Annotated in this window: 53 protein-coding genes and 1 tRNA gene (2 of these 54 only partly in view); 21 read left to right on the top strand and 33 right to left on the bottom strand. The window is 73.6% G+C overall.

What is annotated here, in order from left to right; genetic code table 11:
* The 9 genes from C7C46_RS15995 to C7C46_RS15955 all read right to left on the bottom strand — a co-directional run.
* Positions 1-983, bottom strand: the 5' portion of a protein-coding gene (locus C7C46_RS15995; protein ID WP_146259103.1) for a DUF4190 domain-containing protein. Its footprint begins 148 nt before the window's first position; 983 of the gene's 1,131 nt are visible here — the first part of the coding sequence; its start codon is at positions 981-983; its stop codon lies off the left edge, out of view.
* Positions 984-1,080: 97 nt separating this feature from the next.
* Entirely contained in the window at positions 1,081-2,313 is a 1,233-nt protein-coding gene (locus tag C7C46_RS15990; protein ID WP_110670162.1) for a styrene monooxygenase/indole monooxygenase family protein, read from the bottom strand.
* A gap of 102 nt (positions 2,314-2,415) precedes the next feature.
* Positions 2,416-3,018, bottom strand: a complete 603-nt coding sequence (locus tag C7C46_RS15985; protein WP_110670160.1) for a GTP-binding protein — start codon at positions 3,016-3,018, stop codon at positions 2,416-2,418.
* The gene (locus C7C46_RS15980) at positions 2,999-3,514 is read right to left on the bottom strand and encodes a DUF742 domain-containing protein (RefSeq protein WP_110670158.1); all 516 of its coding nucleotides are present in this window, start codon (positions 3,512-3,514) and stop codon (positions 2,999-3,001) included. Before C7C46_RS15980 ends, C7C46_RS15985 begins: the two co-directional genes overlap by 20 nt.
* A gap of 23 nt (positions 3,515-3,537) precedes the next feature.
* Entirely contained in the window at positions 3,538-4,008 is a 471-nt protein-coding gene (locus tag C7C46_RS15975; RefSeq protein ID WP_110670156.1) for a roadblock/LC7 domain-containing protein, read from the bottom strand.
* Positions 4,005-6,008, bottom strand: a complete 2,004-nt coding sequence (locus C7C46_RS15970) for an ATP-binding protein (protein WP_110670154.1) — start codon at positions 6,006-6,008, stop codon at positions 4,005-4,007. The genes C7C46_RS15975 and C7C46_RS15970 overlap by 4 nt, the downstream gene beginning before the upstream one ends.
* Before the next feature lie 405 nt (positions 6,009-6,413).
* Positions 6,414-8,192 (bottom strand): peptide-N4-asparagine amidase, encoded by a 1,779-nt coding sequence (locus C7C46_RS15965; protein ID WP_110670152.1) that lies wholly within the window; start codon positions 8,190-8,192, stop codon positions 6,414-6,416.
* Positions 8,193-8,435: 243 nt separating this feature from the next.
* Positions 8,436-8,675 (bottom strand): hypothetical protein, encoded by a 240-nt coding sequence (locus C7C46_RS15960; protein WP_110670150.1) that lies wholly within the window; start codon positions 8,673-8,675, stop codon positions 8,436-8,438.
* A gap of 80 nt (positions 8,676-8,755) precedes the next feature.
* Complete coding sequence (locus C7C46_RS15955) at positions 8,756-9,706, bottom strand: EamA family transporter (protein ID WP_110670148.1); 951 nt, start codon at positions 9,704-9,706, stop codon at positions 8,756-8,758.
* Between the two features lie 91 nt (positions 9,707-9,797).
* Between C7C46_RS15955 and C7C46_RS15950 the strand changes: the two genes are divergently transcribed.
* Positions 9,798-10,211 (top strand): gamma-glutamylcyclotransferase family protein, encoded by a 414-nt coding sequence (locus C7C46_RS15950; RefSeq protein WP_110670146.1) that lies wholly within the window; start codon positions 9,798-9,800, stop codon positions 10,209-10,211.
* Positions 10,212-10,242: 31 nt separating this feature from the next.
* Here C7C46_RS15950 and C7C46_RS15945 read toward each other — a convergent pair whose 3' ends face one another.
* From C7C46_RS15945 to C7C46_RS15930, 4 genes are all read right to left on the bottom strand, one after another.
* On the bottom strand, positions 10,243-10,812 hold the full coding sequence (locus C7C46_RS15945; RefSeq protein ID WP_181442377.1) for a DUF3885 domain-containing protein: 570 nt from the start codon (positions 10,810-10,812) through the stop codon (positions 10,243-10,245).
* Positions 10,809-11,051 carry a DUF397 domain-containing protein gene (locus tag C7C46_RS15940; protein WP_110670144.1) on the bottom strand — a complete coding sequence of 81 codons (243 nt, stop codon included), beginning with the start codon at positions 11,049-11,051 and terminating at the stop codon, positions 10,809-10,811. The genes C7C46_RS15945 and C7C46_RS15940 overlap by 4 nt, the downstream gene beginning before the upstream one ends.
* Before the next feature lie 178 nt (positions 11,052-11,229).
* Entirely contained in the window at positions 11,230-11,682 is a 453-nt protein-coding gene (locus C7C46_RS15935; RefSeq protein WP_110670219.1) for a MerR family transcriptional regulator, read from the bottom strand.
* A gap of 75 nt (positions 11,683-11,757) precedes the next feature.
* On the bottom strand, positions 11,758-12,426 hold the full coding sequence (locus tag C7C46_RS15930; RefSeq protein WP_110670141.1) for a hypothetical protein: 669 nt from the start codon (positions 12,424-12,426) through the stop codon (positions 11,758-11,760).
* Positions 12,427-12,966: 540 nt separating this feature from the next.
* Here C7C46_RS15930 and C7C46_RS15925 point away from each other — a divergent pair.
* The 3 genes from C7C46_RS15925 (at position 12,967) to C7C46_RS15915 (ending at position 16,767) form a co-directional block, all read left to right on the top strand.
* Positions 12,967-14,268, top strand: a complete 1,302-nt coding sequence (locus C7C46_RS15925; RefSeq protein ID WP_245984444.1) for a SpoIIE family protein phosphatase — start codon at positions 12,967-12,969, stop codon at positions 14,266-14,268.
* A gap of 92 nt (positions 14,269-14,360) precedes the next feature.
* Entirely contained in the window at positions 14,361-15,497 is a 1,137-nt protein-coding gene (locus C7C46_RS15920; protein ID WP_110670137.1) for a M48 family metalloprotease, read from the top strand.
* A gap of 448 nt (positions 15,498-15,945) precedes the next feature.
* Positions 15,946-16,767 carry a nucleotidyltransferase domain-containing protein gene (locus C7C46_RS15915; RefSeq protein ID WP_110670135.1) on the top strand — a complete coding sequence of 274 codons (822 nt, stop codon included), beginning with the start codon at positions 15,946-15,948 and terminating at the stop codon, positions 16,765-16,767.
* A gap of 23 nt (positions 16,768-16,790) precedes the next feature.
* Here the strand turns inward: C7C46_RS15915 and C7C46_RS15910 are convergent, their stop codons facing one another.
* On the bottom strand, positions 16,791-17,648 hold the full coding sequence (locus tag C7C46_RS15910) for an alpha/beta fold hydrolase (RefSeq protein WP_110670133.1): 858 nt from the start codon (positions 17,646-17,648) through the stop codon (positions 16,791-16,793).
* Between the two features lie 170 nt (positions 17,649-17,818).
* Positions 17,819-19,552 (bottom strand): chitinase, encoded by a 1,734-nt coding sequence (locus C7C46_RS15905; protein WP_110670131.1) that lies wholly within the window; start codon positions 19,550-19,552, stop codon positions 17,819-17,821.
* Positions 19,553-19,964: 412 nt separating this feature from the next.
* On the opposite strand from C7C46_RS15905, the gene C7C46_RS15900 reads away from it, so the two are divergent.
* Positions 19,965-21,452: a carboxyl transferase domain-containing protein gene (locus tag C7C46_RS15900; protein ID WP_110670129.1), complete on the top strand. Its 1,488-nt coding sequence runs from the start codon at positions 19,965-19,967 to the stop codon at positions 21,450-21,452.
* A gap of 123 nt (positions 21,453-21,575) precedes the next feature.
* Positions 21,576-22,565, top strand: coding sequence for an NAD-dependent epimerase/dehydratase family protein (locus tag C7C46_RS15895; RefSeq protein WP_110670127.1), 990 nt, complete (start codon positions 21,576-21,578; stop codon positions 22,563-22,565).
* Here C7C46_RS15895 and C7C46_RS15890 read toward each other — a convergent pair.
* Positions 22,559-23,035 carry an ATP-binding protein gene (locus C7C46_RS15890; protein ID WP_181442376.1) on the bottom strand — a complete coding sequence of 159 codons (477 nt, stop codon included), beginning with the start codon at positions 23,033-23,035 and terminating at the stop codon, positions 22,559-22,561. The two genes, C7C46_RS15895 and C7C46_RS15890, sit on opposite strands and share 7 nt — an antisense overlap.
* 142 nt (positions 23,036-23,177) lie before the next feature.
* On the opposite strand from C7C46_RS15890, the gene C7C46_RS15885 reads away from it, so the two are divergent.
* The 4 genes from C7C46_RS15885 (at position 23,178) to C7C46_RS15870 (ending at position 28,893) form a co-directional block, all read left to right on the top strand.
* Positions 23,178-24,551, top strand: a complete 1,374-nt coding sequence (locus C7C46_RS15885) for an NsdA family TPR-like regulatory protein (protein WP_110670123.1) — start codon at positions 23,178-23,180, stop codon at positions 24,549-24,551.
* A gap of 76 nt (positions 24,552-24,627) precedes the next feature.
* The gene (locus tag C7C46_RS15880) at positions 24,628-25,890 is read left to right on the top strand and encodes a permease (protein WP_110670121.1); all 1,263 of its coding nucleotides are present in this window, start codon (positions 24,628-24,630) and stop codon (positions 25,888-25,890) included.
* A gap of 25 nt (positions 25,891-25,915) precedes the next feature.
* On the top strand, positions 25,916-27,091 hold the full coding sequence (locus C7C46_RS15875; protein WP_110670119.1) for a winged helix DNA-binding domain-containing protein: 1,176 nt from the start codon (positions 25,916-25,918) through the stop codon (positions 27,089-27,091).
* 152 nt (positions 27,092-27,243) lie between these two features.
* Positions 27,244-28,893, top strand: coding sequence for a glycoside hydrolase family 27 protein (locus C7C46_RS15870; RefSeq protein WP_110670117.1), 1,650 nt, complete (start codon positions 27,244-27,246; stop codon positions 28,891-28,893).
* 70 nt (positions 28,894-28,963) lie between these two features.
* On the opposite strand, the gene C7C46_RS15865 is transcribed toward C7C46_RS15870, so the two are convergent.
* Positions 28,964-29,034, bottom strand: a tRNA-Cys gene (locus C7C46_RS15865).
* Positions 29,035-29,235: 201 nt separating this feature from the next.
* The gene (gene thrS, locus C7C46_RS15860) at positions 29,236-30,471 is read right to left on the bottom strand and encodes a threonine--tRNA ligase (protein ID WP_281278549.1); all 1,236 of its coding nucleotides are present in this window, start codon (positions 30,469-30,471) and stop codon (positions 29,236-29,238) included.
* Positions 30,472-30,633: 162 nt separating this feature from the next.
* Between thrS and C7C46_RS15855 the strand changes: the two genes are divergently transcribed.
* Positions 30,634-31,326, top strand: coding sequence for an RraA family protein (locus tag C7C46_RS15855; RefSeq protein ID WP_110670113.1), 693 nt, complete (start codon positions 30,634-30,636; stop codon positions 31,324-31,326).
* Between the two features lie 72 nt (positions 31,327-31,398).
* Here the strand turns inward: C7C46_RS15855 and C7C46_RS15850 are convergent, their stop codons facing one another.
* The gene (locus tag C7C46_RS15850) at positions 31,399-31,959 is read right to left on the bottom strand and encodes a DinB family protein (protein WP_110670111.1); all 561 of its coding nucleotides are present in this window, start codon (positions 31,957-31,959) and stop codon (positions 31,399-31,401) included.
* A gap of 175 nt (positions 31,960-32,134) precedes the next feature.
* On the opposite strand from C7C46_RS15850, the gene C7C46_RS15845 reads away from it, so the two are divergent.
* Together C7C46_RS15845 and C7C46_RS15840 are read left to right on the top strand one after the other, a co-directional pair.
* Positions 32,135-32,920: a 3-hydroxybutyrate dehydrogenase gene (locus tag C7C46_RS15845; protein WP_110670109.1), complete on the top strand. Its 786-nt coding sequence runs from the start codon at positions 32,135-32,137 to the stop codon at positions 32,918-32,920.
* A 92-nt stretch (positions 32,921-33,012) separates the two neighbouring features.
* Positions 33,013-34,374, top strand: a complete 1,362-nt coding sequence (locus C7C46_RS15840; protein ID WP_110670106.1) for an MFS transporter — start codon at positions 33,013-33,015, stop codon at positions 34,372-34,374.
* A 67-nt stretch (positions 34,375-34,441) separates the two neighbouring features.
* Here the strand turns inward: C7C46_RS15840 and C7C46_RS15835 are convergent, their stop codons facing one another.
* The 3 genes from C7C46_RS15835 to C7C46_RS15825 all read right to left on the bottom strand — a co-directional run bounded on the left by C7C46_RS15835 (position 34,442) and on the right by C7C46_RS15825 (position 37,879).
* Entirely contained in the window at positions 34,442-36,064 is a 1,623-nt protein-coding gene (locus C7C46_RS15835) for an IPT/TIG domain-containing protein (protein ID WP_146259102.1), read from the bottom strand.
* 273 nt (positions 36,065-36,337) lie between these two features.
* Positions 36,338-36,979, bottom strand: coding sequence for a hypothetical protein (locus C7C46_RS15830; protein ID WP_110670102.1), 642 nt, complete (start codon positions 36,977-36,979; stop codon positions 36,338-36,340).
* A gap of 144 nt (positions 36,980-37,123) precedes the next feature.
* The gene (locus C7C46_RS15825) at positions 37,124-37,879 is read right to left on the bottom strand and encodes an SDR family oxidoreductase (RefSeq protein ID WP_181442375.1); all 756 of its coding nucleotides are present in this window, start codon (positions 37,877-37,879) and stop codon (positions 37,124-37,126) included.
* Positions 37,880-37,968: 89 nt separating this feature from the next.
* Here C7C46_RS15825 and C7C46_RS15820 point away from each other — a divergent pair, with 89 nt between their 5' ends.
* A complete protein-coding gene (locus C7C46_RS15820; protein WP_110670098.1) occupies positions 37,969-38,349 on the top strand; it encodes a RidA family protein in 381 nt (126 codons plus the stop codon).
* A 13-nt stretch (positions 38,350-38,362) separates the two neighbouring features.
* Here the strand turns inward: C7C46_RS15820 and C7C46_RS15815 are convergent, their stop codons facing one another.
* The 6 genes from C7C46_RS15815 to C7C46_RS15790 form a co-directional block, all read right to left on the bottom strand.
* Positions 38,363-38,857 (bottom strand): hypothetical protein, encoded by a 495-nt coding sequence (locus tag C7C46_RS15815; RefSeq protein ID WP_110670217.1) that lies wholly within the window; start codon positions 38,855-38,857, stop codon positions 38,363-38,365.
* A 24-nt stretch (positions 38,858-38,881) separates the two neighbouring features.
* On the bottom strand, positions 38,882-39,541 hold the full coding sequence (locus C7C46_RS15810) for a class I SAM-dependent methyltransferase (protein ID WP_110670096.1): 660 nt from the start codon (positions 39,539-39,541) through the stop codon (positions 38,882-38,884).
* A gap of 156 nt (positions 39,542-39,697) precedes the next feature.
* The gene (locus C7C46_RS15805; protein ID WP_245984443.1) at positions 39,698-39,904 is read right to left on the bottom strand and encodes a hypothetical protein; all 207 of its coding nucleotides are present in this window, start codon (positions 39,902-39,904) and stop codon (positions 39,698-39,700) included.
* 137 nt (positions 39,905-40,041) lie between these two features.
* Complete coding sequence (locus C7C46_RS15800; RefSeq protein WP_110670094.1) at positions 40,042-40,689, bottom strand: NADPH-dependent F420 reductase; 648 nt, start codon at positions 40,687-40,689, stop codon at positions 40,042-40,044.
* 184 nt (positions 40,690-40,873) lie between these two features.
* Positions 40,874-41,911 carry a CHAP domain-containing protein gene (locus C7C46_RS15795; protein ID WP_110670092.1) on the bottom strand — a complete coding sequence of 346 codons (1,038 nt, stop codon included), beginning with the start codon at positions 41,909-41,911 and terminating at the stop codon, positions 40,874-40,876.
* A 183-nt stretch (positions 41,912-42,094) separates the two neighbouring features.
* A complete protein-coding gene (locus tag C7C46_RS15790; protein WP_245984442.1) occupies positions 42,095-43,348 on the bottom strand; it encodes a S53 family peptidase in 1,254 nt (417 codons plus the stop codon).
* 598 nt (positions 43,349-43,946) lie between these two features.
* On the opposite strand from C7C46_RS15790, the gene C7C46_RS15785 reads away from it, so the two are divergent.
* The 5 genes from C7C46_RS15785 (at position 43,947) to C7C46_RS15765 (ending at position 49,011) form a co-directional block, all read left to right on the top strand.
* Positions 43,947-45,218, top strand: a complete 1,272-nt coding sequence (locus C7C46_RS15785; protein WP_110670090.1) for a hypothetical protein — start codon at positions 43,947-43,949, stop codon at positions 45,216-45,218.
* 202 nt (positions 45,219-45,420) lie between these two features.
* Positions 45,421-45,831 carry an RNA-binding S4 domain-containing protein gene (locus C7C46_RS15780; protein WP_110670088.1) on the top strand — a complete coding sequence of 137 codons (411 nt, stop codon included), beginning with the start codon at positions 45,421-45,423 and terminating at the stop codon, positions 45,829-45,831.
* Between the two features lie 121 nt (positions 45,832-45,952).
* On the top strand, positions 45,953-47,287 hold the full coding sequence (locus C7C46_RS15775; RefSeq protein WP_110670086.1) for a DUF2252 domain-containing protein: 1,335 nt from the start codon (positions 45,953-45,955) through the stop codon (positions 47,285-47,287).
* Positions 47,288-47,352: 65 nt separating this feature from the next.
* The gene (locus tag C7C46_RS15770) at positions 47,353-47,706 is read left to right on the top strand and encodes a DUF6204 family protein (RefSeq protein ID WP_110670084.1); all 354 of its coding nucleotides are present in this window, start codon (positions 47,353-47,355) and stop codon (positions 47,704-47,706) included.
* 27 nt (positions 47,707-47,733) lie between these two features.
* Positions 47,734-49,011, top strand: a complete 1,278-nt coding sequence (locus tag C7C46_RS15765) for a lanthionine synthetase LanC family protein (RefSeq protein ID WP_245984441.1) — start codon at positions 47,734-47,736, stop codon at positions 49,009-49,011.
* A 164-nt stretch (positions 49,012-49,175) separates the two neighbouring features.
* Here C7C46_RS15765 and C7C46_RS15755 read toward each other — a convergent pair whose 3' ends face one another.
* Together C7C46_RS15755 and C7C46_RS15750 are read right to left on the bottom strand one after the other, a co-directional pair.
* The gene (locus C7C46_RS15755) at positions 49,176-50,747 is read right to left on the bottom strand and encodes a glycerol-3-phosphate dehydrogenase/oxidase (protein ID WP_110670080.1); all 1,572 of its coding nucleotides are present in this window, start codon (positions 50,745-50,747) and stop codon (positions 49,176-49,178) included.
* Between the two features lie 20 nt (positions 50,748-50,767).
* Positions 50,768-51,418: a TetR/AcrR family transcriptional regulator gene (locus tag C7C46_RS15750; RefSeq protein WP_220040633.1), complete on the bottom strand. Its 651-nt coding sequence runs from the start codon at positions 51,416-51,418 to the stop codon at positions 50,768-50,770.
* A gap of 50 nt (positions 51,419-51,468) precedes the next feature.
* On the opposite strand from C7C46_RS15750, the gene C7C46_RS15745 reads away from it, so the two are divergent.
* The gene (locus tag C7C46_RS15745; RefSeq protein ID WP_110670078.1) at positions 51,469-53,076 is read left to right on the top strand and encodes an FAD-binding oxidoreductase; all 1,608 of its coding nucleotides are present in this window, start codon (positions 51,469-51,471) and stop codon (positions 53,074-53,076) included.
* 100 nt (positions 53,077-53,176) lie between these two features.
* Positions 53,177-54,028: a diacylglycerol/lipid kinase family protein gene (locus tag C7C46_RS15740; RefSeq protein ID WP_220040632.1), complete on the top strand. Its 852-nt coding sequence runs from the start codon at positions 53,177-53,179 to the stop codon at positions 54,026-54,028.
* A gap of 126 nt (positions 54,029-54,154) precedes the next feature.
* Here the strand turns inward: C7C46_RS15740 and C7C46_RS15735 are convergent, their stop codons facing one another.
* The 3 genes from C7C46_RS15735 to C7C46_RS15725 all read right to left on the bottom strand — a co-directional run.
* Positions 54,155-54,814: a VOC family protein gene (locus C7C46_RS15735; protein WP_181442373.1), complete on the bottom strand. Its 660-nt coding sequence runs from the start codon at positions 54,812-54,814 to the stop codon at positions 54,155-54,157.
* Positions 54,815-54,953: 139 nt separating this feature from the next.
* Positions 54,954-55,322, bottom strand: coding sequence for a hypothetical protein (locus tag C7C46_RS35055; RefSeq protein WP_181442372.1), 369 nt, complete (start codon positions 55,320-55,322; stop codon positions 54,954-54,956).
* Positions 55,319-55,564 carry the end of a class I SAM-dependent methyltransferase gene (locus C7C46_RS15725; RefSeq protein ID WP_110670074.1) on the bottom strand. Its footprint extends 570 nt past the window's final position, so the window shows 246 of its 816 coding nt (coding positions 571-816); the start codon falls outside the window, past its right edge; the stop codon is at positions 55,319-55,321. The genes C7C46_RS35055 and C7C46_RS15725 overlap by 4 nt, the downstream gene beginning before the upstream one ends.

Here is a 55,564-nt window from a genome sequence, read left to right as displayed (position 1 = left end):
GCCGCCGCCTGCCAGCTGGGCTGGTCGGCGGCGAGCTGGGCGATGTACGTGGTGACCGCGGCCGGGCGCGCACCGGTCCACCGGACCCGCTCCAGGGCCGCCTGCGCGTTGCGCAGGTCGCTCGCCACCGCCTTGACCCGGTCCCGGCCGGCCAACCTGGCATCGAGGTCGAGATTGTGCACGGCGTTCAGGAAGGCGTACTGATCCGTGCTCAGCGTGCTCGCGTCGTCCCGCACCGGCCTGGTCCGCCCGCCGGTGGCACTGTCGGTCAGGTAGCAGACCGCGGTGCCCTTGGCCGTGTTCCACTGCGCCTGGCTGGTCGGCGCGTACTCGCCGGCCCGCAGGGTCCGGCTCCAGGCCCACAGGTCGTAGACGTAGGAGAAGTCCGCGGCATCGCACAGCTGCTGGGCGTCGGCCTGGGCCGCCGCCGAACCGGGGAAGCTCGACGCGGAGAGGTGGACCACCGCGGCGACCTCGGCGTCGTGGTGCATGTCGCAGGCGACGGTGACCACCTGGCTGCCGAACGGCGACCTGGTGAAGCAGTCGCCGACCCGCAACTGCTCGGTGGTCTTCGTCTTGCCGGTGAGGCTGATCCTGCCCTTGACGACCACCAGCGTGGTCGAGACGATCCCGACGAGCAGGCCCAGCAAGCCCAGCGCCACGCCCGCGATGGCCAGCCCCTTGCCGCGCTGGTGGCGCTTGCGCAGCTGGACCAGCGCACCGATGCCCAGCCCGAGGGCGGCGGGCCACAGGCAGCAGCTGAGGCCGGTGACCAGCGAGGCGATGGCGAGGCCGTTGGTACCGGAGTGCTGCGGGCGCAGCCCCCGCGGGTCCCAGCCCGGCGGGGGCGAGCCGCCGGGCGGCAGCCACGGGCTCGGCGCGCCCTGCACCGGCGCCCCCTGCACCGGGACCGTCGGCGCAGTGGGCGCAGAAGGCGCGGTCGGCGCCGCCCACGGATTCGGCGTCGTGTCGTCCGTGCTCATCGGTCCCGCTCCCCCACCATCAGCTGTTCGATCACGCCGGACTCTAGCCGATGGTGGGGATGGTGCGCTGAACGGGTGGTGGAGCGGTGAGCGCCCGTCAGCCGGTGATCGAGGACAGGTACGCCCCCGCCTTCTCCGGCTCGTAGAACCACTGCTCGAAGTCGGCCGGGTTGTCGAAGCCGTTGGCGAACCGGTGTGCCACCGGCGCCAGCTGACCGGCGGCGCCGATCAGGTTGAGCACGTGCTCCGGCGGCGGGGCCAGCATCGCGTTGGTCCACTTGGTGACGTGCTGGGCGTCGTCCCAGTAGCGGTCGAAGGCGTCCTGCATGAACGCGCGGTCGAACGGCCGGTCGCCGTGCGCCAGGATCGCCTCCAGGTAGACGGCGGCGCACTTGGCGGCGTTGTTGGAGCCCTGCCCGGTGATCGGGTCGTTCGCCACCACCACGTCGGCCACGCCCAGCACCAGGCCGCCACCGGGCAGTTCACCGATCGGGTTGCGCACCACCGGTGCGTATCGGCCGGCCAGCGTGGCGCCCGCGTCGGTGAGCTCGACCCCGCCCAAGGTGCGCTCGTACTCCCACGGGGTGTAGGTCTTCATCAGGTCCAGGGTGAGCTTCAGGTGCTCGGCCGGGTCCTTGACCTCGCCGAAGACGTCCACCGGACCGCCCGGGATGCCCTCCCAGAACATGATGTCGCACGGGCCGGTGCCGGTCAGCGCGGGGATCATGAAGAGCTCGCCGACCCCGGGCACCAGGTTGCAGCGCACCGCCTGGAAGTCGTGCTCCGGGCGCGGGCCCAGGCCGTGCACGTAGGACACGGCGAGCGCGCGCTGCGGGGTCTCGTACGGGGAGCGGGCGGCGTCCCGGCCGAACATCGAGACCAGCTCGCCCTTGCCGGCCGCGACCAGGATCAGGTCGTGGCTGCGCGAGAAGTAGTCCAGGTCGGAGACGGCGACGCCGTGGATCACCAGCTTGCCGCCGCGCTGCTCGAAGGCCTCCATCCAGCCGGCCATCTTGATCCGCTGGTCGACCGACTGCGCGTGGCCGTCCAGTCTGCCGACCCAGTCGATCACCCTCTGCGACTCGGGACCGGAGACCGAGACACCCAGCCCCTCGACCTTCGGCGCGGCCTCCTCCCAGAAGTTGAGGCCCAGCTTGCGCTCCAGACCGAGCGCGGTGTCGAACATGCACTGGGTCGAGAGCACCCGGCCGTCGCGCACCTCGTCCGCGGTGCGGTTGGTCATCACCGTGACGTCGTAGCCGTTGGACTGGAGGCCCAGCGCCAGCTGGAGTCCGGCCTGCCCGGCTCCGACGATCAGTATCTTGCGCATCGCTGCCTGCCTTCTTGCTCGTTGTGCTGGGAGAGAGGTGGTGAACGGGGTGCCAGGGCGGACCGCCCGGCAGAGCGGACGACCCGGCCGGGCAACGGACCGTCAGACCGCGGCCGGCTCCGCGGCCAGGGCGTGCTCCACCAGGGCGGTGAGCACCTCGACGGTGGCCGCGCGGTGCCGGGCGTCGCAGATCAGCACCGGCACCCGGGCCGCCACCCCGAGCGCGTCACGCACCGCGTCGGGTGTGTAGACCGGGGCGTCGTCGAACTGGTTGACCGCCACCACGAACGGCAGACCGCTGCCCTCGAAGTAGTCCAGGGCCGGGAACGAGTCGGCCAGCCGCCGGGTGTCGGCGAGCACCACCGCGCCCACCGCACCGCGCACCAGGTCGTCCCACATGAACCAGAACCGCCCCTGCCCGGGGGTGCCGAACAGGTAGAGCACCAGGTCCGGCGCCAGGCTGATCCGCCCGAAGTCCATCGCCACCGTGGTGGACTTCTTCTGCGGCACGGCACTGGCGTCGTCCACCCCGGCGCCGGCCTCGGTCATCACCGCCTCGGTGGTCAGCGGCGGGATCTCGGAGACCGACCGGACGAACGTGGTCTTTCCGACACCGAAGCCGCCCGCCACCACGATCTTGGTGGACGTTGCCGAGCCCGCGACCAGCGGGACCCCGGGAACGGCCTCAGAGCTTGCGAAGTCCACCCAGCACCCTCTCCAGCAGCACCCGCTTGGTCGCGGGCACCTCACTCTCCGGACCCTCCACCAGCTCGGCCGAGTCCGCTCCGTGCACCCGCACCCGACCCTGGTCGGCCAAGTCGCTGACCAGCACCTTGACCACGCCGAGCGGGATCCGCAGCAGCGCGGAGATCTCCGCGATCGAGCGCATCTGACCGCGCGTCACGTCGCAGATCATCGCCAGCTCGGGCAGGCTGCGGTCCTCCGGGTCGGCGGGCCGGTTCAGCGCCGAGACCAGGGTCTCCACCAGCAGCACCCGGCCGAACCTGGTCCGGCCCCGGGTGATCGCGTAGGGGCGCACCCGGGCGGAACGGCCATGGCCGGAGCGGACGCTGTCGGTCCGCAGGCCGTGGCCGACCGGGGCACTGCTGCCGACCGCGCCGGCAGCGCTGCCCGCTTGGGCCGTTCCGGCCGCGCCGGCACCGGCGGAGCGGACTGTGTTGGTACCGGCAGAGCCGGACATCTTCCCTACCTCCTGCTGCTCGGTCATCGGACGGCCATCGCCCGGTGGAGCTCGCTGCGCACCTGCGGGGTCAGCGCGTGGCCGGCCCGCTCCACCAGCAGCGCCATCTGGTAGGCCAGCACGCCCAGGTCGCAGTCGAGCGAGGCGTAGACCCCCAGGCAGGAGCCGTCGCTGATGGCCATCACCACCAGGTGGCCCTGGCCCATGGTGACCATGGTCTGCCGCACCGAACCGCACTCGACCACCTGCGCCAGACCACAGGTCAGGCTGGTCAGCGCCGAGATGATCGCGGAGAGCTGGTCGGCCTTGCGGCCCTGCTCGGAGTCGGCGAGGAGCAGCCCGTCGGAGGAGACCACCACGGCCTCGCTCACCCCGGGGACCGCGCCGAGCAGGTTGGCCAGCAGCCAGCGCACGTTCATCGCGGCCTGGCTGACGGCGCCTTGGGAAGCGGGGCGCCCGGCGGCGGCGGGGGTACTGGGCGTCGGATCGGTCATCGGTCCTGCTCCTGGACGAGTTCGGCCGACTGCGCAGCCCCGGCGGCCGCGGCGCTCTCCTGGGCCGCCTGGCGCAGCCCGCGCTGGAAGCCGCCGAGCCGGCGGCGCAACTCCTCGGCGCCCGCCCGGACCTGGTCGGAGTCCGCGGCCGGGTCGGCAGCGGGCCCGGCGGTCGGGTCGGGGGTTGAGGCAGGCGCGGTCGGCTGGTCGGGGTCGGGGGTCGCGGCCGGCGCGGGGATCGCAGTGGGCTCGGTGGTGACCCGGCGCAGCCCGGAGGTCGGCGCCTCGCCGGTGCCGGGCAGGCCGTTGCCGCTGGGCACCCGGCGGGGCAGCTCGGGTGCGGCCGTCTCGGCCCGGGGCGGCGTGAACTGAGGGAGTGTCAGTTCGCGGGTCGGGGTGTCCAGGGGGTGCTCGGCACCCTGCTCGGCGCCCTGTTCCGCGCCCCGCTCGGGTCTCGGCCCGGCCGTGGGTTCGGGCGCAGGCTCGGCCGCGGCAGCGGCGGCCGGCGCAGCACCCGCGACCGGTCCGGCAGCGGCTCCCGCCGGCCGTCGACGTGGCAGCTCCGGCAGCTCCGCAGCGCGCGCCGCCGGCGGGGCGGATGCGGGGGCCGCCACCCTCGGGGGAACCGCGACCACCTCGGCGTCCTCCGCCGCCCGCGCCGCGTGCACGGCCGCGGTCCGCTCGGCCCGCCGCTGGTCGTCCAGGTCCGCCGTGCTGATCCCGTCCTGGTGCAGCGCCTCGCGCGGCAGCACCACCATCGCGGTGACCCCGCCGCCCTGCCCGTTCTCCCGCAGCTGCACCCGGATCCCGTGCCGGGCGGCCAGTCGGGCCACCACGAACAGGCCCATGCTGCGCCCGGTCAGCGCGCCGGCCAGCAGCGCGTCGCGGCGCTGCGCCGGGTCGCCCAGCACCGGCTCGGCCAGCTGCTCGTTGAGCGCGCGCAGCCGGTCGGCGGGCAGGCCGATGCCCCGGTCGCTGACCGAGACCATCAGCTCGCCGTTGTCCAGCAGCCAGCCGCCGATCTCGACCTGCTCCTGGGGCGGGGAGAAGGCGGTGGCGTTCTCCAGCAGTTCGGCCAGCAGATGGCTGGTGTCGTCGGCGACCGCGCCGGTCAGCCGGACGGCGGCCAGGAAGCCGAGCTTGACCCGCTCATAGCGCTCGATCTCGGAGACCCCGGCCCGCACCACGTCCAGCAGGGTGACCGTCTTGCGGCTGCGCTGGCTGTTCTCCAACCCGGCCAGCAGCAGCATGTTCTCGCTGTTGCGGCGCATCCGGGTGGCCAGGTGGTCGAGCCGGAACAGGCTCTCCAGCTGCGCGGAGTCGGCCTCCCGGCCCTCCAGCGCCTCGATCAGCACCAGCTGCCGCTCGACCAGGGTCAGGGTGCGCATGGCCAGGTTGACGAAGGTGGCGTCCACGCTGCCCTGCAGCTCGTCGCGCTCCTTGGCCAGGCCGTCCCGCTCGGCGAGCAGCAGTTCGCACTCGCGCAGCAGCTCCTCCTGCCGCTGGTCGCTCTCCCGGCTCAGCCCCGCCGCCTCCTCCAGCCGGCGGTTCAGCTCCTGCTGGGTGCGCTGCAGCTCCTGGTACTCCTGGAGCAGTTGCTGGCGCTCGCCGTTCAAGGCCTGGGCCAGCGTGGCGTTGGTGTCCCGCTCGGCGCCCAGCCGGTCGCGCTCGGCCAGCAGTCCCGCCCGCTCGTCGAGCAGTTGGGCCAGGCTGCGGGCGGCCTGGTCGCGGGCCCGCTCCAGCGGCCGCGCGGTGACCCGGCGCACCACCACGGCCGTGCCGCCGACCAGCACCACGGCCGCCGCACCGCCGGTGGCCCAGAGCTGGGAACCGCCCTGACCGGTGACGCCGCACCCCGTGAGGGTAGCGAGGGCCGGCAGCGCGACCAGGGCTCTGGCCAGCCGCCGCGCGACCCGCCCCTCGCGCGAGGAGCCGACGGGCGGCTTCGCGGAGCCGGCGGGCAGCTTCAGGGTCAGGCGCTTCGGCGACGGGTTCGGCAAGGGCTTCTCATTCTCGTCAAAGCATCAAGTACCAGGACTGTCTCCAGCCCTGATCGCACTTCGGGAAAGTCGGCCGCCCCCGCTCCGCCGCTGACACCGGCAAAAGTGAAGCGCAGAACACTCCGGAGAACAAGATCAACTCAGTTCTCGCACCGGTGCGGTCGACCGCGGGACGCCCCTGCCACGCCGCGTTTCCCCAGGTCATGGACGCATCATCAGCACCCTGGCGAAAGCGCGGGCCGCGGCGAGTGTGACGGAGATCTCACTCTCCTCGGCAGCGTGTTCAAAACTGAACTGACACGCTGCCAAGGAGCGTTCCGACCCGCCTTAACGGAGCCGTAACAGCTCGTCAAAACGGGCCGGAACTATCGGGTGCGCACAATTCCTGAAGGCTTTACAGGCGCGTCACCCGCAGGCCCCGCGGTTGCCCGGGGCCGACGAGGTGGTGACCCGGTCCAGGGTCAGGTAGCCGTGGTCGGCGCTGAGCAGGTGGTCGTAGCAGCCGCCGTCGACCGTGCCCACGTACTGCTCGGTGGCGCTGCCGTCCGCCTGCACGGTCTGGCCGTTCTGCCGCTCCAGGACGCCCTGCGCGGTGAGGTGGTCGCTGCTGCCGGCCTGCGGCAGCCAGCGGCCCTCGCCGCGCCGGCCCTCCTCGGTCAGGTCGCGGGCCACCGTGACCTGACCGCGCACCAGGTAACCGGTCGCGCTGGGGACGTAGGTGCTGGTCACGTCCAGCGGGTAGGACCAGGTGCTGCGCTGCTGCTGGTGCGGGCCGCGCCCGTCCCGGTCGGTGCTGGTCACCGTCCAGCCGCTGTCGCGCTGGCTGGTCACCTGGACCTGGCCCTGCTGGCTGAGCGTGTCGGAGTTGCGGTAGTCGCCGTGGTGGTCGATCCGGGTGTCGATCCGCCCGTGCGAGGTGTTCACGTAGCCGGCCACCGTCCAGTCCCGGGTGGCGCCGGCCGTGATCAGCTCGCTGCCGTCGGCCTGGGCGGCCTCGGTGGTGGTCACCTTCGGGTCGGCCGTCACGGTGTCGGTGGTGACCGCGCCACTGGTCTGGGCGAGCAGCGGGTCGGTGTCCAGGAAGAGCGAGCCGTCCACCGTCCAGCCGTCGCTGATCCCGGCCGGCGGGACGATGGTCACGGTGTGTGCGGCCCCGTCGGTCAGAGTGCCGGCGAACGGGGTCAGGTCGACCTGGTACGGCTGGGTGCGGAAGGCGTCGATGCCGGGGATCGGCCGCCACAGCAGCGGGCTGATCCCGCCCGTGTAGATCGCCGGGAACGGCTGCACGGTGCCGGCCGGGCGACCGTCCACCAGCACCTGCACCTCCCGGTAGGTGCCGCCGCCGCACATGCCCCAGTCGGGGTGCGCGGCCGCGACGTCGTCCGGCACGTTGCTGTACCAGAACTCCTCGCAGCCGCCGCCGCGGGCGTAGACCTGGAGCTTGGCCCCGGTCAGGTTGCGCGGGAACCGCAGGGCGGTGCTCGCGGTCTGCCCCTTGGACAGCGTCCACCAGCCCGCCGCGGTGCTGGACTGGGAGACCGGCAGCACCTGGTCGGCGGTGGCGGCGGCCGGGTGCGCGCGGTCCGCCTGGTAGTAGGTGACCGTCAAGGTCATGTGGTAAATGCCGGTGTACGTGTCGTTGACGATGTTGCCCAGGTCCACCACCAGCGGCTGGGCGGTGCGCAGCAGCGGGACGAACGGGGTCAGGTCCTGGTCCACGTGCCAGCTGATGCCGGACGGGTCGGGCTCCGGCGTGCTGGTGCGCAGCACCTCGGCGCCGCCGATCCAGACCCCGGCGAGCCGGTCGTACTGGCGGCCGGCCACGCTGCCGGACCAGTCGAGCACCACCTTGTTCCACGGGCCCGCGCAGTCGGCGGGCGGGGTGAGGGTGCCGGTGAAGGGCTGGCCGTAGCTGTTGGCGAAGTCGTGCTGCATCGCGGTGACCGTGCAGTGCTTGGTGTCCGGCCGCGATATCGGCGGCAACGCCGTCACCGGATCGGCGTAGTCGGTCTCCACGTGGGTGGCCGCGGTGGCGTTGGCGGCGGCGGGGGTGGCGGCCCTGGTGGCGGCGGCGGTGGTCGCGTTCGCGGTGGCGGGGGCGGTGAAGGCGGCCGCAGCGGCGAGGGCGAGGGCGGCCAGGGTGCGGGCCGCCGTAGCGAGGGTGCGGGGGGAGGGTGTCAGCACGGTTGGCATGTACTCACAGGGCTGTGAGCAGTGTCAAGAGGTCTGCTTGGGGCCGTGGTTGACGGTGGGACGGCTGGGGCGAGCGGGGGGAACAGCGCGGCGAGCAGGGGGACGGGACGAGCGGGCCCGGACGGCCGACCGCCGACGGCCTGGGTGGGGTGGGCCGTCGGCGGTGTTCGGGTACGGGGTCTGCTGGGTGGGCGGCGCGGGTGGTCGGCCGGGCGTTCGGGGTGGGTGGAGCGCTCAGTGCCGCTCGTGCAGCTGCGCCGCCGTGCCGCGGCACCAGTGCGCCAGGTCCGCGCGCCGCCGCGGCATGCCCGCGCCCGCGCACAGCGCGGCGACCTGCTCGTCGGAGAGCCGGTTCGGCCCCTCGACGGCCAGCAGGTGCCCCAACTCGTCCAGCAGCACGGCCAGCCGGTCGGCCTCGCCGTGCTCGACCATGGCTGCGGCCTCGATGTGGCCGATGGTGACGGATCCAGGCATGGCGCGTCTCCCTTCGCTGGTTCCGTCTCCACGGTAGGCCCGTCGGATCGGCGCCGCCGCCCGGTGGGTCGAATCCCGCGTCACCTGCGTCCGCGACGCTCCGTGCTCACCACCACGCAGACCGCGGCCACCACGACCAGGCCGCCCGCCAGCTCGATCCCGGTCAGCTTCTCGCCCAGCACCAGCCAGCCGAGGAAGACCGCGACCACCGGGTTCACATAGGCATAAGTCGACACCAGTCCGAGCGGCGCCCGCTGGAGCAGCCAGGCGTAGGCGGTGAACCCGACCAGCGAGCCGACCAGCACCAGGTAGGCCAGCGCGACCCAGGAGCGGGTGGAGACCGCCGCCAGGTCCAGCCCGTGCTGCTCGCCGCGGGCCAGCGCGACCACCGCGCAGCCCGCGCCGCCGATCAGCATCTCGTAGGCGCTGGCCACCAGCGGGTTGCCCGGCATCGGCAGCTTGCTCGAGAGGAAGGAGCCGACCGACCAGGACACCGCGGCCGCCAGCACCAGCAGCACCCCGCCCAGCTTCACGCTGCCGCTGCTCCCCGGGACCGCGAGCACCGCCAGCCCGGCCAGCCCCAACAGCACCCCCGCCAACGCGGTCCACCCCGGCCGGTCGCCGAAGGCGGCCCGCAGCACCACCACGTACAGCGGCACGGCGGCCACCAGCAGCGCCGTCAGACCCGAGGGCACCCGGCCCTCGGCGATGACCACCATCCCGTTGCCGCCGACCAGGAGCAGCAGGCCGACCAGGCCCGCCGAGGCCAGCTGACGCCCGGTCACCCGCAGCGCCGCCGACCCTTCCTTCACCGCCAGCAACCCGAGCAGCAGCGCCCCCGCGGCGAGGAACCGCACCGCGCCCGAGAAGAGCGCCGGCATGGTCTCCACCACCACCCGGATCCCCAGGTAGGTGGACCCCCAGACCACGTACAGCATGGCCAGTGCCGCCCAGACCGGACCGGATATTCGGGCGGCGGTCACAGACCCGCTCCCGGCCGGCGCGGAGGTGGGGGTGCCGACCGATGTCATGGGTCTCTCCTAGGGTTGGTGCTGTACTCTCGCGGCCTTATCAGAGCGCATCGGGGGTCGCGCGCGCCAGCCCGTTCCAGGAGAAGAGACCGTGTCCGAGCAGCTCCCCTTCTTCGCCTACGGCACCCTGCGCCCGGGCCACCGCAACTTCGCCCGCCACCTGGCCGCCCACACCCTCACCGCCCGCCCGGCCGCCCTCCCCCACACCGCCCTGCACGCCGGCCCCGGCTACCCCTACGCCCTCCCCGCCCCGGGCCACACGGTGCTCGGCGACCTGATCACGGTCCGCCCGACCGACTACCCCGCCGTCCTGGCCACCCTGGACGAGCTGGAGGAGTGCCTCCCCACCGGCAACGGCCTGTACGTGCGCCAGCCCCTCCCGGTCACCCTGCTGACCACGGGCGAACTCCTCGACGCCTGGGTCTACCTGGCCGGCCCGGCAGTGGCAGCGGAACTGGCGCAGCACCCGTCACTGATCACCTCGGGGGACTGGCGGGACGCGTGACCCGCGGCCGGAGCCGTCCCGCTCGGACCGGTCAGAGACCGCCCGGGTACCTGGACAGCCACCCGGCGTGCCGTTCCCTCAGCCGGTCGCGCTCCTCGGTGGTGGGGAGGAACACGTCAGCACCACCGTCGTAAGGATGGTGGAGGCGGAGCAACTGGAGATCGGTGACGAGTACACCCGCGACCTGATCGTCCGCCACCTCGCGCAGCAGGCCGTCAAGGCAGCCGTGCTGCCAGGCCCGCCGGACCACGAAGAGGTGGGCGTAGGAGCGGAACTCCGGGTCGAAGTCTTCCTGCACCACCAGCGTCTGCCAGTGGTCCGCGCCTGACTGGTGTGACGGGACGTCGGGGCTGGCCGTGAAGGCAGGCGTGATCACGTACACCTCGCCGCCCGCGAACAGCTCATCCAGTACAGCGTTGTAGCGTCCGAGGACGGTCGCATACTCGGCCTCGTCCTCGGCGTACCGCTTCGACTCCGGCAGACTGTGGAAGCGCACCCAGACATCCCGGTACGGGCCCCGAAGCAGGTGCCCGAGGGGAGGGCACGCCGGCCACCGCTGCTGCCACAACTCCGTCAGCGCCGCCCGCTCGCTCTCGATCATTCGGGAAGCCGAGCTCCCTGCTGAAAGCGATTCGCCTCGCCCTGAACCGCGCTGGTGAACGCCGTCCAGGTGGCGGTGGTGAAGTGGAGCGCGGGACCGTTCGGGTCCTTGGAGTCACGGACGGGGACGACGCCGAGGGGGGCGAATGCGGGGGCCCACTCGATGCAGTTGCCGCTGTCGCCCTGGGAGTAGCTGCTCTTGACCGAGGCCGGGATCGACAGGCTCAGGCGAACGGTCATCGTCCATTCCTCTCGTCAGGCTCTGAATCAGCTTGGCGGACTCGGATCTTGAGAGAGCGTGCCCGCGCGCTTGATCATAGCCATTCAGGTGACGCTTCCCCCTACACGAGCGACACGGGGTCAGCAACTATCAGTAGCTGTCCTGTCGCTCCAAGCCATCGTGCGTCCGCCGAATCTTTCACCTACCGGAACCGCCGTAGTAGTCGATCTTGTAGTCGAGGACGGCGAGGGTGCCGTGCAGCTCCGCGATCCGGGCGAGCACCTGGCGGCGGGTTGCGAGCAGGATCTCGCGGCGCTCGTCGAAGGTGGACTCGCCCTGGCGGACCAGTTCGGCGTAGCGGACCATGTCGGCCACCGCCATGCCGGTCAGCCGCAGCTTCCCGACCAGCTCCAACCAGTCCAGGTCGCGGTTGCAGAAGCGGCGCTGTCCGGTGTGCGAGCGCTCGACCTGCCCGAGCAGGCCGATCTGCTCGTACCAGCGCAGGGTGTGCGCGCTCAGGCCGGTGAACTGGGCGACCTCGCCGATGGTGTACCGGTCCTCGCCGTCCGGCCGCAGGTAGGCCGACGGCGGGGTCGCACAGGGCGTCGGGTCGAGCAGGTCGGTCGCTGGGATGCTCTCGATCACCGTCATGGCGTCCACGCTAAGACCTTCGAGTGCACTCTAGGCAAGCCCCGGTGAGCTGACGCCGCAGGCGTGTCCCCGAGGTCAGTCCGTCTTGGGCTCGGGCTTCGGCTCGGACTCGGGCTCCTGGGGGCTCTCGGGCTCGGCGGGCACCACCGGCAGGACGGCGGTCTCGGCCGCCGCGGGCTCGGGAGCCACCTCGCGGCGACGGCGCCACACGAGCACCCCGCCCGCAACCAGGACGGCCACCGCCGCCAGTGCGCCCAGCATCCACGGCAGCGCCGAGCCGCTGTGCGCGGCAGGCGAAGCCGCCAGCGGGACGGCGGCCGGCGAGGCGGGCTCGGTCGGCGAGGCAACGGCGCTCGGCGAGGCGGACGGGCTCGGGGTCGGCGAGTCCGAGGGGCTCGCGCCGGCGCTCGGGGAGGGCGAGTCCGAGGGCGAGGGTGACGGGGAGTCAGTGTTCGGGCTGGGGCGCGTCGCGCTGGCACTCGCCTTGCGGGTGGCGGTCCCACCCGTGGTGCCCCCGCCGGTGGGCGCGCCGGCCGGCGCCTTGCCCGGGACGGCGCCGAACCAGACGGTCACCGGGCCGTCCTTGGTACCGGAGACCCGGTTGCACCCGTCCATGAGCATTTCGACGATCAGCTCGTAGCTCCCGGCCGGGTTGCCGTCCGGCACCGACAGGGTCTCGTGCAGGACGTGGTCCCCCCGGGTGAGCCCGCCCAGCTGGAGGCGGTCGGAGTTCCACTGCGACATGGTCCCGGCGATCGGCGGCGTGAACCGGGAGAGCCCGAACCCGTGCGCGGCTCCCCGTCGATGCTCAGCCGGACGGACGGCGCCGGCCCGTGCGGGTAGCCGCCCTGCTGGTCGGTCGGGACCACCTCGACGTCCCAGGTGGTGTTGCTCAGGTCCGGGGCGTCCAGGTGCAGCACGTTGTCGATCGTCCGTGACCCGCCCATCGGGGACTGGGGGACCTGCCCGTAGACACCGTCGATCCGCCAGGTCCCGGTCACCGGCGTGGTGCACGAGTCCGCGTGCGCCACACCGGCACCCGTCAGCGAGCAGAGGGATATCGCAAGGGCCGAGGTCAGGCCGCGTCTGATCATGGTCCCGCATCCTAGGGGCAGCCGCCCCCCGCTCCCACGCCGGGACCGGCCCCGGGACGAAGCTCGCGCTGCGCGGGGGCCGGGCGGGGTGTAGAGAGGAAAGGTGCCTGTCCGGCGGCGATCCGACGTGCACTCCCGGCCCCGGCGATCCGGCCGCGCCCTGGTGCTCCTGCCGCTTGCACTCATTGCGGTGATCACCGTGGCGGACATCCTCAGCCCGCCGAACATCCACCTGGGCCCGCTGCTGGTGGTCGCCCCCGCGATCACCGCCTCGTTCGCCGGCGCCCGGCTGACCGCCCTGGTCGGAGTGATCGGGGTGGCCGCGCTGGTGGTGATCGGCGTGATGCGGGACGGCCTCACCACCTCCAACCACGAGACCCAGCTGGCCGCGCTGATCCTTGTCTCGGCGCTGGTGGTGGCCTTCCGCGCACTGCGGGACCGACATACCAGGGAGCTGGTGCAGGTCCGCTCGGTCTCCGAGGCCACCCAGCGGGTGCTGCTGCGCCCGCTGCCCACCCGGATCGGGCCGCTGCGGATCGCCTCGGTCTACCTGGCTGCCGAGGCCGAGGCGCAGATCGGCGGCGACCTGTACGCGGCGTCCCGCACCAGCACCGGCACCCGGCTGATCGTCGGCGACGTGCGAGGCAAGGGGCTCACCTCGCTGGGCGAGGCGGCCCTGCTGCTCGGCGCCTTCCGGGCTGCCGCGCACCTGCAGGCGACGCTGCCGGAGCTGGCCGCCTACCTGGACGGCAGCGTGAGCTGGGACCTGGCGGCCGCCGCCAGCGCCGATGGCGGCGACGACGGCGACCCCGAGCCGCCGCCGGACGGTGGGGGCGGGGAGGAGGACGGGGGTGGCGGTAGCGGCGACGGCGCCGGCGACGTGAAGCCGTCGGACGCGGGCGAGTCGTTCATCACCGCGGTCATCCTGGACATCCCGGACCACGGCGGCCAGATCCAGGTGATCAACTGCGGCCACCCGCCGCCGCTGCTGCTGCACGCCGGCCAGGTGCACAGCCTGGACGCGGCCCGGCCTGCCCCACCGCTGGGGCTGGGCGGGCTGGTCGAGCCGCGGTACGAGGCGGACGTCTTCCCGTTCGCCGGTGGTGACCGGCTGCTGCTGTACACCGACGGCGTAGTGGAGGCCCGCAACGGCGACCGCGACTTCTACCCCCTCACCGAGCGGATCCGCGCCTGGGCCACCGAGCGCCCCGCCGCGCTGCTCCAGCACCTGCGCCGCGACCTGCTCGGCTACGCGGGCGGGCGGCTGGGCGACGACGCCGCGATGGTGGCCCTGGAACGGGTGGCGGCGGAGCAGGGGACGGTAGAGGGCGAGGTCGCGGCGGAGCAGGGGACGGTAGAGGGCGAGGTCGCGGCGGAGCAGGGGACGGTAGAGGGCGAGGTCGCGGCGGAGCAGGGGACGACGGAGCAGGGGGCGACGGAGGGGGAGGTCGCGACGGAGCATGAAGCGGCCGCGCAGGTCGAGACTGGGTAGGCCCGGCGGAGCGGGCGGCCAGGGAGCAGGCGGCGGCGCGGGGCCTGCGGAACAGGTGACGGCGGATCAGTGGCGGCCGCTACCGTAGCCGGGTGACCACCTCTACGCCCGACTTCACGCCCGAGCAGCTCGCCCGCGGCCGGGATCTGCGGCGGGCCCTGCTGCCCTGGGTGCTCGGCGGGCGGGTGGCCGGGCTCGGGCTCACCCTGGTGCTCGGGCTGACCCCGGCCGGGGCCTGGCTGGTCGAGCGGTTCGGCGGTTCCTGGGCGGCCCGGGTGCTGGGCGGGGCTGCGGTGCTGGTGCTGCTCGGACAGGTGCTGGCGCTGCCGTTCGGGGCCCGGGTGCGGGTGGTCCGGCAGCGGTACGGGCTGGTCACCCAGGGCTGGCGCGGTTGGGCGGTGGACCAGGTGCGCTCGACGCTGCTGACCCTGGCGCTCACCCTGCCGGCCGCGCTCGGGGTGTACGCGCTGACCGGGTGGTCCACCCGGTGGTGGTGGGTGCCGGCGGCGGGCGCGGCGGCCCTGCTCACGGTGCTCCTCTCGTTCCTGTTCCCGCTGCTGGTGGAGCCGCTGTTCAACCGGTTCACCCCGATGCCGGACGGGGAGCAGCGCACCGCGCTGCTGGCGCTGGCCGAGCGGGACCGCGTCGTGGTGCGGGACGTGCTGGTCGCGGACGCCTCACGCCGGACCACCGCACTCAACGCGTACGTCTCCGGGCTGGGCGCGACCCGGCGGATCGTCGCCTACGACACCCTGCTGACCACCGCCGACCCGCGCGAGGTGGAGTTGGTGGTGGCGCACGAGCTGGGGCACGTGAAGCACCGGGACGTCCCGCTGGGCACCGCGCTCGGCGCCGTCGGGGCTGCCGTCGGCGTGGCCGTGCTGGCCCTGATGGCCGGTTGGCGGCCGCTGCTGGACGCGGCCGGGGCCACCGATCTCGCCGACCCGCGCTCGTTGCCGCTGCTGGCCGCCTGCGCGGCGGTACTGGGAGCGCTGACCGGGCCGGTGCAGGCGGCGGTGAGCCGGCGGGTGGAGGCCCGGGCGGACCGGCACGCGCTGGAGCTGACCGGGGACCCGGAGCAGTTCGTCGCGATGCAGCGGCGCCTGGCGCTGACCAACGTGGCGGACGTCGATCCGCCCCGGATCCTGGAGCTGCTCTTCGCCACCCACCCGAGCACGGCCCGCCGGATCGCGGCCGCCCGCCGCTGGCAGGCCCGCGCGGAAGGGTAGGCCGCGGGAGGGCAGGGTGCGAGCGGGTAGGGCGCGAGCGGACGGCCGGGTACGGAGGGCCGAAGGGACCCCTTCCAGACCCTGCTGCCCGAGCGACTGCCCAGCGAGCAGGCACCTGACGGAGCGGCAGTGCGCCCGCTCGGGGTGCTGGCCGCCGCGGCCAGTGCGGCGCGGTTCGAGCTGACGGCCGGTCAGGTGAGCCGTCCGGTCACCCACCGCAGCGTGGCCGAGCTGTGGCACGTGCTCACCGGGTCGGGCCGGCTCTGGCGCCGGCAGGACGCGTGCGAGGAGGTCACCGAACTGCTGCCCGGGGTCACGGTGACCATCCCCGCTCGGCACCCACTTCCAGTACCGGGCCGGCCCGGACGGCCTCGCGGTGCTCGGGGTCACCGCTCCCCCGTGGCCGGGGACTTCCGAGGAGGCGTGGGAGGTCCCGGGGCGCTGGCCGATGGCCGGGCCGCGCCCCGGGACGGACGCGGCGGGGTACTTCGTCCGCGAGGGCTCGCCGGACCGGGTCGGCGCGGAGTTCGCGCCGGTGGTGGCGGCGGCGGTCGAGGCGGTGCAGGCGGCGTTCGGGCCGGACCGGCTGCACAGCGCCTACCTGTACGGCTCGATCCCGCGCGGCGCCGCCGAGGCCGGTCGCTCGGACCTGGACCTGCTGCTGGCGCTCCGTCAGCCGCCCGGCCCGGCCGACCGGGCCGCGGTCGACGCCCTGTCAGCCGCGTTGGACGAGCAGTTCACGCAGATCACCGGGGTGGGTGCGCTGCTCCTCCCGGTCGAGCGACTGCTCAGCGAGGCCGAACGGTACGACCTGGGCTGGTTCCTGGCCTGCCTGTGCATCCCGCTGCTCGGGCCCGACCTGGCCAAGCAACTGCCTCGCTACCGCCCCGAGGACACTGCGCTCGCCCGGGAGACCAACGGCGAGATCGCCGACTGGCTACCCCGCTGGCGCGAGCGGGCCGCCGCCGGGGCCGACCCGGTGGCACTCACCCGGGGAGCGGCCCGCAAGCTGGTGCGCACCGGGCTCACCCTGGTGATGGGGCGCTGGGGCGGGTGGACCAGCGACCTGGCGCACTCCGCCGAGGTGTTCGCCGCCTACTACCCCGAACAGGCGCCCCGGATGCGCCGGGCCGCAGCCGCAGCCCGGGTCGGCAGCGCGGATCCGGCGGTGCCGGCCCTGCTGCTGGACGAGCTCGGCCCGTGGCTGGCCGCCGAGTACGCCCGGGTGCACGGAGTGAAGGGCGAGAGCCGGAACCAGAGCCGGAGCTAGAGCCCGAACCAGCGCCGGCGCGGCTACTGTTCGGCGAGGAATGAGTTCACCAACTCCCGGAACTCCTGCGGCTGTTCGACCCACGGACGGTGGCCGGACCGGTCCAGGACGGCGAGCCGGGCGCCCGGGTGGAGGGCGGCCACCGCGCGGGCGGGGGCGGTGCCGAGCAGGCCGTCGGAGGCGCCGGCCACCACCAGGACCGGCAGGTCGGTGACGGCCAGCCGGGCCAGGTCGGCGGGGTCGGTGGTGGACCCCGCGTAGAAGGCGTCGCGCAGCCAGGGGAAGGTGCTGCTGTGGCCCGGCACGTACTCGGCCAACCGGTCCCGGCTCCAGCTGTGCCAGGAGAAGGGCAGCAGCACGGCCCGCAGGAAACTCTCCTGCTCCGGCGGCAACTGCTCGCTCTCCAGGCGCAGTTCGGCGTTGACCGCGCGCTGGTACCAGGGTTCGCCGGAGCGGGCGGCGCGCAGCGCGGCCAGCTCCGCCGGGTCGGGCTCGCGGGCGGCCCGACCGACCGGGGTGACCAGGACCATTCGGCGCACCCGGTCCGGGTGGGCGGCCGCGTACTGCTGGGCGATCAGGGTGCCGGCCGAGTGGGCCAGCAGGTCGATCCGGGCCAGGCCCAGGTGCTCGCGCAACGCCTCGACATCCCGGGCCTGTTGGGCGAAGGCGACGGCGGCCCGGTCCTCCGGGACCGCCGAGCGGCCGGTGGCGCGCGGGTCGAGCAGTACCAGCGGACGGTCCTGGTCGAGGCCGCCGACCGTGCCCAGGTAGCGCAGGTCGGTACCCGGCCCGCCCGGGAGCACGATCAGCGGCGCACCGTCACCGGTGCCGAGCGGCTCGTACCAGAGCTTGGTTCCGTCGTACGAGGAGAAGATCGGCATGGCGGACACCCTGGCACGGCTGCGGCTCGACTGCCAGCCCTTACCGGTCCAGACCACCGGGGCTCGGGGCCGTAGGGGCCGGAACGGGGCCCGGAACGGGGCCCGGAACGGGGCCCGGAACGGGGCTCGGGAGCGGTCGGGCCGGCAGCCGGCCATGGCGTGCGTGCTGACTAGCCGAAGTAGCTGTGGAAGTTGGTGGCGAACTCGTTGTTGCTGTACTTGTCCCAGTTGATCGACCAGGTCATCAGCCCGCGCAGGGTGGAGTGGGTGCCGCCGCGCAGCGCGTAACTGCCGCAGTTGCTGCCCTTGGTCAGGCAGTCCAGCGCCTGGTCGACCGCGGCCGGGGCCACGTAGCCGTTGCCCGCATAGCTGTCGGCCGGCATGCCGATCGCCACCTGGGACGGGGCCAGCGCCGGGAACATGTTGCCGGTGTTGCCCGCCACCGGGAAGCCGGTCAGCAGCATGTCGGTCATCGCGATGTGGAAGTCCGCGCCGCCCATCGAGTGGTACTGGTTGTCCAGGCCCATGATGGAACCGGAGTTGTAGTCCTGGACGTGCAGCAGGGTCAGCGAGTTGCGCAGTGCGTAGATCACCGGCAGGAAGGCGCCGGCCCGCGGGTCCTGGCCGCCGAACGGGCCGGAACCGTAGTACTGGTAGCCGAGTTGGACGAAGAAGGTCTCCGGGGCCATGGTCAGCACGAACTTCGAGCCGTACTTGGCCTTGAGGGTCTGCAGCGCGGAGATGGTGTTGACGATCACCGGGGTGGTCGGGTTCTTGAAGTCGGTGTCACCGGTGTTCAGCGAGAGCGAGTGGCCCTCGAAGTCGACGTCCAGGCCGTCCAGGCCCCACTTGTCGATGATCGCGGAGACCGAGCTGACGAAGGCGTCCCGGGCCTGGGTGGTGGTGAGCTGCACCTCGCCGTTCTGACCGCCGATCGAGAGCAGGACCTTCTTGCCCTTGGCCTGCTTGGTGGCAATCGCGGCCTTGAAGTCGGCGTCGCTCTCGACGGTCGGGCACTCGCTGACCGAGCAGCGGTTGAAGTGGATGTTGCCGGAGGTCACCGAGTCGGGCTCGCCGAAGGCGAGGTCGATGACGTCCCAGGTGTCCGGCACGTCCGCCATCCGCATGTAGCCGGCGCCGTTGGCGAAGCTGGCGTGCAGGTAGCCGACCAGCGCATGGGTGGGCAGGCCGCCGCCGGGAGGCGGGGTGGTGGTGGGGCTGGGGGTCGGCGTGGGTGTCGGGGTGGGCGTGGGCGTGGGGGTGGGGGTGGGCGTGGGTGTCGGCGTCGGGGTCGGGGAGGTGCTCGGGTTGCCCGGGCCCGCGAGCGAGACGTCGTCCGCGTAGTAGGTGCCCTGTCCGTACCACCCGTGCAGGAAGACCGTGGCGCTGGTCTGGTTGGCCGCGGTGGTGAAGCTGACCGAGAGCTGCTGGTAGCCGCCGCCGGTGCTCGGGGTCCAGGTGCTGGTGCCGCCGTTGACGCCCAGGTAGACGTACGCGCCGTTGACGTAGGAGCTCAGCGTGTACGCGGTGTTCGGCTGCACCGTGACGGTCTGCGTGCACTGCGCGTTGTCGGCGGAGCTCGCCGCCCCCGCGAGGGCGTAACTGCCGCTGTGTGCATGGCCGGTGACCACGCTGCCGGTGCCGCCGGAGCAGCTCCAACCGGTCAGCGTGCCGGTCTCGAAGCCGCCGTTGACCAGGTACTCGCCGGCCGCAGCGGTGCCGGCCAGGCCGACGGTGAGGCCGACCGCGCCGGCGATGGTGACCGCGCAGGCGGTGCCCAGCGCGGCGAGTTGGCGCCGGGCGCGGGGGCGGGGTCGGGCGGTGCCGGATTCGGCACTGGGGGATTCAGTGGTCCGGGATCCGGCGCGCGGGCGCGGCCGACCGGCTCTGTTGAGACTGCGCATGTGGGGATGCTCCTGCCTCGGACTGTCTCACGTGGGGGAAGACCACCCCCGGGACAGGGCAGGACGGGACCCCGGCACCGGCCCCGGACTGGTCCAGACCACTGAACCGGTCTGGACCAGTCCGTGTCAATGCTTCCAACTGACGCGGATTCCCCTGACGGCAGGTCAGGCCGGATGCCCGCCGCTCAGCTCTTGGTGCGCGCGCAGTGCCGGGCTGCCTCGGCCGAGCAGGTGCAGGAAGTCGGCCGCCAGGACGGGGCGGATCGCACCGTGCGTGAGGACCGCGTTGCGCGCGTCGCGTGCGGGTGGACCCGCGCTGAGGTCCGGCCGGCGGAGCGCTGGAGCCGGGGCAGTGTGATCGATTCGGGGGTTGTCCCCGGTGTCCGGGTGCCCGAAGACTGGTCACGTGGACATGACGCCCTCGACGCCCGCCCGCCCCGCGGCCCTGGTCTTCGCGGACCAGGTGCTGGACCCCGACTCGTTCCGCAGCTGGGACGCGCCGCCGGTCTACGACCGCTCCGCCACCCCCTACGACGCGGACCTGGCCCGGGCCCGGGCCCGCAGCGGGGCCGACGAGGCCGCCCTCACCGGGGAGGGGACCGTCGGCGGACACCGGGTGGCGGTGCTGCTGAGCGAGTTCACCTTCCTGGCCGGCTCGATCGGCACCGCAACCGCAGCCCGGCTGCTCGCCGCCGTCGAACGGGCGACGGCCGAACGGCTGCCGCTGCTCGCCTTCCCCGCCTCCGGCGGCACCCGGATGCAGGAGGGCACGCCCGCCTTCGTCCGCATGATCGCGATCGCCAACGCCGTCACCGCGCACAAGGCGGCCGGGCTGCCGTACCTGGTGCACCTGCGGCACCCCACCACCGGCGGGGTGCTGGCCTCCTGGGGCTCGCTCGGGCAGTCCACCACGGCGGAGCCGGGCGCCCTGGTCGGGTTCCTCGGGCCGCGGGTGTACCAGGCGCTGTACGGTGCGCCTTTCCCGGAGGGGGTACAGCAGGCGGAGCACCTGGAACGGTTCGGCACGGTGGACGCGGTACTGGAGCCGGGCGCGCTGCGGGAGCGGTTGATTCCGGCGCTGGGGATCCTGACGTCGCCTCAGGCCGGCGCTGCTCCGGCTGCGGCTGACCTGGTGTCACCCCCACCGGTGGGCGAGCCCGCCTGGCGGTCCGTCACGCTGACCCGCGATCCAGGCCGTCCCGGGCTGGCCGAGCTGCTGGCGCAGGCCGAGGCGGTGGTGCCGCTGTCCGGCACCGGGGCGGGCGAGCGGGACGACGCGTTGCGGCTGGCGCTGGCCCGGCTGGACGGGGTCAGCTGCGTGGTGGTCGGCCACGACCGGGCGGCGGCAGCCGCGCACGGGCCGGTGGGACCGGGCGCGCTGCGCACCGCACGGCGCGGCATGCGGCTGGCCGCGGAGCTGCGGCTGCCGCTGCTGACCGTGATCGACACCCACGGCGCGGTGCTGAGCCAGGCGGCCGAGGAGGGCGCGCTGGCCGGGGAGATCGCCCGCTGCGTGGCGGCGCAGAGCACGGTGCCCGTCCCGGTGGTGACCCTGCTGCTCGGCGAGGGTGCGGGCGGTGCGGCGCTGGCGCTGCTGCCGGCCGACCGCGCGCTGGCGATGGAGCACGCCTGGCTCTCGCCGCTCCCGCCGGAGGGCGCCTCGGTGATCCTGCACCGAACCCCCGACCTGGCCCCGCAGCTGGCGGACCAGCAGCGGATCAACGCCGCGCAGTTGCTGCGGGAGGGCGTGGTGGACCGGATCCTCCCGGAACCGGCGGACGAGGACGCAGCGGACTTCACCCGCCGCGTGGTGGGCGTGCTGGCCGACGAGCTGCGGCTGGCGGCAGGCCTGGCAGTACCGGGGGCCCGGCTCGACCGGTTCCGCGCACTGGGGGGCTGAGAAACCTGGAACTGAAGGGGCGGGTCAGGGTGGAGCGGCCCGGGAGCGGGTTCAGCTGACGGCGATTGCGCTGAGAGCGTCGCGGGGTTCCACCGGGCGCGACCGGCGGGCAGAGTCGGTCGCATGAGACTCCTGATCCTCGGCGGCACCGAGTTCGTCGGCCGCGCCTTCGCCGACGAAGCCCGCTCCCGCGGCTGGGAGGTGACCGTCTTCCACCGCGGCCGCCACCCCGCCCCCGCACACGTGACCGTCCTGCACGGGGACCGCACCGCGCCCGACGGGCCGGCCGCTCTCGAGGCCGGCGAATGGGACCTGGTGGTGGACACCTGGCGGGGCGCGCCGGTCCACGTCCGTCGGGCCGCCCGGCTGCTCAAGGAGCGCGCCCGCCACTACACCTATGTCTCCAGCCGCTCCGTCTACGCCTACCCCGCCGCGCCCGGCCTGGACGAGGACGGCCCGCTGGAGCCCGGCGACCCCGACTCCACCGACACCGCCTACGCGGGTGCCAAGCGCGGCGGCGAGCTGGCCGCGCTCGCGGAGTTCGGGGACCGGGCGCTGCTGGCCCGGGCCGGCCTGGTGCTCGGGCCGGGCGAGAACGTGGGCCGGCTGCCCTGGTGGCTGAACTGGGTGGCGCGCGGCGGCGACGTACTGGCGCCCGGGCCGCGCGAGCTGCCGATCCAGTACATCGACGCCCGCGACCTGGCGATCTGGTGCCTGGAAGCGGCCGCCGAGGGGCGCAGCGGCGCGTACAACCTGGTCAGCCCGCGCGGACACGCCACCATGGGCGAACTGCTCGAGGCCTGCGTCGAGGCCACCGGTGCCGGGGCCGAACTGCGCTGGGTGGAGCCGGAGCTGCTGACCGCGGCGGGTGTCGAGCCGTGGACCCAGCTGCCGATCTGGATCCCGCCGGGCGAGCTGCACTCCATCATGCACCAGGCGACGGTGGCCAAGGCGGTGGCGGCCGGTCTGACGTGCCGACCGCTGGCCGAGACCGTCGCCGACACCTGGGCCTGGCAGCGCGAACTGCCTGGCCGGCAGCCCGCGGGCACCGAGCACTCGCCCACCGGGATCACCCCGGAGCTGGCCGCCGAGTTGCTGAGCCGGGGTCACTGACGGGCAGTCAGCTCCCGGGCACGTGCTGCCGCGCCGGTCGAGCCCGCCGACCCGGCCGCCCCCGCGGCCGCCGGGTCCGGCGCGAAGCCGAAGTGCACCACCTTCCCGCGGTCGGCGGGCCGCCAGCCCCAGCCGCCCGCCAGCGCGTCCACCAGCACCAGGCCGCGCCCGGAGGGCAGTTCGTCGCCCGCCACCAGCGGCACCGGCGGGTGGGGGGGGCGGTCGGCGACTTCCACCAGTAGCAGCCGACCGCTCCAGCTCACCGTCACCTCGCACTGGCCGCCCCCGTGTTCGAGCGCGTTGGCCACCAGTTCGCTGGTGCACAGCCGCAGGTCCTCCAGCGTGTCCCGGGAGAACGGCAGCCGCCAGCGCGCGGCCGCCGCGACCACCCGGTCGCGGGCCCTGCGGACGGCCCCGGCACCGGCGGTGACGGAAAATTCGTCCCGCTCGGGACGGTACTCGCGCTCCATCTCGGCATCTCCTCGGCGAACCGGGGGCGGACGAGGTGCACGCTCCTCCCCCACGACTGATACACAGTCAACCGACTTACGCCGACGAAGAGAACGGTCCATGCTGGACTGAGTCGTGAATGACGTGAATCACGGGGGAGCCATGGCACGCACGCCGAACAGAGAACTCGCCGACCTACTGGCCGAGGCCCGCTGGGGCAACGACCAGCTGGCCCGGGCGGTCAACCGGATCGGCCGGGAGACCGGCCTGGAACTGACCTACGACCACTCCGCGGTCTCGCACTGGCTCAAGGGCGTGCGCCCGCGCGCAGCCGTCCGGCCGGTGATCGCCGAGGCCTTCGCCCGCCGGCTCGCGCGGCCGGTCACCTCGCAGCAGGCCGGCTTCGGTGCGGCCCCGGCCGGCCGGGCCGAGGGCGGCACCCAGTCGGCGCAGTCGGCGCTGGCCGACCTGTCGGACCTGGTCAGGGACGACATGGACCCGTCCCGCCGCAGCATGCTGGCCGCCGGACTCTACTCCGCCGCGATGCTGGTGCCCGGCTACACCGAACTCGCACACCGGTTGGACGGCGCACGCGCGGAGGTGCGCGCCGGGCGCACGGTGCGGATCGGGGAGAGCGAGGTCGAGACGGTTCGCGCGATGACCGAGCGGATCGCCGCGATCCTGGACGAGCTCGGCGGCGGCCACGCCCGCCCGATGAGCGCCGCCTTCCTGGCCAACACCGTGATGCCGTGGCTGAGTGCCGACGGCACCCCTGCGGTGAAGAAGTCGATGCTGGCCGCCGCCTCCGACCTGGTGTACCTGACCGGCTGGATGGCGATGTACGAACGAGCGCACGGCCTGGGCCAGCAGTACTTCGGCGAGGCGCTCAACCTGGCCCAGGACGGCCAGGACCACGTGACGTACTGCCGCACCCTGCGCGGCATGTCGCTGCAGGCCGCCAACCTCGGCTACGGGCCGCGTGCCCTGGAGTACGCGGACGCCGCCGCCGAGTGCGCGCCCGCCGCCGGCCCCAGGCTCACCGCCTTCCTGCGCGGCCAGCAGGCGCACGGCGCCGCCCTGGTGCACGACCAGCGCCTGGCCTTCACCCGCCTGAACCAGACCGAGGCGGCGCTGGCCAAGGCCGACGGCCGCAACGACGCGGTGGGCGGCTACGACTGGGCGGCCTACCACTTCCACGTGAGCAGCGTGCTGTACGCGCTCGGCGACCTGCCCAGGTCGATCCAGGCCATGCGCCAGTCCAACCGGGTCCGCCCGGCCAACGAGCGCCAGGGCCGGCTGCACGCCAACGGGGTGCTGGCGTCCCGTCAGTGGGAGCTGGGCCACGTGGAGGCGGCCGCCACCACCTGGCACGAGTTCCTGAACGACTACACGACGCTGTCCACCGCGCGCGGCGACGAGCACTTCGACGTGCTGCGGCGCAGCGTGGCCACGCAGTCGGGCAGCCGGGTGGTGCGGCGGCTCGGCGAGCGGGTGCGCGAGGTGGGGCGGCAGAAGACGGCCACGGCGACGGTCTGACCGAGGAAGGTACCCCCCGGGGGTATAACATAGGCGGCGTCGCTCACCCACCCCCAGGAAAGCGGAGGCCGACGCCATGGACGCGATCCGACACGCCCTCTCCATCACCGGCTCGATGACCTGGCAGATCACCTGGGCGCTGATCCTGGGCTTCCTGCTCTCCGCGATCGTCCAGGCGGTGGTGCGCAGGTCCACCGTGGTCCGGCTGCTGGGCGACGACCGGCCGCGCACCCTGGCCGTCGCCTCGCTGCTCGGCGCCGCCTCGTCCTCCTGCTCGTACGCCGCGGTGGCGCTGGCCCGCTCGCTCTTCCGCAAGGGGGCGAACTTCACCGCGGCGATGGCCTTCGAGATCGCCTCCACCAACCTGGTGGTCGAGCTCGGCGTGATCCTGGCCCTGCTGATGGGCTGGCAGTTCACCGCGGCGGAGTTCGTCGGCGGGCCGGTGATGATCCTGCTGCTGGCCCTGCTGTTCCGCCTCTTCCTGCGGTCCAAACTGCTGCGCGAGGCCCGGGAGCAGGCCGACCGGGGGCTGGCCGGGTCGATGGAGGGGCACGCCGCGATGGACATGTCGGTGGCGGGCGAGGGCCCGCTCGGCCGCCGACTGCTCTCCCCCGCCGGGTTCACCGCCACCGCGCACGTCTTCGTGATGGAGTGGGCGGCGATCCTCAAGGACCTGGTGGGCGGCCTGCTGATCGCCGGAGCGATCGCCGCCTGGGTGCCGGACAGCTTCTGGCACTCGTTCTTCTTCGCCGGGCACCCGCTGGCCGGCAAGCTCTGGGGACCGCTGGTCGGGCCACTGGTGGCGGTGGTCTCGTTCGTCTGCTCGATCGGCAACGTGCCGCTGGCGGTGGTGCTCTGGAAGGGCGGGATCAGCTTCGGCGGCGTGGTCGCCTTCATCTTCGCGGACCTGCTGATCCTGCCGATCCTGAACATCTACCGGAAGTACTACGGGCTGCGGATGGCCGCCTTCCTGGCCGGCACCTTCTACCTGGCGATGGTGCTGGCCGGGTACCTGGTGGAGTTCCTCTTCGGCGGCCTGGGACTGGTACCGGACCAGCGCGACGCGACGGTGCCGATGGAGGGGATCAGCTGGAACTACACCACCTGGCTGAACATCGTCTTCCTGCTGCTGGCCGGGGTGCTGGTGGTGCGGTTCCTGCGCACCGGCGGCCGGGCCATGCTGCGAATGATGGGTGGCTCCCCGGACACGGACCACAGCGGACACGCGGGGCATACGGACCACAGCGGGCACGACGGGCACGCGGGGCACGGCCCGCATGAGGGACATGGCGCGCCCGAGGGGCATGAGGGACACCACCAGCACCACGACCACCACTGACACACCCTCAAGCTACCCTCGCGCCATGCCTCCTCTCCTGGTCACCGACGAAGAGCGCCGGTCCCGGCTCGGCCGCCGCCACCTGCTGGCGGCGGCCGACCGGGTCACCGGTGTGCCGCAGGTGGCGGACGCCCTGGTCGGCCTGCACGCCACCGACGCCGCCACCGTCTACCTCAGTGCCTGCGCCCGCCTCGCCGAGCCGTCGGCGCAGGCGGTGGACCGGGCCCTGTACGAGGACGTCTCGCTGGTCAAGCTGCTCTCGATGCGGCGCACCATCTTCGCGGTGACCGAGGAGTTCGCCCCGTACGTCAGCTCCTCCACCGCCAGGGCGATCGCGGCCAAGGAGCGCGCCACCCTGATGAAGCACCTGGTGGAGGGCGGCGAGGGCTGGACCGAGGCGCGGCTGGCCGCGACCGAGCGCGCGGTGCTGACCGCCCTCGGCGAGCGCGGTGAGGCCACCACCAGCCAGCTCGCCGAGGATGTCCCCGCGCTGCGCGAGACCATCCTGATGGCCCCGGGCAAGCCGTACGAGGCGCGGCAGAGCATCGGCAGCCGGCTGCTGCGGCTGCTCGCCTCGGACGGGCACGTGCGCCGCTGCCGCCCGCGCGGCTCCTGGCTGAGCAGCAGTTATCCCTGGGCGCTGGTACCGCAGTTGCCCGATCTGCCGGTGCGCGAGGCCAAGGCCGAGGTGGCCCGGCGCTGGCTGGCCTCGTTCGGCCCGGCCACCGAGACGGATCTGAAGTGGTGGACCGGCTGGACGCTGGGCGACACCCGCAAGGCGCTGGCCGACCTGGCGGCCATCCGGGTCGAGCTGGCCGGCGGGGTGGCAGGGCTGGTGCTGCCCGGCGACGAGGAGCCCGGGGCGGCTCCTCCGCAGCCGTGGGCCGCGCTGCTGCCGTCACTGGACCCGACCATGATGGGCTGGCGGGAGCGCGGCTGGTACCTGCGCCCGGAGGACGTGCCGGCCCTGTTCGACCGGGCGGGCAACGCCGGGCCGACCGTCTGGTGGAACGGCCGGGTGATCGGCGGCTGGGCGCAGCGGGCTGACGGCGAACTGGTCTGGCGCCTGTTCACCGACCCCGGCGCCGAGGGGCGGGCGGCCGTCGAGGCGCAGGCCGAGCGGCTGTCCGGCTGGCTCGGTGCGGTCCGGGTGACACCGCGGTTCCGGACTCCGCTGGAGCGCGAGCTGAGCTCTTCGTAGACTGACCGGCCAGGCGCGCTGCGACCGAGGCCCCCTCGGCCGCGGGTGGTGAATCCGGTGTGCACGAAGATCCCCAACTGCTACGCTGACGCCGCACTTTGTGGATATTTGACGCATCTTCACAATGCCGCATCCATTTCAGGGGAGAATTGATGCACATTCGCCAGGCAGCCAGCTCGCTGCTGCGCCGCAAGGCCGCAGCGGTGGCCGTCCTCGCCCTCGTGGTGCCCGCGGTGCCCGCCGTCGCGCTGGCCACCGCGCCGGTCGCCGCCGCCGCCGCGCCGGACAGTACCGTGGCCACCACCCCGCAGCTGGGGTTCAACACCTGGAACGCCTTCGGCTGCGCCCCGGGGGTCGACGGCAAGCCCGGTCCCACCGAGGCGCTGATCAAGTCGACCGCCGATGCCATCCACAGCAACGGGATGCAGGCCGCCGGCTACACCTACATCAACATCGACGACTGCTGGATGACCCACGACCGGGACGGCAACGGGAACCTGGTCGCCGACCCGGCCCGGTTCCCGGACGGGATCAACGGCGTCGCCGACTACGTCCACTCGCTCGGCCTCAAGCTCGGCATCTACGAGTCCGCCGGCACCATGACCTGCCAGCAGTTCCCCGGCAGCCTGGGCCACGAGGGCCAGGACGCCAACCTGTTCGCCGCCTGGGGCGTGGACTACCTCAAGTACGACAACTGCTACAACAACGGCGTTCCCTCGCGGCAGCGCTACACCGCGATGCGCGACGCGCTGGCCGCCACCGGCCACCACATCCTGTACAGCATCTGCAACTGGGGCGAGGACTCGCCCTGGATCTGGGGCGCCGCGACCGGTAACTCCTGGCGCACCACCGGCGACATCAACGCCAGCTACGGCAGCATGCTGTCGATCTTCCACGCCAACGTGGGCCTGGGCGCCTGGGCCGGTCCGCACCACTGGAACGACCCGGACATGCTCGAGGTGGGCAACGGGATGTCCGCCATCGAGGACCGCTCCGAGTTCAGCCTCTGGTCGATGATGGCCGCGCCGCTGATCGCCGGCAACGACTTCGGCAGGACCAGCCCCGACGCGCTGGCCACCCTGACCAACGCCCGGCTGATCGCGGTCGACCAGGACTCGCTGAGTCAGCAGGCGCACCTGGTCGACGCCGCCGGCGGGCTGGACGTGCTGGCCAAGCCGCTGGCGGGCGGTGACGTGGCGGTGGCGCTGTTCAACGAGGGCGGCAGCACCGCGACCATCTCCACCAGCGCGGCCGCGGTCGGCAAGACCGGCGCCGCCTCCTACGGCCTGACCGACCTGTGGAGCGGCGCCACCAGCTCCACCACCGGTGCGATCAGCGCCTCCGTCCCGGCCCACGGCACCGTCGTCTACCGCCTCTCCGGCGGCAACGCCACCGCGCTCAACGCCGGTGTGCTGAACGGGGCCGGCAGCGGCAAGTGCCTGGACCAGCCGCACGGTGACACCAACCCCGTCACGGGCGTGCAGCTGCAGCTCTTCACCTGCAAGGGCAGCACCAACCAGGTCTTCACCCGCACCGCCGCCAACCAGATCACCCTCTACACCGGCGCGGCCACCCTCTGCCTGGACGCCTTCAACAACCAGACCACCGCAGGCACCAAGGTGCAGACCTGGACCTGCAACGGGCAGACCAACCAGCAGTGGAAGTTCAACGCGGACGGCAGCATCACGGGCGTGCAGTCAGGCCTGTGCCTGGACGCGACCGGTGCCACCACCACGGACGGCACCCTGCTGGAGCTGTGGACGTGCAACGGCGGCAGCAACCAGAAGTTCACGCTGAGCTGACCAGCAGGCCCGGCGCGAGGGCCGGTCGGTCCGGGGATTCCCCCGGCCGACCGGCCCTCGTCGTTTCCTGAGGTGGAGACAGGATTCGAACCTATGTGCACGGCATTGCGGGCCGTTGCCTCGCCCCTCGGCCACTCCACCCAGTGGTACTGCCTGCCGGAATCGATCATGCCGCAGCCCGCCGTGCCTGGCTTCAACGGCGCCGACGAAGTCACCCGCTCGGCCCAGGAAGGGGGCTCGCCTGGGCAGCGGCGCGAACTTTGATGGCGTCTCAGGTACCGCACACTCAGCACCGCAGTGCCGCTGGCCACGGGCACCGCAGCCGCTCGGCCCGACTGCGCGTCAGTGCGGCCACAGCTCGGCGCGCTGGTCGGCGACCACCGCGCCGAGCTCGGCCAGCACCCGCTCCACCGGCAGCGGTTCGAGCCGCCGGCCGTCGCGCAGCCGTAGGGCCGCCGCACCGTCCGCCGCCTCCTTGGCGCCCAGCACCGCCTGGTAGGGCACCAGGCGGTGCTCCCGGATCCGGGCGCCCAGGCTGCCCTCGCGCGGGTCGGCCAGCTCGGCCCGCAGGTCCAGCTCCCGGGCCCGGGCCAGCAGCGCCCGCGCGGCCGGCAGTTGCTCCTCGGAGACCGGCAGCACTGCCAGCTGGACCGGGGCCAGCCAGGCCGGGAACGCCCCGCCGTGCTGCTCGATCAGCTGGGCCACCGCCCGCTCCACGCTGCCGATGATGCTGCGGTGCACCATCACCGGTCGGTGCTTGGCGCCGTCCGGTCCGACGTAGTGCAGGTCGAACCGGGCCGGCTGGTGGAAGTCGACCTGGACGGTGGACAGGGTGGCCTCCCGGCCCGCGCTGTCGGTGATCTGCACATCGATCTTCGGACCGTAGAAGGCGGCCTCGCCCTTCGCGCGCTCGTACTCGATGCCCAGCCCGTCCAGCGCCTGTTCCAGCAACTCGGCCGAGCGGCGCCACAGTTCGGGGTCGGCCACGTACTTGGCCCCGTCCCCCGCGAGCGAGAGCCGGTAGCGGACCGGCCCGATGCCCAGCGCCCGGTGCGCCCGCCGGATCAGCTCCAGCGCGCCGCGCGCCTCCTCGGCCACCTGCTCGACGGTGCAGAAGATGTGCGCGTCGTTCAGCTGGATGGCCCGCACCCGGGTCAGCCCGCCCAGCACCCCGGACCGCTCGGAGCGGTACATGCCGCCCAGTTCCGCCATCCGCAGCGGCAGTTCGCGGTAACTGCGGGACCGGGAGCGGAACATCACCGCATGGTGCGGACACAGGCTCGGACGCAGGACCAGCTCCTCCTCGGCGCCCAGCTCCATCGGTGGGAACATGTCCTCGCGGTAGTGCGCCCAGTGGCCGGAGAGTTCGTAGAGTTCGCGTTTGCCCAGCACCGGCGAGTACACGTGCTGGTACCCGGCCCGGCGCTCCTCGCGCCGGATGTACTCCTCCAGGCTGTGCCGGATCGCGGCCCCGGCCGGCAGCCAGTACGGCAGGCCGGCGCCGATCAGCGGGTCGGTGTCGAAGAGCTCCAACTCGCGGCCGAGCTTGCGGTGGTCGGGCATGGCGTTCTCCCTCAAGACGTTCTGGGGGGCGAACGCCGCACAGCACGAAGCCCCGGGGCGTTCGCCCCGGGGCTTCGGACCAGGTCAGCAGTCAGCGCGCCGGGACGGTGTCCGGCGTCGTCGTCATGGCGATGCAAGCGCGCTTCATGCCGGCCACCGTACTGCTATAAAGCCGATATGGACAAGCGAATCGCCGAGCTGACCTGCGCCCACCTCGCCGATGCCTGCCTGCGGGCCGGCCTGCCCGTGCGCTGCGCGCCGGCCGGCACCCGGGCGCTGGTTCCGGGCACCCGCCTGGCCGGGCCGGTGCGGCCCGCCCGGCACGCGGGCAGCGTGGACGTCTTCCTGGAGGCGCTCACCCTGGCCGCCCCCGGCGAGGTGCTGGTGGTGGACAACGCGGGCCGGCTGGACGAGAGCTGCGTCGGCGACCTGGTCGCGCTGGAGGCCCGGGCGGCCGGGCTCGCCGGCCTGCTGATCTGGGGACTGCACCGGGACAGCGCCGACCTGCGGGCGATCGGCCTGCCCGTGTTCAGCCTCGGCTCGCTGCCCACCGGCCCGCTCGCCGCGCGCGAGCGGGCGGCGGACGCGCTCAGCGCCGCCCGGGTCGGCGAGTGGACCGCCACGACCGCCGACTACCTGGTGGCCGACGAGGACGGTGCGCTCCTGCTGCCCGCCGACCGGCTGCCCGAACTGCTGGAGCTGGCAGAGGCGATCCGCGACACCGAGCGACGCCAGGCCGAGCTGATCCACCAGGGCCGCCCGTTGCGCGAGCAGGTCGGCTTCGACGCCTTCCTGGCCGCGCGCGCCGCCGAGCCCGCGCTGACCTTCCGCGAGCACCTGCGCCGGGTCGGCGGCGCGATCGAGGAGTGACCCGCCGGCCGGTGACCTGCCGGCCCGTGGCCGCCGGTCACCGGCCGGCGTGGTCCGGGTGGCCCGCCCCGGTCAGCCCGCCCGCTCGCCGGTGACGTCGTACAGGTGGTGCACCGGGTCGTGCAGGAAGTACTGCGCGAAGGTGGCGACGGTGAAGCGGGCGCCGTCGGAGCGGCCGCCGGTGCGCTGCCACTGGTCGTCGGCGACCTGCTCGAAGGCGGCGGCGATCCGCTCGCCGGCCTCGGCCAGCTCGGGGCCGACCAGGGCCGGGTCCTGCTCGTGGTAGCGCTCGGCCAGCGCGGTCTCGTCCTGGTCCCAGCTGGGGAAGAGCGGGCCGTCCTGAGTGAGCATCAGGTCCAGCCGGTAGGCGAAGAGGCGGAACACGTCGCGCACGTGGCAGGCGTACTCGAGGGCCGACCAGGTGGCCGGGTCGGGCCGCCGGGCCAGCGCGGCGGGGTCGCCGGCCAGCAGCGCGGCCCAGGCGGCGGCGTTGGCCCGCACCAGCGCGGGCACCTCGGTGGGGGGCACGGCCGGGGTGTCCAGGCCGCAGTCGGGGCAGGCCCGCTCCAGTACCCAGGTCCAGTCCTTGGTGTCCGCGACGATCGCGTCGGTGGTGTGCTCTGCGCTGTCCATGGGCCCAAGCCTGCCGGTCGGCGCCCCCGGTCGGCCAGTGGCGGCGGTGCCACCTTCCATCAAGATCCCGCCAGCGCGTCGGGCGGGATATGGCGGTGGCGCCCACAGACCGCGCGGGTTTAGTGGTCCCGGCTCACATGGGTGTCGGGCGCCGCGCTCCTTACCGTTTCGGCCCATGGAGAGCACCGAGTCAACAGCCCAGCCCGCCGCCCCGGTCCTGGAGCTGGCCGGCCGCACCGCGCTGGTCACCGGCGCGGCCGGCGGCATCGGCCGGGCCTGCGCCCAGACCCTGGCGGCAGCCGGCGCCCGGGTCTACGTGGTGGACCTGGCCGCCGAGGCCGCGGCGGCGCTGGCGGCCGAGATCGGCGGCACCGCCGTGCCGGTTGACCTGGCCGACCCGCAGGCCGTGGAAGCGCTGCCCGCCGACGCGGACATCGTGGTCAACAACGCCGGGCTGCAGTACGTGGCGCCGCTGCACGAGTTCCCGGTGGAGAAGTTCGCCCTGATCCAGCGGGTGATGGTGGAGGCGCCGTTCCGGATCCTGCGCCGCACCCTGCCGCACATGTACCAGCAGGGCTGGGGCCGGGTGGTGAACCTCTCCTCGGTGCACGGCCTGCGGGCCAGTGCCTACAAGGCCGCCTACGTGACCGCCAAGCACGCCCTGGAAGGGCTCAGCAAGGTGGTCGCGCTGGAGGGCGCGCCGCACGGCGTGACCAGCAACTGCGTCAACCCGGGCTACGTGCGCACCCCGCTGGTGGAGCGCCAGCTCGCCGACCAGGCGGCCGCCCACGGCATCCCGGTCGAGCAGGTGCTGACCCAGGTGCTGCTGGAGCGCCCCGCGATCAAGCGCCTGATCGAGCCGGACGAGGTCGCCCAGGCGGTGCTCTGGCTCTGCTCCGCCGCCGCCGGCTACATCACCGGCACCTCGCTCACCATGGACGGCGGCTGGACCGCCCACTGACTTCCCGTCACTCACCCCGCCGCTCACCCGGCAGCTCACCCCCGGTACTCCCCCCGGGTACTCCCCCTCCCCACCCCCAGGACGGTTCCCGCATGTCCCGCTCCCTCAGCCGCGTGGTCGGCGCCAGCCTGATCGGCACCACCGTCGAGTGGTACGACTACTTCCTCTACGGCACCGCCGCCGCCCTCGTCTTCGGCAAGGTGTTCTTCCCGCACAGCGACCCGCTCACCGGCACCCTGCTCGCCTTCGTCACCTACGCGCTCGGCTTCGCGGCCCGCCCGCTGGGCGCCCTGGTCTTCGGCCACTACGGCGACCGGATCGGCCGCAAGCGACTGCTGGTGCTCAGCCTGCTGCTGATGGGCAGCGCCACCACGCTGATCGGCGTCCTGCCGACCTACAACCAGGTGGGCGTGGCCGCCCCGGTGCTGCTCACCGTGCTGCGCCTGGTCCAGGGCTTCGCGCTGGGCGGCGAGTGGGGCGGCGCGGTGCTGCTGGTCTCCGAGCACGGCGACCAGCGCCGGCGCGGCTTCTGGGCCTCCTGGCCGCAGGGCGGCGCGCCCGCCGGCAACCTGCTGGCGGCCGGGGTGCTCTCGCTGCTCACCGGGGTGCAGTCGGAGCAGCAGTTCCTGGCCTGGGGCTGGCGGGTGCCGTTCCTGCTCTCGGCGGTGCTGGTGCTGGTGGGCCTGTGGATCCGGCTCGGGGTGGACGAGTCCCCGCTGTTCAAGCAGGCGCTGGCCGCCGCCAAGGCCCGCGAGGAGCAGAGCCGGGCCGAGGCGACGCCGCTGCTGGCGGTGCTGCGCGACCACTGGCGGGACGTGCTGATCGCGATGGGCGCCCGGCTCGCGGAGAACATCTCGTACTACGTGATGACCACGTTCGTGCTGGTGTACGCGGTGTCGCACGCGCACTTCCACAAGCAGAGCGCGCTCAACGCGGTGCTGATCGGCTCGGCGATCCAGTTCGCGCTGATCCCGCTCTTCGGCGCGCTCTCCGACAAGGTGGGCCGCAAGCCGGTGTACCTGGTGGGCGCGGCCGGGGTGGGGGCCTGGGCGTTCGCCTTCTTCCGGCTGGTGGACGCGCACTCCTTCGGCGAGCTGGTGCTCGCGGTGACGGTGGGCCTGGTCTTCCACAGCGCGATGTACGCCCCGCAGGCGGCCTTCTTCGCCGAGCTGTTCGGAACCCGGGTGCGGTACTCCGGCGCCTCGATCGGGGCCCAGTTCTCCTCGGTGGCCGCCGGTGCGCCGGCCCCGCTGATCGCCACCGCGCTGCTCAAGGACTACGGCAGCGCGACGCCGATCGCGGTGTACGTGGCGCTGGCGGCGGTGCTCACCCTGGCGGCGGTGGCCTTCGCCCGGGAGACCCGGGGCCGGGACCTGGCGGCGGTGGCGGCGAGCTCCGGCGCGGCGGGCGCGGCCCGGGCGGCCCGTGCCGACGTGGCGGCGGCCGATGCCTGACGCGGTATACGGCGAGCGGGCCCTGCCGGGTGCACCCGGCAGGGCCCGCTCGCCGTTCGACGGTGCGCTACGAGCAGGTGATGGCGAGTGAGGTGACGCCCGAGCACTTGCGGTGGTCGCTGTCGTCGGCTGCCACCGGGTCCGCCGGGGCGCTTGCGGTGCGGGTGGCGGTGAGGGTCACGTTGATCCCCAGCAACCCGACCGGGACGGTGAAGTGCCGCACCACCGACGCGCCGTTGGCCAGCGCTCCGGTCGCGCAGCTGAGCTGACCCGCCGTCACCGTGCAGTCCGTGCTGGTGGCCCGGATGCCGGCCGGCAGCGGGATCTGCACCGTGCCGGAGGTGCCGGCCGCCGGACCGTGGTTGGTGACCGTGACGGTGTAGTCCAGGTGCGCCCCGAGCAGCGCCGGGTGCGCGGTGACGCCCAGGGCGACCGACAGGTCGGCAGTCGGCACCACGTACCCGAAGTGGTCGCCGGCCACCGCCGCGCTGGTCCCCGCCGCGGTGGTGACCCGCACGTCCACGGTGCTGGCCGGCTCCGCGGGGGCGGTGGCGGTGCACGAGGTGGCGGTGCAGGAGAAGGCGGTGGCGGGCACGGTACCGAAGATCACCGCGGTGGCGCCGAACAGCGCGCTGCCGGTGATGGTGACCTGGGTGCCGCCGGTGGTGAACCCGGAGGCCGGGCTGACCGCCGTGACCTGCGGGACCGGGGTGAGCAGCGAGACCATGCCGCCGCCCAGTACGTAGGCGTGCTGCAGGGCCGGGTCCAGCGCCACCGCGACCGCGCCGGCCGGCACCGACAGGGTGCCGGCGACGGTCAGGGTGGCGGTGCTCAGCACGCTCACCGTGTGGTCGGCGGCGTTGGCCAGGTAGACGTAGGCGCCGTCGGTGCTCGCGGCCACGCCCAGCGGCAGGCCGCCGACCGGCACGGTGGCGGTCACGGTGCGGGTGGCGGTGTCCACCACGGTGAGGGCGTTGCCGGCGCCGTCCGTGACGTAGACCTTGGACCCGTCCGGCGCCAGGGCGAGCGCGAAGGACTGCGGGCCGACCGCGACGGTGGCCACCGGGCTGTCGCCCGCGGTGCGGTCCAGCACCGTCAGGGTGTCGCTGAACGGGCTGACCACGTAGGCGTAGTGGCCGTCCGCGGCGATCGCCAGGCCGGCCGGGTAGGCGCCGACCTGGTCGGTGCGGACCACGGCGGAGGAGGCGGTGTCCAGCACGGTGACGGTGGTGTCGCCGTTGTTGCTGACCAGCAGTTGGCCGCCGTCCGGGCTGAGGGCCAGACCCTGCGGCTGGTTGAAGCCGCTCAGGGTGGCGGTCACCGTGCCGAAGGCGGTGGTGATGACGTCGACCGTGTTGTCGCCCTTGTCGGCGACGTAGAGACGGCTGCCGTCCGGGCTGACCGCCAGGGCCACCGGCTGGGCGCCGACCGGCACGGTGGCCAGTACCTTGGCCGCGGCGGTGTCCAGCACGCTGACCGTGTTGTCACCGGAGTTGGCGGTGTAGAGCCGGCTGCCGTCGGCGGACAGCACGGTGGCGATCGGATCGCTGCCCACCGGCACGGTGGCGGTCACGGCGGTCGGCGGCGCGGCCGCCGACACCGGGGTGGCCACGCTGGTGGACACCAGCAGCAGGGCCGCTGACGCGACGAGTGCGGCGGGTAGGCGCCGGACTCGGCGAGTGGTCTGCATGATCGTCAATTCCCCTCCCAGGAGCGACCGTTTGGCCGCTGCGAAGGCTAGATCACGGAGGTGTCCGAGAACTGGGGAATCGTTGAATTCTCACGCCCTGCAATGTAGTTCGAGTGCAGTTGGGTTGCCGTTGGCGCTCCTGCGGCCCCGGGCGGGCCACCGCGTCGGGCTGACCCGAAGGGGGCGCGCAGAGTTGGTCACGCGCCCCGGGTGTGCGCGGGAGTTCTGTCCACGTCCGCGGCTCGGCCGCTCGGGCACTCGGGCACTCGGGCACTACCGGGGGTCGGGCCGGTCCACGTTCCAGTGCCGGACCACCTGGCAGATCCAGGCGTCCTCGTCGCCGACCGGGATCAGCGAGAACCGGCTGATGGTGCGCTGGCCGCCCTCGGCGTCCCCGTAGAGCAGGTCGACGTTGACCCGGGTGCGGTTCTTCACCGGGTCCAGCAGGGCCAGGAAGTCCGGGTCCTGCGGGTCGCGCAGCGCCGAGTGCCAAAAGCCGGTGTCGCCCGGGGCCACGTAGAGGTCGCGGGCCTGGCGGCGGAAGTCGGCCGGGTCGGCGTGCTCCGTCTGGTGGTACGTCTCCGGGCCCGCCGGCCACCACCCGTGGATCACCCCGAGGCCGGGCCCGATGTTGCGGAGCGAGGCGGCCAGGTAGAGGTTGTCGTCCACGATCCGCAGGTAGCCCCTGCTGCCCGTCAGGTGGCACGCGTGCCCGTCCATCCAGATCAGCTTCTGACTCGGCGCCTCCAGCGGGGAGCCGACCAGCAGCGGGCGCAGCGAGGCCAGCACCGCGCGCTCGGCGGAGAGCGCGGCCCGGTCCGCCGAGCGGATCGAGGCGAACGAGGCCCCCGCCAGCACCAGGGTGCCGCCGGCCGTGGCCAGGGCGGAGATGTTCGCCCAGTCCCAGCTAGCCATGGGCAGCCCCCGCCTCCGGTCCGATGGTCATATCGCGCAACATGGGGGGCAGCCTAGAGGACTGCGGCTGCCCTCAGCTCGAGTGCTCACATGTCAGGCACCTGCGACCCGGCCACCTGGCACCCGGCAGTTGCCCCCTGCCGCTCAGAACATGGCCCCGTTGGCCCGGACCGTCTGCCCCGAGACCCAGCCCGCCTCGGCACCGACCAGCCAGCCCACCACCGGCGCGATGTCCTCGGGCTGCCCGAGCCGCCCGCGCGGGCTGTGGTCGGTCGCGGCGGCGATCGACTCCGGGGTCTCCGCCTCGCGATAGGAGTCGGTATCCACCGGCCCCGGGGCCACCGCGTTCACCGTGATGCCGCGCGCGCCCAGCTCCTTGGCCGCCGCCAGCACCATCCGCTCCACCGCCGCCTTGCTGCCCGAGTACAGACCGTACGTGCCGGTCATCACCGAGGTGAGGGTGGTGGAGATGATCACGTACCGCCCGTTGTCGGCCAGCGAACGGGCAGCCGCGCGCAGGGTGAGGAAGGCGCTGCGGGTGTTGGCGCCGATCATCCGGTCGAAGTCCTCGTCGGTGGTCTCGGCGATCGCCTTCTTGAGCACCATGCCGGGGGTGTGCACCACGATGTCCAGCCGACCGTGCCGGGCCAGCACCCCGTCGAACAGCTCGCCGACCTCCGCCGACACCGTGGCGTCGGAGCGCACCGCCTCGGCGGTCACCCCGTGCTTGCGCAGCGCGGCCACCGTCCCCTCCGCCGCCTCGGCGCTGCCCGCGTAGCTGATCACCACCGTGGCACCCCGGGCGGCGAGGTTCTCGGCGATCGCGGCACCCTGGTTGCGGCTGCCGCCGACCACGAGTGCGATCCTGCCAGTCAGGTCCCGGACGGGCTGCTCGGTCATGGCTCCCCCTGTTTTCCTACTTCTTGAAGCTTTTCCGATCACCTGACGGTGGATCATATCCACCAGCCCGCAACGGCGAAGGAGCCACAATGACCCGCGATACCGTCCACCATCCCGACCTCCCGGTGCACGGCCCCTACTCCCCCGCCGTGCGGGCGGGCGGCCTGCTCTTCGTCTCCGCCCAGACCGGCCTGGACCCCGCCACCGGCACCCTCCCACCCGGCGGCGCGGGCGCCGAGTGCCGACAGGCGCTGGCCAACCTCGCCACCGTGCTGGCCGCAGCGGATCGCAGCCTGGACTCCGTGGTGCGAACCACCCTCTTCTACACCGACCCGGCCGACCTCCCCGCGATCAACGAGGCCTACGCAGCCGCGTTCCCGACCACCCCACCGGCCCGCTCAGCCGCAGTGGTGGGCCTCGCAGGCGGCCGGCGGGTGTCGATCGACGCGATCGCGCTGGCCGCCGACTAGAGCCGCCCCCGATCTACCTGGGCGGCACCGGGCCCCCGGGCTCAGACCGTGACCCGGCGGACCGAGCCTGAGCGGGGCCGAGCACGGGATCGATCCCGGTCAGTAGTTCGTGCAGCTGACGGGCCCCTCGGGCAACGCGGTCGTCAGCGTCCTGGGACAGCTCCCCGCACAACCGGGTCACGTCGTCCCGGTCATCGGAGAAGATGCCGAAGACGTCGACGACTGCGGTGAGGATCCAGTCCCCGGGATTCGGGTCGGCGGCCGCCAGTGCGGACGCGACTGTCGCAAGTCCGGCCCGGTCCCTTCGCCGGAGCAGTGCTTCGGCGGTCGCCCTGGTGACGAAGGTGTCACCAGGGTCGAGCGGGAGCTCCAGCAACGGCCCACGGGCCTCCGGCATCTCGGCGAACCCTGCCAGGCCACCACCGGCATCCGCGCGGTCCCGGTAGTCGTGGCTCCCCCCGAGCTCGCCGAGCGCTACGACAGCGGCGAGCCGCAGCTCCCGTCTCACCTGCCTGCCCACCCCGCGCCCGACCTAGGCCTGCTTGACTGCCAGCAGGAAGGCCTGGGGCACCGTCTCCATGCCGTCCGCCGCCGGCTCGCGGACCATCTGCGCGCGCAGTTCGAGGCCGGCGGCGGCGAGCAGGGCGATCAGCTGCTCGGGGCGGCGGCGGCGGAAGGTCAGGTCGATCGGATGCCCGAAGGCCTCGGTGCGGTGGCGCAGTTCGTCGCCCACCTGGAAGGCCGTCAGGAAGTGCCCGCCCGGCGCCAGGATCCGGTGGAACTCCGCCAGCACCGCCGGCAGCTGATCGGTCGGCAGGTGGATCAGTGAGTACCAGGCCACGATCCCGGCGAGCGAGCCGTCCGCGAAGCCGCTCAGCTCGGTCATCGAGCCGACCTCGAACCGCAGCTCGGGATAGATCCGCCTGGCCTGCTCCACCATCCGCGGCGACAGGTCCACCCCGAAGGCGTCCACCCCGAGCCCGCGCAGATGGTCCGTCACCCGCCCCGGCCCACAACCCAGGTCCGCCACCGGCCCCGGTTCCCCCGCGCACACGTACCCGGCGAAGGCGGCCAGCATCGCGCGGTCCAGCGGCTTGATCGCCAACTCGTCCACGAACCGGACGGTGTAGTCCTCGGCGACGGCATCGTAGGAGGCCCGGGTCGTACGCAGGAAGTCGGGTTCAGTGGACACGGGCAGAAGCCTAGTACTCCAGCGTAGATCGTGATCTTGGCGAGTGCTCAGGGGCTGGCTGGTAGTCACCTTCGACGGGAGTCGTTGTCGGGCTGACCTGGCCAGAGAGGTGCACTGCGCTTGCCTGCCGGACAGCTGGGCCGTGGCCGGCCTTCCTCACCCGCCGGTTGGCGGCTGTCCTTCCATCGCTTCTGCCTGCTGGAACATGGCATTGGCTCTGTCGTCCCAGTCCGGCCCGAAGGACAGCAGGTCTGCGGCGGCTTCGCGGTGTAGCGCCGGGTCGTCCGGGCGCTGGAGGCAGGCCAGCCGGAACGCCAGATTGCGGGCCCAGACGGGCAGTCCCATCCAGTCGTCCGAGAGCACTTGGTGCAGTGCGCCAAGGATCTCCTCGGGGCGAGCGCAGCGAGGGCGAGCGCAGCGGGTTACGGGTGGAGCGGGCCGGCCCCCGCTGCCCGAGGGGGTAGGGGCCGGTCCAGGTGGGTGGGAGCTGGGCGCAGCCGTCAGGCCGAGGCGATGGCGAAGTTGAACGGGACCTCGCCCTGGGTGCCGTAGACGTGGAGCCAAAGCGGGAGCAGTTGCTCGGTGGCGCGGGCGGTGTGCAGGGCGCCCAGGTCGGTGATCTGGTCCGGCCGCCAGCCGATCTCCTGGAGCAGGCCGGCCACCACGGTCTTGGCCTGCTCGTCGTCGCCGCTGAGGAAGACGGTGTGGTGGCCGGGGACCAAGCCGGGCTCGACCATGACGGCGTTGTTCATGGTGTTGAGCGTCTTGACCACCCGGGCCTGCGGGAAGGCGCGCTGGATCTGCTCGGCCAGGCTCAGGCCTTCGGTCTGGACGACCTTGGGCGGGAAGCCGCCGGAGAAGTCGAGCGGGTTGGCCACGTCGATCACGACCTTGCCGCTCAGGTGCTCCTCGCCCGCCGCCGTCAGCGCCGCGAGCGAGACCAGGCCGCCGGTCGCGTTGACCACCAGCTCGGCGTCGGCCGCCGCCTGGGCGAAGGTGCCGTGCGCACCGCCGGACCCGGCCGCCCACTCGGCGGCGGCCGGGTTCTGTGCCGTGCGGGACCCGAGGGTGACCTGGTGGCCGAGCTCGACGAGCTTGCCGGCGATCCGGCGCCCGACCTCACCAGTACCCAGAACGGCGATCTTCATCTCTGCTTGCTCTCCTAGCGTGCGGTGCCTGCCCTGCGGGCAAGGGTGCAGTCGAACGGTGCGGCGGTCCCGAGCGTCCGCCCCGCCCCGTTCATTCCCGCCCGCCCGGAGATTCCACCGATCGGCCGAGCCACCGAGCCACTGAGCCGCCAACCCACTGAACCGCCGAGGGCCTGACCGGACGTCAGCCGCAGTGGCTCCACGGGCTGGTCCAGCTGACACCCTGGTAGCTGCCGCCCCACTGCACGCAGACGCCCGGCGCGGCCAGCTTCACCGGTCCGGCGTAGTAGGTGTAGTTCCCTGGGTCCTTCGCGCTGGCGCCGCCCTGCACCGCCAGGGTGGCGTTCAGCGCGGCCTGGGTGGTCGGGTTGGTCACCAGGGTGGTCACGCAGTTCTGGCCGGTGGTGGAGGAGTAGAGCAGGTAGACCTGCGCGCCGCCGAGGTTGTGCGAGTCGACCACGTTGAAGCCGGTGCCGCAGACCTGGCTCGGGGTGTACGGGTTGCTGCCGGCCGCGACGGGGGTGGTGTAGCCCGCGATCACGTAGCCGTCGGCCGGGTCGACCGTGCTGGGCTCGCTGCCCACCGCCGTCTGACCGGCCGGCAGGGTCACCGAGACCACCGAGGAGCTGACCGCCCAGGCCGCCATCGTGGTGGTGCTCGGGTCGCCGTTCCAGTCGCCGTTCGCGGTGGTGACCGAGCCGTCGGCGTGCACCGCGGTGACGATGCCGACGTGGTGGATCGCGGAGTCCTTGGTCGAGCCGTACTCGACCGCGTCGCCGACCTGCGGCAGGTAGGAGGTCGCGGTGTGCTGGGTGCCGTTGCGCTGCCCGTAGGTCTGGAAGCTGACGGCGCCGGCGTCCAGCCCGACGGTGGAGAAGCCGCTGTTGGCCCAGACCCACATGGCGAAGTCGGCGCACCAGTACTCCGGGCCGCCGGAGCCGCCGCCCGAGCAGCTGGTCTCGAACTGGGTGCCGCCCAGCGAGTTGGTGGTCGGGGTGTTGGCACAGCTGCCCGCGGTCTTGCCGACGTTGGCGGTGGCCAGGGCGGCCGCGGCACTGCCGGTGGGCGTGGCGGCCGAGGCCGTCGCCGGGGCGGCGGCGCCGAGCAGAGCGGCCATCAGGACCAGGGCGGTCCAGACGGGTATCCGGCGGACCAGGCTGCCGCGGCGGAGCACGCTGATGCGGCGGCCGAGGCGACTGCGGACCAGGCGATCGAGGTGCACGGTTCTCCTTGTTCGAAAGGATGGAAGGGTGCGTACTCCGCTGGATTCTGCCGCCGCGTGCCGTCCTCGCGGTCGCTCCCGTTCGGTTAGCCCTCCTCCGCTGACACCGGGGGTCCGGAACGAGCCACGCGGGGTCCGGCACCCCAACAGGTGCCGGACCCCGCGCGCTGGACCGCCGGTGCGTCAGCCGGTGAAGGCCGCCAGCCCGTTCGGGGTGCCGAGGCCCGTCGGACCGTCGTAGCCCGCGCCCGCCGTGCACAGGTACGCCGGGGAGCAGGAGGTGGTGGCGCCGGTGGTCACGTCGTTCAGCGCGCCGGGGTGGGCGTACGCGTCGGCCGCCGGGACGGCCGCGCTCGGGGTGCCCGCGTCCGCGTAGACGCCCGCGATCAGCGGGGCCGCCACGCTGGTGCCGCCGTAGACCGCCCAGCCGGAGGCGCCGTAGGTCTGGTACACCGCGACACCGGTGGCCGGGTCGGCGACCGCCGAGACGTCGGCGACGGTGCGCCGGGCGCAGCCGGTGTCCGTCTGCCAGCTCGGCTTGGCGTCGTAGGAGGAGCAGCCGGAGCCGGCCCCTTCCGAGCTGGAGGTGGACCAGACCGACTCGCTCCAACCACGGGCACTGGAGTCCCGCTTGAGCGCCGTGCCGCCGACCGCCGTGACGTACTTGGAGGCCGCCGGGTACTCCACGCCGTAGCCGGAGTCGCCGGAGGAGACCGTGATGGCCACGCCCGGGTGGTTGAAGTACGTGCTGTCGTAGCTGGTGTCGGCGGAGGACTCGCCGCCGCCGTAGCTGTTGGAGACGAACTTGGCGCCCAGCTTGACCGCCTCGTTCACCGCGGTGCCCAGATTGGCCATGCTGGCCGTCTTGGCCTCGACCAGGATGATGTGCGCGTTCGGGGCGATCGCCGAGACCATGTCCAGGTCGAGCGATATCTCGCCGGCCCAGCCGGTGTTGTTGGCCGGCAGGTTGGTGGTGCTGCCGGTCTGGCTGACCTGCTTGAAGCAGCCGCTGGCCACGGTGCAGGCGGGCAGCCCGTACTGGGCGCGGTAGGCCGCCATGTCGGCGGCGGCGTTGGGGTCGTTGTAGGCGTCGACGATGGCCACGGTCTGGCCCGCGCCCCCGTTGGCCGGCAGCTTGTAGGCGCTGAGCAGGTCGCTCGGGCCGAAGCCGGACGGAGTGGCGTTCGGGGTCGCGTCCGGGGTGAGGGCCTGCGGCTGCACCACGCTGGTCACCTTGAGCGCGTTGCAGGCCATGGTGTCGCCCTTGGCCAGGGTGGCGCAGGAACGGACCCAGGAGGTCCCGCCCTTGGTGTAGACGGTGTCGGTCGCAGCACCGGCGGGAGCGGCGGTGGCCAGGCCGGACAGGGCGAGCACGGCGCTGCCGGTCAGGGCGAGGGAGAGCCGGCTGATCCGAGTGGCGGCGGGAGAGCTGAACACGAACTTCCTCCTGGGGTCGGTGAGGGGCGTGCACAAGTGCCTGCGGGCACGGTCGTGCCCTGGGCACGCGGGGGATGACGACGTGTGGGGGATCACGACGTGGGGGGAACACGACGCGTGGGGAATGACGACGTGTGCGGATGACGACGTGTGGGGCGATGACGAGCTGTCCGAACGCTGTTCGTCGGCGGCTCGCGACAAAGCTAGCTAGGCATGCCCAGGTCAACAAGGGTTCGATCAGAATTCAACGATCGGTTTACCAGGGGACATCGGAGGATGATCGCCCGTTACATCCCGTATGCGGCCCCGTAACACCGTGCTGCCGCCCTGCGTGGTCGCGAGCCCGAAAGATGGCCGAGTACCATCACTGCGCCGGACTGACTTGCCATCAGTAGGTACGACCCGCACGACCAGGTACGCGCGTTCGGACGACAGACCCGGCCGTCTACAGCAGCGGCGGCACGGGCAGAGCCCAGGAGACTCGTTGGCCCGCAAACCACGTCCCATCGACCCCACCGAGGGTCCCCTGCAAGCCTTCGCACACGAGCTGCGCTCCGTGCGCGAACAGGCAGGGAATCCCACCTACCGAGCCCTCGCCGTGACCGCCGGGTTCAGTGCCAGCACCCTCAGCGACGCGGCGGGCGGCATGCGCCAGCCCACGCTGGAGGTCACCCTGGCCTACGTCGGCGCCTGCGGGGGTGACGTGGCGGCCTGGGAGGAGCGGTGGAACGAACTCAACGCGGTGCTCAACGCCTCCCCCCGACCGCCCGCCGCGCCGGAGCCGGCATCCGAGGCGGAGGCCGCGGCTGCCAGTGCCGCGGCAGTCGAGACGGCAGCCGTCGTGTTCCCCGACCCGGCCCCGGGCCCCGACCCCGCCTCGGTCGACGGCCACCATGATGACCACCCCGACGACCGCTCCGTCGACCTCGACACCCTGGAGAGCGGCGCCGACCCCGCGGACGAGCCCCAGGTCCGCCGGCGCCGCCGCCCCAGCGTCGGCATGCTGGTCGCCGCCGGTGCCGCCGTGATCGCGCTGTTCGCCAGCCTGGTCGCCAGCCAGGCCGGCAACGAGAAGACCACCGCCGCGCCCGTCAGCAACACCGTCTCCGCCTCCAAGGCGCCGGACTGCGGCGTGGACGCGACCATATCCCCGGCCGACGATGCCAAGACCAAGTTCACCGGCATGACCTACGGTGCCGGCGCCCACATCCGGGCCGGCGCCACCACCAACTCCCCGACCCTGCGCACCGTCCCGCCCGGCTGCCAGCTGCACTTCTCCGGCTACTGCCTGGGCGACGTGGTGTTCGACGCCTTCGGCGGCTCGCCGGACATGCGCTGGTTCGAGCTCTCCAGCGGCGGCGTGGTGGCCTCCGCCATCGTGCACAACAACCCGCCCGGCTCCGTGACCGCCAGCCACTGCCCGGACGACGCCCCGCCGCCCGCCTCGATCGCCCTCACGCTGGGCACCGCCCCGAACGCCACGGACACCGTGCAGGTGAGCGCCACGGGCAGCCACCTGGGCCTGGTCGGCTTCGCCGCCAAGTTCGCCGACGTCCCCAACGGCCCGCCGAGCTGGCACCACCTGGACCTGGTCACCCTGCAGAACGGCCAGTTCGCCTACAACTGGCGGATCACCCCGGTGCGCAACGCCCAGCCGACCGCGCAGATCCCGGTGGTGGCGGTGGCCTGCCTGGGCGGCGGCGGCCCCACCGGCGTGCTGGACTCCCACCTGCTGCCGCCCGACCAGCCCGCCACCGACCCCTCGGCCCCGCCCGCCTCGGCCGTACCCAACACCCTGACCCCGCAGGAGACCCCGTACGCCTCCGAGGCCGCCTGCAAGTACCCGGGGCCCACGTCGCCCAAAACCTGACCGCTCCAACTCCTGACCGCGAATCAGTATCTGTCCGCAGTTGAACAGATGCTGATTCGCGGTCAGTTGCTGATCCGACTGGCATGCACCCGGCCGGACACCGAGACTGACCGCACCCGCACCCACGGCACGAGTGCGGCTGACCCGGATCACGCGGGAAACGCCGCCCGGGCGGATCCGGGGCGCGGGTAGAGTCGGAGCCATGGCTGTAGACGAAGGTTCCACCACCGGCTCCGCCCGGGTGGACGCGTGGATCTGGGCGGTGCGCCTGGCCAAGACCCGCTCCGCGGCAGCCGCCGACTGCCGGGCCGGACACGTGCGGGTGAACGGGGAACGGGCCAAGCCCGCCCAGGCCCTGCGGGTGGGCGACGAGGTGCGGGTGCGGCAGGAGAACTGGGACCGGGTGGTGATCGTCTCCCGGCTGATCAGCAAGCGGGTCGGCGCCTCGGTCGCCGTGGAGTGCTACGTGGACAAGAGCCTGCCGCGCCCCACCGGCGACCAGGCGGGCATGTTCGCCGTCCGCGACCGCGGCGCCGGCCGGCCCACCAAGCAGGACCGGCGGGCGCTGGACAAGGTGCTCGGGGCCCGGCAGGCGGGCCGCCCGTCCAAGTGACGCCCGGGCGGGTGAGCCTCCTGGGGGATGGCGGCGGTCGCCCGTCCGGTCGCGCCCGGGTGCGGGCGCTGGCGGCCCCGCCCACAATTGCGCCAGGTGCTCGATCACTGGGAGGCGCAGCGTGACCACTCCGGCGGAACGGGTCAAGCAGGGGCGGGCCGCCCGCCGCCGGATCGGGCGGCGGGCGCAGGGCCAGTGGGTCCCCGCCGCGGACCGTCCGGACCCGGTCGCGGTGCTGCTCGAGCAGGGCGCCGACCGGGTCCAGGAACTGCTGCCGATCCGTCACGGCCGGATGGCCCGCACCCCCTTCACCTTCCTGCGCGGCGCAGCCGCCGTGCTCGCCGCCGACCTGGCGGCCGGCCCCGACAGCGGGTTGATCGTCCAACTCTGCGGAGACGCACACCTGTTGAACTTCGGCGTGTACGCCTCCCCGGAGCGCTCCCTGCTCTTCGACCTGAACGACTTCGACGAGACCCACCCCGGCCCGTTCGAGTGGGACGTCAAGCGGCTGGCCGCCAGCGTCGCGGTGGCCGCCCGGGACAACGGCGACCCCGACGAGAAGGCCCGCGCCGCCGCTCAGGCCGCCGCCCAGGCCTACCGGCTGCACCTGCACCGGCTCGCCGGACTGGGCGAACTCGACGTCTGGTACGAGATGCTGGACACCGAAGACCTGCTGCCGCTGCTCAAGGGCAAGCGGCAGCGCCGGGCGACGAAGAACCTCGAGCACGCCCGCCGCCGCAACAGCCTGCAGGCCTTCGCCAAGCTCACCGAACCGCGCGACGGCCGGCCCCGGATCGTGGCCGACCCGCCGCTGGTGGAGCCGGTCGAGCTGACGGACTACCAGATGGTCGGCAAGGTGTTCAGCCAGTACCGGGCCAGCCTGCCGGACGAACGCAAGGTGCTGCTGGACCGGTTCCAGCTCACCGACGCGGCGCGCAAAGTGGTCGGGGTCGGCAGCGTCGGGACCCGCTGCTACATCCTGCTGCTGCAGGGCCGGGACGCGGACGACCCGCTCTTCCTCCAGCTCAAGGAGGCCCAGCCCTCGGTACTGGCCCGGCACGCCGCCGGTCCGGTGCCGGCCCACCAGGGCCACCGGGTGGTGGCCGGGCAGCGGCTGCTGCAGGCGGCCAGCGACATCTTCCTCGGCTGGACCAGCGGCCCCGCGGGCCGGCACTTCTACGGGCGCCAGCTGCGCGACATGAAGGGCTCGGCGGAGGTGGAGCAGATGACGCCCGGCGGGCTGCGCCAGTACGCCGCCCTGTGCGGCACCGCCCTGGCCCGCGCCCATGCCCGCTCGGGGGACCGGATCGCCATCTCCGGGTACCTGGGGGCCAGTGACGCCTTCGACCAGGCCATCGCCGAGTTCGCCATGCGCTACGCCGACCAGACCGAGGCGGACCACGCCGCCCTGGTGGCCGCGATCGAGGGCGGGGCGGTGGCGGCGGAGGACCTCTGAGGGGGCGGTCGGGTGGGGCGGTTAATCCGGTGGTCCCCTCCCCTTCGCCCGATTAGGGTCGCGGCATGACCGACCGTACGTTCCGCATCATGGTCCGGGGTGCCTTCGAAGGCCTCACGCAGGAGCAGCGCGCCGAGCTGCTGGCCGCGGCCGCCGACCACGACATGCTGTTCGCCCGCTTCACCCCCGAGGGCCACCTCAGCTACGACCTGCGGGCCCGGGCCGACTTCACCTTCCGCTACCTGGCCACCGGCGCCGCCGACGAGGACCTGCTGCCCGCCACCGCGCAGGCCGAGGCGAGCGCGATGGAGTGGCTGGAGCAGCGCGGCTACGGGTACAGGAACCTGCGCTCCACGGCCGAGGACCTGTCCAAGGCCGCGCTGGGCAAGCGGCAGCGCCGCGAGCGGGCGGCCGGCTGACGTTCGTTGCAGAAGGGGTCCCGCACGGTGGACAGCGGCGAGCTCGCGGTGCGCGGCCTGGACTGGCTGCTCGCCCAGGCCCGCCGGACCCCCGCCGGGGGCGGTGGCTTGAGCTGGCCCACCCGCCCCTCGGAGCGCGAGGCCAACCCCGTCCTGTACAGCGGCGCCGCAGGCATCGTGCTGACCCTGCTGGAGGCCCACCAGCACTTCGGCGCGAACGGCTGCGCGGTCCGGTACGCGGAGGCGGCCCTGCGCGCGGCCCGGGCGCTCGCCGTAGAGCCCAACGGCTGGGAGCTCAGCTCGCTGCACTTCGGCCTCACCGGCCGCGCGGTGGCCCTGCGCGCCGTGGCCGTCCTGCTCGGTGACACCGCCGCCGGGACCGCCGCCGACCGCGCCCTGGCCGAGGCCCGGGCCCGCTTCGACGGCACCCGCTGGGCCCCGCAGTTCGACCTGCTCGGCGGCAACGCGGGCATCGCGCTGGGCGCACTGGCAGCCGGGGACCCCGAGCTGGCCCTGCTCGCCGTCACCCCGTACCTGCGCACCGCCGAGCCCACCCCCGCCGGGGTCACCTGGGAGACCCGGGCGGGCCGGCCCGCCCGCCTGCACCACGTGGCGCACGGCACCCTCGGCGTGGTCCAGGCGCTCGCCGCCGTCGGCAGCGCCACCGGTCGCCCCGAGCTGCTGGAGCTGGCCCGGGCCGGCGCGCTCGATGTGGTGGCCCGCGCCGAGGCCGGGCCGGCCGGGTTCCTCGTCCCGCACTCCGACCCGCAGGACCTGCCGGACCGCAACGAGCGTTACAGCTACGGCTGGTGCAACGGACCGACCGGGGATGCGGAGGTGTTCCAGGTGCTGGGGGCGGTGTCGGGCGAGACCGACTGGTCGGCGCTGACGGACCGTTGCTGGCACACCGTCACCCGCTCCGGCCTGCCCCGGCGGCTGCGGCCCGGGTTCTGGGACAACAGCGGCCACTGCTGCGGCACCGCCGGGGTGCTGGCCTTCGCCCTGGATCGGGCGGTGGCCGGCACCGAGGGCGCCCGGGAGTTCGCCGGCCTGCTGGCCGCCGACCTGGCTGCCCGGGCCACCGTGGACGCCGCCGGCGCCCGCTGGTCGAACACCGAGCATCGTTCCGTGCCCAGTGCGTTGGAACCCGCCACCGGGTGGGCGATGGGCAGCGCCGGGATCATCCGCGAACTGCTGCGGCACGAGCGGCTGGTGACGGGGCGGGACGCCGGGTATGCCTTTCGCTGGCCGGTCAGTGGTGGTGATGCTTCGTCAGCTGCCCTATCGCCAAGCTCACCTCGGTGAAGCACCTCGTGCTGTACGGCAGCAACCTGGTGCGCGTTCCGCCGGAGATCGGTGGCATGCGCAGCCTGGAGGAGTTCACCCCGTACACCTCCCACCGCCTGCACTGGTTCCCCTACGAGCTCACCCGGTGCACCGAGCTGCGGCGGAGCACGGTGAGTGAGGGGTCAGAGGAGGAGGGCTGCCTCGGCGAAGTCCATGGCGGCGGTGCGGGCGGCCGGGGAGAGGCCTACCCGGGTGCGGCGGTCCAGCAGGTCCGCGACGGTGAGGGCGCCCTCGTGGGTGGTGGCGAAGTGGAGTTCGGCGAGGGTGGTGTCCAGGCCGGGCGCGACGGGGGTGGCGGGGCCCGCGGCGAGGACGGCGGGGGCCTCGGTGCCGTAGCGGCGGACCAGGCGCAGCGGGGCCGGGATCGCGGAGAGGGCGGCCGGCCCGGCCGCGCCCACCAACGGCAGGTTCCGGGTGCGGCAGGGCGCGGCGGCCAGCGGGGTGCGGGCCAGCGCCGCGTCCAGCGCGTCCTCGGCCATCTTGCGGTAGGTGGTCAGCTTGCCGCCCACCACGGTGACCACGCCGCTGGGATCGGTGAGCACGGCGTGCTTGCGCGAGACGTCGGCCGTGCGCCCCGTCCCGTCGTCCAGCAGCGGACGCAGGCCGGCGAAGGTGCCGAGCAGGTCGGCGACGGACAGCGGCACCCGCAGCGCCGAGTTGATGGTGTCGAGCAGGAACTCGACCTCGGCGGCGGACGGTGACGGCACGTCAGGAACCGGTCCCGGCGCGGCCTCGTCGGTGAGCCCCACGTACACCCGCCCGTCCGGCGCCGGCAGCGCGAAGACGAAGCGGTTGGTCTCCCCGGGCACCGGCACGGTCAGCCCGGCGTTCAGGCCGCCGAACGCCGACTGCGGGAAGACCAGGTGCGTCCCCCGGCTGGGCCGCAGGGTGATCCCGGGAACCACCTCCCCCGCCCAGACCCCCGCCGCGTTGATCACGGTCCGGGCCCGGACCCGGACCGACTCGCCCGACAGCCGGTCCGTCAGCAGCGCCCCCTCCCCCGTGGCCTGCGACGCCTCGCACTGCGTCAGCACCTTCGCGCCCAGCCCGGCCGCCGTCCGGGCCAGCGCGACCACCAGCCGCGCATCGTCCGTCAGCTGTCCGTCCCAGAAGGCGAGCCCGCCGCGCAGCCCGGCGGCCGCCACGGTCGGCGCGTACCGCAGCACCTCCGCCGGCCCCAGCCGGCGCGAGCGCGGCAGCACCGAGCCCGGCGTCCCGGCCGAGATCCGCAGCGCGTCGCCGGCCAGGAACCCGACCCGTACCAGGGCGGCCGAGGCGAACCCCGTCCCGGGCAGCAGCGGCACGATCTGCGGCAGCGCCTGGACCAGGTGCGGAGCGGTGCGGCGCAGCAGGATGTCCCGCTCCACCGCGCTCTCCCGGGCGATCCCCACCGCACCCGAGGCCAGGTACCGCAGCCCCCCGTGCACCAGCTTGGAGCTCCACCGGCTGGTGCCGAACGCCAGGTCCTGCTTCTCGGCGAGCACCACCGACAGCCCGCGCGCGGCGGCGTCCAGCGCCACACCCGCGCCGGTCACCCCGCCCCCGATCACCAGCACGTCCACCGGCCCGGCGCCGGCCTCGGCGAGTGCGGCCAGCTCGCGAGCGCGTCGGGCGGCGTTCAGGGCGGTGTTCGGGGCGGCGTTCCAGGCGGTGTTCCAGGCGGTGTTCGGGGCAGCATGAGAGGCGGTGCTCATCAGCGGGTTTCCTCAGTGGTTCAGGGGGCCAGGTAACGGTCGAGCAGCAGCCGCAACTCCTCGTCCAAGCGGTCGAGTTCGGCGCCCGTACCGGTCGGCGACCCGGTGAACACCGGCCCGGTCAGGGTGAACGACCAGACCGTGAGCAGCACCGAGCGGGCCAGCAGCTCCGCATCCCCGGCCCGCACCGAGCCCTCGGCCATCGCCTGGCGCAGCGCCTGCTCCAGCAGGTCGAGCTGGTGGTTGGTGTTGGTGCCGCGCCGGGTCAGCAGGTACGGGGTGAGGAACTCCGGGTCCAGCTCGACGATCCGCCGCAGCAGCGGGTGCACCCGGATCCCCCGGGCCAGCCGCACCACGCCGTCCACCAGCTCGGACCGCCCGAGCGGGGAGCCGTCCTCGGGCATCGCGTCCAGGGCGAGCGTGGTCCACTCCCGGGTGGTGAGCGCCCCGAGCACCTCGTGCACCCCGTGCCAGCGGCGGTACAGGGTGGCCCGGGACACACCGGCCTGGCGGGCCAGGTCGGCCATGGTGATCCGCTGCAGCCCGATCGTGAGCAGCAGTTGGTACGCCGCGTCGAGGATCTGCTGCTCGGGGATGGCGTTGGCCGACCTCGGTGCGGGCGCCCTCAGGCCGGACCCGCTACCGTCTTCCGTGTTGATTCGCTGCGACACCACATGTAGAAGTGTATCAGCGCTATTCCGAAGAGCCACCCGAGGATCCCATGACCGAGGCAGACCTCCCCCGCACCGACTTCCACCCCTACCGCTGGGGCGACCCGGCCCACCGCACCACGCTGCCCGCCGCCGCCACCGAGACCCTCGCGGCCTTCGGCGTGCGCACCCCCGAGCAGCCCCCGGCCGAGCTCGACTCGATCGAGCTCGCCGCCTCCACGGTGGACCTGGCCGCCCTGGCCGAGGTGGTCGGCATCGAGCACGTGAGCGCCGAGCACGACGCCCGGCTGGCCCGCACCCGCGGCTGGTCCACCCCCGACCTGCTGCGCCTGCGGGCCGGTGACGCCACCGACGCGCCCGACGCGGTGGTGCTGCCCGGCTCGCACCAGGAGGTGGTGGACCTGCTGGCCCGCTGCGAGCAGCTGAACTACGCGGTGGTCCCGTTCGCCGGCGGCACCTCGGTGGTCGGCGGCCTGGCCCCCGAGCGGGCCGGCTTCGCGGGCGTGGTCGCCCTCGACCTGGCGCGCCTGGACGCGGTGCTGGCGGTGGACGAGGTCTCCCGCACCGCCACCCTGCAGGCCGGCCTGCGCGGGGTGGAGGCCGAACGGCTGCTGCGCGAGAAGGGCCTGACGCTCGGCCACTTCCCGCAGTCGTACGAGGGTGCGAGCATCGGCGGCTACGCGGCGGCCCGCTCGGCCGGCCAGTCCTCGGCCGGCTACGGGCGGTTCGACGACATGGTGATGGGCCTGGAACTGGCCACCCCGCGCGGCACCCTGAGCACCGGTACCGCCCCGAAGTCCGCGGCCGGCCCGGACCTGCGCCAGCTGGTGCTCGGCTCCGAGGGCACCCTGGGCGTGATCACCTCGGTCACCGTGCGGGTCCGCCCGCTGCCCGCCGAGCGGGTCTTCGAGGGCTGGCGCTTCCCGGACTTCGCCACCGGCGCCGCCGCCCTGCGCGAGCTGGCCCAGGACGGCCCGCTGCCCACCGTGCTGCGGCTGTCCGACGAGGCCGAGACCTCGGTCAACCTCGCCGACCCCGCCGCGATGTTCGGCGGCGGCCCCGGCGGCTGCATGGCCGTCACCGGTTACGAGGGCACGGCCGCCGAGGTGGCCACCCGGCGGGCCGGCGTCACCGAGGTGCTCACCGCGGCCGGCGGGCAGGCACTGGGCACCGAGCCCGGCGAGGCCTGGCGCACCGGCCGGTTCCGGGCTCCCTACCTGCGCGACCCGCTGCTGGACGCCGGGGTGCTGATCGAGACGCTGGAGACGGTGACCTTCTGGTCCAACCTCGACGCGCTGCGCGCCGCCGTCACCGAGGCGCTCAGCAGCACGCTGACCGCGCAGGGGACCCCGCCGCTGGTGCTGTGCCACATCTCGCACGTGTACGAGACCGGCGCCTCGCTCTACTTCACCGTCGCCTGCGCCCAGACCGCGGACCCGGTGGGCCAGTGGCGGCAGGCCAAGCAGGCCGCCAACGCGGCGATCCGGGCGGCCGGGGCGGCGATCACCCACCACCACGGCGTGGGCACCGACCACCGGGCCACCTACGCCGAGGAGGTCGGCCCGCTGGCGATCGAGGCGCTGCGCGCGGTCAAGGCCGTGCTGGACCCGGCCGGGATCCTCAACCCGGGTGTGCTGCTGCCGCGCGCGGAGGGCTGACATGTCGTCAGGATCAGGGGGAGCCACCGGGTGGGGGCCGGCGGGAGAGGGCTCGGGGCCGGGGCCGGCAGGCGCCGGCGGTGCGCGGGCGTTCACCGCGGTGGTCAACCCGATCTCCGGCGGCGGCCGCGCTCCCGCCCGCTGGGAGCCGATCGCCGCCCTGCTGCGGGCCGGCGGCGCCACCGTGCGCACCGAGCTCACCCGGGGCCGCGAGCACGCGATCGAGTGCGCCGAGGCCGCAGCCGAACGCGGCGAGGTGGTCGTGGCGGTCGGCGGCGACGGCCTGGTCCGCGACGCCGCCGACGGCGCGGTCCGCACCGGCGGCACCTTCTCACTGGTACCGGCAGGGCGGGGCAACGACCTGGCCCGGATGCTCGGCTTCCCGTCCGACGCCCCGGCACTGGCCCGGCTGCTGCTGGACGGGCCCACCCGCGCGGTGGACGTGCTGGACGTCAACGGGGTGATCGCCCCCGGCAACGTCTACATCGGCATCGACGCGGTGGCCACCCAGCTGATCAACGCCGGGCGCGGCCTGCCCGCCCTGCTGCTCTACCGGCTGGCCCCGGTGCGGGCGATCCTCGGTTGGCGGGCGGCGGGGTACACCCTGACCGTGGACGGCGAGCGCAGCGAGGTCCGGGCGCACACCGTGGTGGTGGCCAACTCCGGGGCGTACGGGCACGGGCTGCGGATCGTGCCGCCCGCGCGGGTGGACGACGGGCTGCTGGACGTGATGGTGGTCGGCGACGGCCCGCGCTCGCGGATCGTCTCCTTCATGCAGGAGGTCAAGCGCGGCACACACGTGCGCCGGCCCGAGGTCTCGCTGCGCACCGCCCGCGAAGTGCTGGTGGACGCCGACCGGCCGGTCCCGGTCTGCGCGGACGGCGACGAGGTCACCACCCTGCCGGCCCGGATCCGGTTGCTGCCGGGGGCGTTGACGATGATCACCCCGTGACCCCGAGCCTTTCTTACTGACGACACGTCAACTCGACGTGTCGTCCGTCTGGTTGGACATTCACCGGCCTGCGGATCGAGAATGCCTCGCGGTCCCGGGTCCGCCCCCATGGTCCCGGGGCTGCGCTCAGGCCGGGCTGCCCTCGGACCGGGCCGTCCTCGGAGCGGGCTGCCCCCGAAGCGGCCCGGCCTGGTACTCGTTGCCCTCCGGGTCCAGCAGTTCCCCGCCCTCGCCGGTCAGTTGGAACCGCCAGCGGGCCGGACCGGCCTTCGGAGCCACCGGCGGGCCCATCACCAGGGTCGGGCCGGCGCCGGACGGGGAGCTCAACCTGGCAACGTGGGAGGTGAGTTCGACCACCTGCCAACCGGTCGCCGCCGCCCAGAACGCGCCCTGCCGGGCCGGGTCGGCGGCGTCCTGACAGAGCTGGGCGAGCGGCCCGCCGGTGTCCGGCACCGGCAGCACGCAGAACTCGTTGCCCTCCGGGTCCGCCAGCACCCGCCACGGCACCGCGCCCTGCCCGATGTCGATCGGCTCCGCCCCGAGTGCGCGCAGGCCGGCCACCCGGGCGTCCAGGTCCGTGCCGCCGGCCAGGTCCAGGTGCAGTCGGTTCTTGCCGCGCTTGGGGCCGGCCGCGCGGGTGAACCGCAGGCCCGGCCCGCCCGGTGCGGGCGGGCGCAGCACCCCCTCGGCGTCCGGGTGCCAGCCCAGCGCCGCCGCCCAGAACTCGGCGAGCCGCACCTCGTCGTCCGCGGCGACCAGCACCGCGTCGAGCTCTGCCTTCGTCATCCCGTCACCATCCTTCGCAGCACCTGCCCGCAGCGGCGGGCGTAGGCCCCCTGGAACACCGGCACCAGCGGACCGAGCGCCCGGGTGAACCACCCCGCCGGCGCAGTTCGCCGCAGCGCGGCCTGCGCCGGCGGGCCGGTCAGGCCGTCGGGGACTCCCGGAAGCGGCGCAGCAGTTCGACCGCCGGCGGGCTGGCCGGGTCGAAGGTCTGGGTGGCGGACCTTCCCCCGGTCGAGTACAGGCCGACCCGCTCGCAGGAGAAGCAGAACGCGAGCTCGAACAGCACCGCCGTCCCCGCGTGCGCGCGCAGGGCGAACCGCGGGGAGAAGCAGCGCATCAGGGTCCCGGACGGCAGTGCCGCGACCTGGGCCAGCACCGACTGGGCGTCGGTCCACAGGGCGACGGTCTCGCCCGGGACGGTGTCGGTCCAGCCGAACCAGCCCATCGGGTCGGTGATGCGGACGACTTCCAGGAGTTCGGCATCGGCGGCGCCGGCGGGCAGGATCACCCGGGCAGTATGGCAGTGACCAGGTAGTAGTCCAGGATCCGGTCCTGGTACGCGCGCAGGAAGTTCCGCGGCCAGCTCTGCGGCGGCCACCACCGGCTGAGCCACTGGTCCCAGCCGGGCCAGACCTGGTCACCGATCGACTCCGCGCGCACCTGCGTGAGGCCGGCCTTGGCGAGGGCCCGGGTGAGCTCGGTCACCGGGCGGGCGAGGTCGAGGCCGCTGGCGAAGGTCTCCAGCAGGCC

This window comes from Streptomyces tateyamensis, from assembly GCF_003205575.1.
GTDB lineage: Bacteria > Actinomycetota > Actinomycetes > Streptomycetales > Streptomycetaceae > Kitasatospora > Kitasatospora tateyamensis.
This window is presented reverse-complemented; position numbering and strand designations above follow the sequence as displayed.

What these genes read in the sequence shown, in the direction of transcription:
- C7C46_RS15990 (WP_110670162.1), bottom strand. Translation starts at nt 2,313, where the DNA reads ATGCGCAAGATACTGATCGTCGGAGCCGGGCAGGCCGGACTCCAGCTG.
- C7C46_RS15980 (WP_110670158.1), bottom strand. Translation starts at nt 3,514, where the DNA reads ATGTCCGGCTCTGCCGGTACCAACACAGTCCGCTCCGCCGGTGCCGGC.
- C7C46_RS15975 (WP_110670156.1), bottom strand. Translation starts at nt 4,008, where the DNA reads ATGACCGATCCGACGCCCAGTACCCCCGCCGCCGCCGGGCGCCCCGCT.
- C7C46_RS15960 (WP_110670150.1), bottom strand. Translation starts at nt 8,675, where the DNA reads ATGCCTGGATCCGTCACCATCGGCCACATCGAGGCCGCAGCCATGGTC.
- C7C46_RS15955 (WP_110670148.1), bottom strand. Translation starts at nt 9,706, where the DNA reads ATGACATCGGTCGGCACCCCCACCTCCGCGCCGGCCGGGAGCGGGTCT.
- C7C46_RS15945 (WP_181442377.1), bottom strand. Translation starts at nt 10,812, where the DNA reads ATGATCGAGAGCGAGCGGGCGGCGCTGACGGAGTTGTGGCAGCAGCGG.
- C7C46_RS15940 (WP_110670144.1), bottom strand. Translation starts at nt 11,051, where the DNA reads ATGACCGTTCGCCTGAGCCTGTCGATCCCGGCCTCGGTCAAGAGCAGC.
- C7C46_RS15935 (WP_110670219.1), bottom strand. Translation starts at nt 11,682, where the DNA reads ATGACGGTGATCGAGAGCATCCCAGCGACCGACCTGCTCGACCCGACG.
- C7C46_RS15930 (WP_110670141.1), bottom strand. Translation starts at nt 12,426, where the DNA reads ATGTCGCAGTGGAACTCCGACCGCCTCCAGCTGGGCGGGCTCACCCGG.
- C7C46_RS15915 (WP_110670135.1), top strand. Translation starts at nt 15,946, where the DNA reads ATGGCCGGGCCGCGCCCCGGGACGGACGCGGCGGGGTACTTCGTCCGC.
- C7C46_RS15910 (WP_110670133.1), bottom strand. Translation starts at nt 17,648, where the DNA reads ATGCCGATCTTCTCCTCGTACGACGGAACCAAGCTCTGGTACGAGCCG.
- C7C46_RS15905 (WP_110670131.1), bottom strand. Translation starts at nt 19,552, where the DNA reads ATGCGCAGTCTCAACAGAGCCGGTCGGCCGCGCCCGCGCGCCGGATCC.
- C7C46_RS15900 (WP_110670129.1), top strand. Translation starts at nt 19,965, where the DNA reads ATGACGCCCTCGACGCCCGCCCGCCCCGCGGCCCTGGTCTTCGCGGAC.
- C7C46_RS15895 (WP_110670127.1), top strand. Translation starts at nt 21,576, where the DNA reads ATGAGACTCCTGATCCTCGGCGGCACCGAGTTCGTCGGCCGCGCCTTC.
- C7C46_RS15890 (WP_181442376.1), bottom strand. Translation starts at nt 23,035, where the DNA reads ATGGAGCGCGAGTACCGTCCCGAGCGGGACGAATTTTCCGTCACCGCC.
- C7C46_RS15885 (WP_110670123.1), top strand. Translation starts at nt 23,178, where the DNA reads ATGGCACGCACGCCGAACAGAGAACTCGCCGACCTACTGGCCGAGGCC.
- C7C46_RS15880 (WP_110670121.1), top strand. Translation starts at nt 24,628, where the DNA reads ATGGACGCGATCCGACACGCCCTCTCCATCACCGGCTCGATGACCTGG.
- C7C46_RS15875 (WP_110670119.1), top strand. Translation starts at nt 25,916, where the DNA reads ATGCCTCCTCTCCTGGTCACCGACGAAGAGCGCCGGTCCCGGCTCGGC.
- C7C46_RS15870 (WP_110670117.1), top strand. Translation starts at nt 27,244, where the DNA reads ATGCACATTCGCCAGGCAGCCAGCTCGCTGCTGCGCCGCAAGGCCGCA.
- C7C46_RS15855 (WP_110670113.1), top strand. Translation starts at nt 30,634, where the DNA reads ATGGACAAGCGAATCGCCGAGCTGACCTGCGCCCACCTCGCCGATGCC.
- C7C46_RS15850 (WP_110670111.1), bottom strand. Translation starts at nt 31,959, where the DNA reads ATGGACAGCGCAGAGCACACCACCGACGCGATCGTCGCGGACACCAAG.
- C7C46_RS15845 (WP_110670109.1), top strand. Translation starts at nt 32,135, where the DNA reads ATGGAGAGCACCGAGTCAACAGCCCAGCCCGCCGCCCCGGTCCTGGAG.
- C7C46_RS15840 (WP_110670106.1), top strand. Translation starts at nt 33,013, where the DNA reads ATGTCCCGCTCCCTCAGCCGCGTGGTCGGCGCCAGCCTGATCGGCACC.
- C7C46_RS15835 (WP_146259102.1), bottom strand. Translation starts at nt 36,064, where the DNA reads ATGCAGACCACTCGCCGAGTCCGGCGCCTACCCGCCGCACTCGTCGCG.
- C7C46_RS15830 (WP_110670102.1), bottom strand. Translation starts at nt 36,979, where the DNA reads ATGGCTAGCTGGGACTGGGCGAACATCTCCGCCCTGGCCACGGCCGGC.
- C7C46_RS15825 (WP_181442375.1), bottom strand. Translation starts at nt 37,879, where the DNA reads ATGACCGAGCAGCCCGTCCGGGACCTGACTGGCAGGATCGCACTCGTG.
- C7C46_RS15820 (WP_110670098.1), top strand. Translation starts at nt 37,969, where the DNA reads ATGACCCGCGATACCGTCCACCATCCCGACCTCCCGGTGCACGGCCCC.
- C7C46_RS15800 (WP_110670094.1), bottom strand. Translation starts at nt 40,689, where the DNA reads ATGAAGATCGCCGTTCTGGGTACTGGTGAGGTCGGGCGCCGGATCGCC.
- C7C46_RS15780 (WP_110670088.1), top strand. Translation starts at nt 45,421, where the DNA reads ATGGCTGTAGACGAAGGTTCCACCACCGGCTCCGCCCGGGTGGACGCG.
- C7C46_RS15770 (WP_110670084.1), top strand. Translation starts at nt 47,353, where the DNA reads ATGACCGACCGTACGTTCCGCATCATGGTCCGGGGTGCCTTCGAAGGC.
- C7C46_RS15755 (WP_110670080.1), bottom strand. Translation starts at nt 50,747, where the DNA reads ATGAGCACCGCCTCTCATGCTGCCCCGAACACCGCCTGGAACACCGCC.
- C7C46_RS15745 (WP_110670078.1), top strand. Translation starts at nt 51,469, where the DNA reads ATGACCGAGGCAGACCTCCCCCGCACCGACTTCCACCCCTACCGCTGG.
- C7C46_RS15735 (WP_181442373.1), bottom strand. Translation starts at nt 54,814, where the DNA reads ATGACGAAGGCAGAGCTCGACGCGGTGCTGGTCGCCGCGGACGACGAG.